Source organism: Streptomyces blattellae, assembly GCF_009709555.1.
In the GTDB taxonomy this organism is placed as follows: Bacteria; Actinomycetota; Actinomycetes; order Streptomycetales; family Streptomycetaceae; genus Streptomyces; species Streptomyces blattellae.
This window is the reverse complement of the sequence record NZ_WJBG01000123.1, coordinates 1-56,245: the sequence shown is the minus strand read 5'-3', so window position 1 is coordinate 56,245 and position 56,245 is coordinate 1. Positions and strand designations below refer to the sequence as shown.

Below are 56,245 nucleotides of genomic sequence, written 5' to 3'. Positions count from 1 at the left end.
ACTCTCCTCCAGCGGCTCACGCAGGGTGGCCAGCCACCGTGAGCTGAACTGGCTGAGCCCGGCCCGGCGGGCGAGGAGGTCAAGAGAGACATGCACCAGCGGATCGTTGGCCGCCCAGCCCTTGGCGATTCGGTCGGCAACGTGGCGGTCCGGGAGCAGGGGGAGGGGATCGTTCGTCCTCTCGTGTTCGGCGAGCAACGCGGTGATCTTCGCCTCTGGGTGCTGGGTTGGGGGCTTGCGCCCATGACGGCTGCTGGCTTTGCGGGCATAGCGGACACCGATGCGATCAGCTTCCCGGATGTCTTCGGCGAGCGTGACCGCGTGCGGGCCGAGAGCGGACAGCAGGTAAAGGGCGGCGGCCAGGACCGGCTGCAGCACGCTGTCCTCGACGGGCTGAGTCTTGTTCTCGTCCCGGCCGTTGGGCATCTCGGCGACGGCGGAGGCGGTGGCGCCTTTCCAGGGGACAAGATCGTCGCTGGGCCGGTCGGCGGTGAACAGTTCGCGGTAGTTGACCAGGTCGATGGGGACCAGGGCGGCGGCTCGCCGGACAGCCGGGCTCTGGCTGCCGACCACGGTGCCGTGCTCGTCGAGCACGTAGCGCCGGTGGGCCAGGTATGCCTCGCAGCACCTGGCATCCACCTGGGTGAGAGAAGAGGTGAGGCCCTGGTCGGCGAGCCAGTGGAAGAAGCGGCTGAGCTCGGCGAGCCGGCCTGCGCAGGTCCGCAGGTGCAATGCGGTGCGGTAGGCGCGGGGCAGGGGTGCGACTGCCGGATGCCGGGGTGCCAGCAGCGCGAGTACGAGTTCCTTGGCGACCAGCCTCCACCTCGGGTCCGTGATCGCGGTGAAGCCGAAGCGCCGTTGGTGCAGCGGCATCTGTACCGGCAGTCCGATCACGTCGGTGAAGTCCCATAGGTCGTCGTCGAAGATCGGTCGGCGGGTCCCGGCGGGCAGGTCGAAGCCCGCCTCTCGGCAGATGTCCGCGCCGCCGAAGGGAGACTCATCGCCCACGCTGTGAAAGGCCGCGGTGCCAGCGGTGGTCATGCGGTCAGCTCCTCGGGGCGCAGAGGCAGTTCGTCGTCCTTGTCGCGGACGTGGGCGGCGGCTTCGGCCAGCAGGACGGGGTCGAAGCGGTCCAGGACCTGCTGAATGCGGGTGGCGTAGGGGCCGAAGACGGCCATGAAGTGGGCGGCGGGCATCTGTGCCACTGCCTGGAGAAGAACGCCTTCAGCCGCAGCAGGTTCGCGGCATGCCGCGGGGCGAACACCGCCAGCGGGCAGAGCAGGCAGACCCAGGGGCGGGCCGGACACGGCTTGCCCTTCGGACCGTGCAGCCCGGACAGCTGGTCGCCGCAGGCGGCGGTGAATACATCCCGCTGCCCGCCGGTCAACTCGGCGAGTGCGGCGTTGTCCAGCTCCATGGCGGCCACGACTTCGGGGTAGTCCTGGGCCAGGGCGGCGGCGTCCTCGTCGGTGAGGACGGTGGGCGGGTGAGCGCGTCTGAGCAGGTCGTGCTGGGCGTCCTCGACGATGGCCTCGACGGCCGTGCGTTGGGCCGGTGTGGTGGCGCTCAGGTAGTGGTCGCCCTCGACGGCAGGAGTGTGGTTCGGATCGATGATGGCCCGTGCGCTGCCTGTCCAGGTGCGCTTGTCGCGCATCGCGTGATGGGTGGTGCGGATCCGGGACCGGTGGATCTTCAGCGGTTTGCCTTCGGCGTCGACGATGCCGTGACGTCGGGCCCATGCCTGCCGGGAGACGCTGGTGACCTTCCGTGCGGCCAGGGCCGCATTTCCCGGCCGTGCCAGGCAGAGCCAGAGCCGTTCCCGGTCTCCGGGCGGCATGAAGCTCCGCAGCAGCGCGGAGTGGGCGAGCCACTGTTCCAGCAGACGCACGGCCCGACGCGGGAGGTTCAGGCTCTCGGCGGCGGTGCGGCCCTTGACGTAGGACAGCAGGATCGAGGCGTCGCCGGCCCAGTCGATGTCGCCGACACCGAGATCGTCGATGCCGTCGGGCACGATGCCGGAGTAGATGCCGAACAGCAGCCGGTAGGCGAGCGTCACGTCCAGGTGAGGGAAGAGGCCCTGGACAGCGTCGTGGAAGGGGCCGACGCCGATGCGTTTGTGGAGGGCGTCAAAGGTCACGCCGATAGCTCGGGCGAAGTCTGGGGTGCCGATCGGGCCGGTCCGTGACAGCAGCCAGCAGAAGTTCTCCGCTGTCCACCCTGCTTCGGCGGGGTGCCGTCCGCGGGAGGCGGCGGCCAGTGCCCGGCGGTGGTCGGCGTACGACTCCTTGGTCAGCGTGCGGCAGACGCTGGTGAGCCGGTCCCACTCGGCCTCGTCGTAGGGCGGCAGGGGCTTGCGGTAGGGCTGCGGGTGGTAGTTCCGGCCGTTCGCGAGATCCTCCACCCCCGGCACGAGCGTCCCTCCGACCGCGGCGAAACCCAGGACCATGTGCCGGGTCAGGGCCTCACGTCCCCTGGAAGCGCCCATCCAGTACTCGGCGAGCATGCCGCGGCTCAGCTGTCCAAGACCACCGGAGAACCCCCGGTCCGCGAGGGTCCGCACCATGTGCCGGGCGGCGCTGGTGTAGTGCTGCATGCTGCCGGCGGCGTCCACGGTTCCGTGCGGGTGGACCAGCTCGGCCAGGCCGACGGCCAGGTCCCAGGCCAGCTGCGGGTTGGGCAGGCCATCCAGGGAGAGCTTCGCGCGCCTGCCGTCGCTGAAGACGCAGTCCAGGCCAAGCGGTTCGTCGACAAGCGTGGCCGGCATCTCAGGCACCTCCGGCCACGACGACGTCGGCGAACTCTGCCGCGGCCTCGTGTTCGGCCTCCGTGTCCTCGGTCAAGCCGGCCGCCGCCCCTGCGGCCTCGTATGCCTCCCGGTAAATGCGGGTGGTGTCCAGGCGACGGAGGTACTTTTCCGTGACGAGTACGGTGCTGTGTCCAAGCAAGTCACGCAGGACCAGCAGCGGGTCGGCCTTGGAGAGGTAGAACACAAGAGCAGCGTCTGCGTCCGTCTCCGTCACGATGCTCGCGGCCTGCCGATAGTGCCCGGTGACCAGGTACTCCAGTGTCCTCATCGAAAACGTATGACGGAGCCGATGGGGCCAGACGTGCGGGAAACGCGGCTCGAACCGGGCCCGGATCCGGTCCGATGTGCGCTCGAAGACCGTCGCCCAGGCGGTGAACGGGCCGCCGCCGTTCTTCACCGCCAACAGGCACGAGCCCCCGTCCGGCGCGACCAGCCGCCGCCTCTCGGCCGGCGTCAGCGACGCCCACGGCCTCCGAACACCGTTGATCAGCCCGCCCCGGGCGTCCGGCTCGGACACCATCAGCGGCTCGCCCCACCGTCGCGGCGGCCGCCACCGCGTCCCCTCCGCCGTGGCCGCCCGGTCCAGCTCCAGATAGTCGTGCACCGCAGCGAGGACCTCGAAGGAGATCCAGGTGGTGCGCAACTTCCTTCCCTTGGTGATTGCGGCCGGCACCGGGAAGGGGATCGGCACCGCGGTCGGCGCGGGCGGCGGGGCGGGGATCTCCCACGGCAGCAGATAGGTGAACTCCTGCAGCCGCAGCCCCGTGGCCAGTGCCAGGTCCCCGATGGCAGCGTTCCGGGTCATCTCCCGGCCGTGGAACCCGGTGTCCTGCGAGCCGTCCGGGGCCAGCCCACGCAGCCCCTTGCGGAACAACTCGGTGAAGTCCGGCTCCAGGTACTTGATTGTCACGTGCGGCTTCGGCGTGCGGCGCACCGCCAGATTCACCTTGACCTCCCGGCCGGTCCCGGCGAACAGGGCCCGTGCGGAGCGGTAGGTGAACGGCTCCGCCGTCGCGTACCCGTCGTTGATCGCCCACCGGTAGAACAACGACAGGATGCTCATGTGCTGGCCCCACGTCGTCGCCGCGAACCGGGCCTTCAGCGGGCCCGCGGCCCGGTGCTCGGCGTACCGGCTCAGCCCCGCCTTCAACCGCTCCCGCAAGTCGAACAGGCCCACTCCGTGTACCGCCAGGAACTCCATCCACTCTTTGAGGACTCGCGCGTAGTTCTCCCACGAGCTCGGCGCGGGCGCCCCGCTGGCCGGGAGCTCACGCAGCCACCGGTTCACCACCGCCGTCGGGCGCAGCGCGGCCGGACCGTCCTCGAAGCGCAGATCGCCGTCGACGAGCACGGGCATCCCCTCGGGAATCAACGGCCGATGCTCGACTTCCCAGGACTCCCAGCCCCGGGACGAGAAGAAGCTCAGGATCATGGGCGCTGACAGTAGAAACACCACACGGCTCAGCGCAAAGCCCAAACACCCAGGCCACCGGCCCAGTTGGAGCCAATCGCCACACGGAAACTAAGCAGAGACAATGTGGCGGAGCTCCCGCGGCGTCCACTCAGGCTTCAGTCCAGCCTTCTTCACGATGGCCTTGAAGTCCCGCCGGACGTTCGCCGCGTCGAGCGGCTCGCCGCTCCGGGTCGTGAAGACCCGGCCGTTCGGGCTCCACTCCTCCCTCTCGATGCCCGCTCCTGCTTCTGCCATCGCATGTGCTCTTCGAGGACTTCGACGACCTGTTTCGGCAGAGCGATGGTCCGGCGGCTCTTCCTGGCCTTGGTCTCGCCGTGCTTGCGCACCGACCGCCACACCGCGACGTGAGGCGGGATACCGTCCGTGGTCTCCAGGAAGACGGAATCCCAGGTGAGAGGCCTCGCCTCTTCCGTGCGCACACCGCTGAGAAGCGAGAGCACGAGGTAGGCGTACAGCCGCGACGGACGCGCGGCGGTGAGCACGGCTTTCGCCTGCTCCAGGTTCAGTGCCTTGCTCGGACGGCCAGGGCGCCCCTCCGGTGCGGTGACGAGTAGGGCGACGTTCCGCGCGGCCTTGTCCCTGCGCTGAGCATGCGCGATGGAGCGGCGCAGGATGGCGAGCAGGTCACGCAGGCTCCGCGTCGCGAGGAATTCGGCCCTGTCGTCCAACCAGTCGTCGACATCGTCCGCGCTGAGTTCCTTCAGCTTGGCCTTGCCGATGAACGGGATCAGGTGCTTGTTCGCCATCGAGCGGTTCTTGCCGATGGTGCCCGTCTGCTCGGCTCGGCAAGCGCCGCATCGGCCCGCTCGCGCGCGACGCGGGCCGCACCGCCGGCCCGCCACGTGTAGAAGCTGGAGCGGGCCACCTCCAGCACCTGACACAACCGCTTCACGCCCCAGGCGCGGAGGTGGTCCTCAATGGACTGGCAGCGGTTCACCAGGTCATCTCTTGTGCGAAAAACTTCGTCGCCTTGCGCAGGATGTCCCGTTCGGTGGCCGGTTTCTGGTTCTCCTCGCGCACGGTCTTCAGCTCCGCGCGCAGGGCCGCCATCTCGGCCTCCAGATCCTGCCTCGTGGCCTCGCTCACCGGGACGTCCTTCGGTGCTCGTGGCGCCGCTTGGACCGCGGCGCGTCCGCTCGGCCCGCACCCAGTTGCGCAGCGTTTCCCACCCAACTCAGGAGCAGTCGGTGGACGTCAGCTTCTTCGGCGCCCACGGGCACGTTCCGCTGCGCGTGGCCCTGCTGCTGGCCGCGGTGGCGGGCATCCTGCTCTCCGCGCTTGCGGGCAGCGCGCGGATCATGCAGTTGCGCGCTGCCGCCCGCAAGCACCACCGGGCCGGTCACAGGGCTGTGAAGGCCGAGGCCAAGGACTCGTCGAAGGCCCGGCTGTAGCGCGGACTACCGGGAGCCCGCCACAGGCCGCTGCTTGTAGAAGGACTCCTCCAGGTAGGCGGCCTCGTGCGGCTGATAGGGCTCCTCCAAGTAGTCGGCCTCGTCGTCGTCGAGTTCGACGTCCACCGCGGCGACCGCGTCGGCCAGCTGGGCCGGCTTGGTGACCCCGACGATGGGCGAGGTCACCGCCGGGTTGCGCATGACCCAGGCCAGGGCAACCTGGGCTGGCGACAGACCCCGCTTGTTCGCGATCTCGTGGACACGCTCGGCCACTGCCTGGTCCCCGTCGCGGTAGAGGATCTTGCCGCCCTCGTCGGTCTCGGCACGCACCGTGGCAGTGTCCCGGGCCCGCGTCAGCTTGCCCCGCGCCAGGGGGCTCCACGGGATCACGCCGATGCCCTGGTCGGCGCAGAGCGGGAGCATCTCCCGCTCTGCTTCCCGATGGATGAGGTTGTAGTGGTCCTGCATCGACACGAACCGGGTCCAGCCGTTCAGGTCAGCCAGGTACAGGGCCTTGGCGAACTGCCAGGCGTACATGGAAGAGGCTCCGATGTAGCGGACCTTCCCGGACTTGACCGCGTCGTGCAGCGCCTCAAGGGTTTCCTCGATCGGGGTGTCGTAGTCCCAGCGGTGGATCTGGTACAGGTCGATGTAGTCGGTCCCCAGTCGCTTCAGGGAAGCGTCGAGCTCGGCGAAGATCGCCTTGCGGGACAGCCCGGCGCCGTTCGGACCGGGGCGCATCCGCATCCAGACCTTGGTGGAGAGAACGACCTCCTCGCGCCGGGTGAAGTCCTTGACCGCCTGACCGACGATCTCCTCGCTGCTTCCGGCGCTGTACCCATTGGCCGTGTCGAGGAAGTTGACACCGCTCTCAAGGGCCTGCTTGATGATGTCCCGGCTGGCGTCCGCGCCCAGCGACCAGGGCTCGCCGCCCCGGTCCGGCTCGCCGAAGCTCATGCAGCCGAGGGTGATGGCGGAGACTTCCAGTCCGGTCGTCCCGAGTTTGATGTATCGCATGCTTCGGAACCTAGGAGTTGGAGTGCGCTCTGACGCAAATACGTCTCGGCCCGGGATTCGGAAGCGTGGGGCATGTGCGCCCCGTCAGGTTTCGATCGTTTCGGCGGAAGTACCAGAGCACCCAGTGGTAGCGAGTAACGGCACTACTCAGCCTCCCGACGGCAAACCGCCCTTGCGGGTCCGTCGCCACGACCGATCATCGCTCGATCACCAAGAGATTCCCCTGGTCCGGGCGGCGGTATCGCGGCGCTCGCGACGGCGCCCCTACCCGCGGCATTTCTTGGTTCAGAGAAGAACTCATCGCCCCCGAGCCGCCCGGCAACCCCGGACCGGCCCCGTGCCCGTGGGTGTCGTTGATGTGCTTGAACTTGTCGACGTCGGCCAGCACCACGACGGCGCGCGGGTCCTTCAGCAGGGCCGTGGCGCGGCGGGTGAAGCCGTCGCGGGTCCGTAACCCGGTGAGCGGGTCACGCCGGGCGGTGTCCAGGCAGCCTCGCAGCCACCGCACATGGACCGCCCACCCGGCGGCGAGCGGCAGCGCGGACAGCAAAGCCGTGGTCGGCGTGTTCACGCTGCCACCCCCTCGGCGCCGTCGCCGGACGCGTCCGGCTCGGGGTTGTCGACGGGGTGCAGGACGCGCCCGCTGGCCCGCTCGGCGAGCAGGGCGTCACGCACCTGCCGGGCGGGACGCGAGCCGCAGTGCAGTTCCTTGCGCAGTGCCTCGGCGTTGATCTGGGCGTCCGTCCAGTCGGCCGTGACCGTGCGCGCCTCGGCGAGCAGTTCGGCGGTCGTGCGCTGCGCCGTCTTGGTCTTGCCCGTCGTCGGCCGCATGCGCGGCGGCTTCGGTGCCTCGCTCTTCGGCTTCTCGGGTGCCTGCTCCGGCTTCGGGCTGACTGGCACGTCGTCGCCGGCGGGGGTGAGTTCTCCGGTGCGCAGCATCACGCGCTCGCGCCGCGGGGTCTTCCAACGCCACTTCCAGCCGTACCGCTCGTGCAGGTCTGCACGTGCCAACAGCCGTTCCCGCTCGCAGGCGAGCGCCCGGCTGTAGGAGGTGACCTCCCACAGCGTCATGCGCCGCCACAGCGCGAACGTGGACAGCGGGGCCAGGAACCAGCGAGAGAACCGGATCTTTTCCATACGGCAGCCGGTCGCGGCGCCGATCCGGACGGCGTAGATGTGCGCGCCGATCTCGCAGAACACCACCCACAGCAGCGGCATCGTGCCGTGCGCGACCTTGGCCCACACGTCGTGTCCGGCGGCGATATTGAGCCCGCAGGTGACCAGGGTGAGCACCCGCATCGTCTTCGACATGCCGTCGAGGGGGGCCGTGCAGAGGAACGCCCGACGCTCGTCGTCGGCGTGCAGGCGTGCAGGCGTGCAGGCGTGCAGGCGTGCAGGCGTGCAGGCGTGCAGGCGTGCAGGCAGGCGTCGCAGGTCTCCCGCGGGTCAGTCGGGGGCGCTCGGGCGGGCGAGCCCCAAGTCGTAGGCGAGGATGACGGCCTGGATGCGGTCGCGGGCGTCCAGCTTCGCCAGGACACGGCCCACATACGTCTTCACGGTGGACTCGGACAGCACGAGACGCTCGGCTATCTCACCGTTGGTCCAGCCCTGACCGATGGCGACGAAGATCTCACGCTCGCGTTCGGTCAGCGAACGAACCCTGGGGTCGTCATCCGGGGCGCGGTTCGGCGACGCGTGGGGCAGGTGCTGGGCGTAGGCGTCCAGCAGCCGGCGGGTGAGTGCCGGGGCGATGACGGCGTCGCCCCCCGCGACCGCGCGGATCCCGGCCAGGAGTTCGTCCGGCTGGGCGTCCTTGAGGAGGAAGCCGCTGGCTCCCGCGCGCAGCGCCGCGTGCGCGTACTCGTCCAGGTCGAACGTGGTCAGGACGAGGACGCGGGAGCGGCCCCCGGAGGCGACGACGCGGCGGGTGGCCTCGATGCCGTCCATGCCGGGCATCCGGATGTCCATGAGGATCACGTCCGGGCGGAGCTCGGCGGCCATGCGGACGGCTTCGCCGCCGTGTTCCGCCTCACCGACGACCTCGGTGTCGGGGGAGCTTTCGAGGAGCAGCCGGAAGCCGAAGCGCTGCAGTGCCTGGTCGTCCACGATGAGCACGGTGGTCAAGCCACACCGCCCGCGCGGGAAGTGGAAGTGTGGGAAAGACCGGTGAGCGGAGTGAGGTCGAGGACGGCCCGCACCCCCCATCCTCCGCCGGGGACGGGTCCCGCGGTGACGGTCCCGTTGTAGAGGGCTGCGCGTTCTCTCATGCCGGTGAGACCTTGTCCGTGGCCGTGGGGCGATCCGGGCGGGGTGGATCCCGCACCCGGGCCGGTGTCCTGGACTTCGATGCGCAGTTCCATGTCCTCAGCTGTCACCGTAACGTCGATCCGCGTGTCGTTGCCTGCGTGCTTGAGGGCGTTGGTGAGCGCTTCCTGGACAATACGATATACGGTCAACTGGACACCGCGGTCCGGGTTGTCCAACTGGCCACTGGTGCGGTAGACGACGTTGGGACCGGCGGCGCGGATACGGGCGCACAGCGCGCTGATGTCCACGATGCGGGGCTGTGGGCTGAGCTGGGTGGCGTCGGGGTCGTGATGGCTGTCGCGGAGTATGCCGAGCGTGCGGCGCAGTTCGCCCAGTGCCTGGCGCCCGGTGTCACCGATCATGAGCAGGGCCTGCTTGCCGCGTTCGGGGGTCATGTCGGCCGCCCGTGCGCCGCCGTCGGCGAGAGTGATCATGACGGAGAGGTTGTGGCCGACGATGTCGTGCATCTCGCGGGCGACCCGGGTGCGCTCGGCGGCGGCGGCCAGCTGACTGCGCTGGTCGCGTTCGATCTCCAGGCGGGCCGCGCGGTCGTGCAGGGCTGCGACATGGGCTCGGCGGACGCGGACGAAGAGACCCAGCGCGGCCGCGGCGATGATGGTGGTGCACAGGAAGAACAGCCCGTCCACGATCGACACCTCGTCCGGCAACCGCAGGACGATCAGCACCATGGGCACCACCAGCACGGCGGAGGCCACGGGCAGTTGGCGTGGCCGGCCGCGCAGCGCGAGGTTGGCGAGGGCGATCAGCACGGCCACGCCGACCCGCAGCCAGACACCCAGGACGCACTGGACGATGAACACCGCGGCGATCACGGCGAAGGCCAGACCCGGCCTTCTGCGCCGCCACAGCAAGGGCAGCAGCTGTCCCGCCTGCAGGACGACCAGCCACGGCCAGGGCAGGTGGGTGAAGGAGAACTCGCCGCTGTCCCGCAGGTTTTCCTGGTACACCAGGTCGGGCACGCACAGCCAGGGAATCAGGACGACGAGCAGACCTGCGTCCAGCAGTCGCGGATGCTTCCGGTCGATCTCCCTGAGGCGCTGTCTGATCTGGGAGACCCGTCTGACCACCGGGTGGTCCCAGGTGGCCGCTGTTCCTGCCGGTGACGGGTAGGAGACCGTCTCCGGCAGGGCGGTGTCGTCCGTGCTCATGGCTGTCACCTGTCCATCGTGGCTCAACATTGCTCAACCTGACCCAAAGCGGCCGGGCGGCACGGTCGCCGACCAGGTCGGTACCGCGCCGCCCGTGCGGAGGGGTCGCGTCACACGTCCGTACGCTTCAGACGGTACGCGGCACCCGCCAGTGCGAGCGCCGTCCAGCCGAGCAGGACCAGGAGGCCGGCGGTGGGCGAAAGGGTAGCCGCGTCGTGGGTCAGCGCGTACATCGACTCACCCGCGCTGCTGGGCAGGTACTTGCTGACCTCGTCCTCCCACGAGTTGGGCAGCAGCGAGGTCAGGCCGGGCACCAGCAGCAGCACGCCGACCAGGACGGCGATACCGCCCGCGACGGAGCGGAACAGCGCACCCAGCGCGGTACCGATGACGGCGATCAGGCCGAGGTACAGGCCGGCGCCCAGCAGGCCGCGCAGGACGCCGTCGTCGGACAGCGAGAGTTCCGCCGCCGTGCCGGACACCAGCTCGCTCACGATCGGGAAGGTGACGAAGGCGCCGATGGTACCGACGGCGAGGGCGACCGCGCCGAACACCGCCGACTTCGACCACAGCACCGGCAGTCGGCGCGGGACCGCGGCGAGTGTGGAGCGGATCATGCCGGTGGAGTACTCACCGGCGGTGACCAGCACGCCCAGGATGCCGATCGCCAGCTGCGCGAAGGCCAGGCCGAACAGGGAGAGGCCCAGGGCGGTGCTGTCGCTCAGGTCGTCGTTGGGGCCACCGCCGGATTCGTACTGTGAGGCGGCGATGACGCCGAAGGCGATCACGAACGCCAGACCCAGGCCCAGGGTGATCCAGGTGGAGCGGAGCGTCCATAGCTTGGACCACTCCGAGCGCAGGACCCTGAGGCCGGTGACCTTGTACCGCGGACGTGCGTGCTGTGGGGCCGCGGGCGAGGTCTCGGTCGTGGTGTGGGTCGTGTTCTGCGGCGTGCTGTGGGTCGCGGTCATCGTGGTCATGCTGCACTCCCAAGGGTGTCGGTGATGGTGGCGCCGTGGTACTCGACGGCGTCGTGGGTGAGTTCCATGAACGCCTGCTCCAGGGAGACGGTCCTGGAGCCGAGCTCGAACAGGGGGATGCCGTACTCGGCGGCCTTGAGGCCGATGGCACGCGCGGACAGGCCGCTCACGTGCAGGTGCTCGGAGCCGATCTCACCGCTGATCTCGACGCCGGGGCCGGAGAGGATCTCGCGCAGGCGGGCGGGCTGGCCGCTGGCCACGGTCACGGCGTCGCCGCCGTGCTTGCGCACCAGGTCCTGCACGGTGGTGTCGGCCAGCAGACGTCCGCGTCCGACGATGATCAGGTGGTCCGCGACCAGCGCCATCTCACTCATGAGGTGGGAGGAGACGAAGACGGTACGGCCCTCTTGGGCAAGTCCGGTGAGCAGGTTGCGGATCCACAGCACACCGTCGGGGTCCAGACCGTTGACCGGTTCGTCGAGCATGACGGTGGCGGGATCACCCAGCAGCGCCCCGGCGATACCCAGCCGCTGGCCCATGCCGAGCGAGAAGGCGCCGGCGCGCTTCTTGGCCACCGCCTGCAGCCCGGTCAGCTCGATGACCTCCTCCACCCGGCGGCGCGGAATGCCGTGGGTGTGGGCCTGCGCCATCAGGTGGTCGAACGCGGACCGGCCCGGATGGATCGACTTGGCCTCCAGGAGCGCGCCGATCTCCTGCAACGGCGCCGAGTGCCGGTCGTAGCGCTTGCCGTTGACCTTCACACTGCCGCTGGACGGCGCGTCCAGTCCGACGATCATCCGCATGGTGGTCGACTTGCCGGCGCCGTTCGGTCCGAGGAATCCGGTGACGGTGCCGGGCTTGACGACGAAGTCCAGGCGGTCGACCGCCGTCTTCTCGCCGTACCGCTTCGTCAGCTGCTGTGCCTCGATCATGGTCGCTACCTCGCGTTCGTTAAGGGCCCCTACCGGGCTTCGTCTTCCGCACCACAAACGCTATGAGTTCCGCGACCTCGAATCCTGGTACCCAGGAGAGCAATGGTGCGGGGGCGGTGGTACCGCGGTACCACCTGAAATGAAGCGCCGGTACCGGCCCCGGCCCTCGCTCGCCGCGGCCGGCCGCGCCCGGGAAACGGCGCAGCGCGCCCGGCCCTCGTGAACGGCGGTGCAGGGTGCCCCCCACCATGCGGCGAGCAGGGCGGTGCAGGGTGCCTCCCACCATGTGGTGACCGGAGAAGGACCTGTCACGGATGCTCGTTACTCCCCGCTGACCTGCGACTTGTGCGGCCGTGATGACAGGTCCGGCTCCTGCGCGGGAACGGCCGGGCGCCCGTTTCCCGGCCCCCGGCCCGCGGCTGCCGCACGCATCATCGTCTTCCGCGCCGTCGCGACGTGTGAGGACCCCGTTCGACGCGAGCGCTATTGGTTACTCCAGCGGTGCCGGACCACCCGTGCGCGGAGTGTGACGGTTCTCAGAATCAGAAAACTGTCACACTCCGCGCACCACATACCGACGGCCCGCGGCCTCAGCCACCCGTCGACACCACCCGCGGCCTCAGGTGGTCCCCGGCGTCCAGGACCCTTTGTCCACACCGACACCGACACCGACACCGACACCGGCACCGGCACCGGCACCGGCCACCCGAACGCGAGTCGGCGGGGTCCCCGGCACGGCCCCGCGGTCCGGTCCGGTCAGCCCGGCACCGGGCACGTCACGCCGGCGGAGGCGACCGGTGCGCTCGTAGCCAGGCTCATCGTCCTCGAAGTCGAGTACCGGCCCGGCACACGCAGCAGGCGGGCTGAGGTACCGCACCAGCGGGCTGACCTGGTGGACAGCGCGACGCCGGCTTCGGCGGGCGTCTTGTCGATGCCGGAACCGGTCAGCGTCAGCGCGCCGAGGCCGTTCGTCACGCGGAGCGGGCTCTGCGCCCGCGCCTCGGTGGTCTTCCGGCGGTCGGCGAAGACGACCAGGCGCAGCAGCAGGAAGCGTCCGATTCCGGCGAGACCGGAGGCGCCGAGGTAGACGGCCTGCTGCCAGAGCGCCCCGGCGGACGGCTGCAGCGCGTCGAGTACGAGCATCGCGGTGGTGGTCACCGCATACGCGGCGGTGGCCGTTCCCGCGGACTCCAGGTGCTGGCGCCATCCGGCACGCTGCCCGGTCCGGAAGGTGATGCGTGCGTGGAGTTCCGTGCACAGAAGGGTCGTGACGACTGTGATCAGCGCGTTCGCCACGGCCATGGGCATCAGCTCGGCCGCCCACGGCAGCACGGCACTGGCGGCGACGGTGACTCCGCCACCGCACAGGACGAACCGGGCGAAGGAGGCGAGGGGGCCGAGAGCGCCCGGCGCCGGACGCGCGTCGCCGTCGGTCCGGCTCGGCTCAGTGCGCTGTGACCCGATCATCGTCTCCCCCTGCGTCAGGGGAGCGATCTCCCCTCCTGGGCTTCATCTCCTGTCACGCTAGGAGTCGGCGGACCGGAAACCGTGGTACCCGAGGGGGCAATGAGGGGGTACCCGTGGTACCGCGGTACGACGGCTCCCGGCCCGCGGGGGCAGGTCGTGCGCGGAGCCGGACGGTCAGGGCCGCGTCGAACCGCCCGGTTCTCCCGGCAGGTCCAGCCATGAGCCGTTGACGCCTACCCGAGGTGTGAAGTGGGCGGTGGCGTCCCGCAGCCCCGTGCGGACCTCCCGCCGCAGGGTCGCACCAGTTGTTCGGTGGCCGGCTCGGCCCACGCCTCGTCGAGCCCCCGGTCGGACCCGCACGCCGGGCAGGTTTACGCGTACGTCGTCGAGTACGGCGACAGCCTCGCGCAGTCGGTCCACGAGGCCATGCCGACCGCGCCGAGGTCGGTACGGTCAGCGCCGCGGTCGCGCGCGGTTCCCTCAGACGGGCATCTCCGCCCACACCGTTTTGCCCAGCGGGTGACGCGGCGCCGAACCCCAGCGCACGGCCAGGGCGTCCACCAGGAGCAGCCCTCGGCCCGACTCGCCCTCAGGAGCCGACGAAGGCGGGGCCGCGGGTGGCCGTTTCGCCGTGGCCGCGTCCGCGACCTCGACGCGAACCAGGCCTGCCGCCCTGTCGAGAGCGAGTCGGAGGCCGAAGTCCCGTCCGGGCACACGGCCGTGCCGCACGGCGTTCGCGGCGAGTTCGGCGACGACGAGGGCGACCGCGCACGACGCGTCCGACTGCGACGGATACCCCCACTCCTCCATGCGCCGTACGGCGAGCCGCCGGGCCAGTCGCGCACCTCGTGGAGAAGACGCGAACTGTGCGACAAGCGGCGGCAGTTCGCTCTGTGCGTCGGTGAGGGCACCACGCCCCGGTTCATCCGCCGGGACGGTCGTTTCTGTCAGCACGGCGTGTTCCGTCCTTCTCCGTCGAGCAGGGAGATGTCGCACGATGTGCGCGAGCCATCACGTTCCGCACTCCAGAGTCGTCCGACCGCCCTACGCTCAACAGGTGACGCAGCCTTACTTTTCGACCCGTAAGGAACGGAAGTGACGCTTTGGCCAACGGAATTGATCCCAGTACGTCGATGGCGGCGCTGTTCGGCGCACGGGTGCGACGGCTCCGTTTGGCGGCCGGACTGACCCAGACCGAACTCGGCGCCAGGACGCACGTGGTGGGCACCCGGATCACCCAGATCGAGCGGGCGTCCGGGGCGAAACCGACCCTGGAGCTGGCGCGGGCGCTGGACATGGCGCTCGGTGCGGATGATCTGCTGGTGGAGCTGTGGCCGTACGTGTACCGGGAGGCGTTTCCGGACTGGTCGCGGAAGTTCATGGAGTACTCGGAGCGGGCGGTGGCCATCCGGCAGTACGCGGCGCATGTGGTGCCGGGTCTGTTGCAGACGGAGGATTACGCGCGGGCCGTTCTCAGTCTGGACGCGCTGCTTGACGGCGAAGAACAGTTGGAGGAGCGAGTCGCTGCCCGAATGGGACGGCAGGAGCACTTGAGTTCGGCCGACCGACCGGAGCTGTGCGTGATCCTGGACGAGGCGGTACTGAGGCGCCCTATCGGCAGTCATGCTGTGATGCGGCAGCAGTTGGCTCGACTGCTCGATGTGGCAACGGAACGCCACATCACCGTGCAGGTTCTGCCGTTCGACCAAGGCGGACACGAGGCGATGGGTGGCTCGCTGACAATCCTGACTCTGCCGGACGGATCAGAAGTGGCCTACACGGAAGGCTCGGACTACGGCCAACTCATCGAAGAACCGGCCGACGTCAGTCGCTACAAGGTGATTTACGATCGGCTGCGGGCGGCAGCACTGCCCCCGCTCATGTCGCTCGACATGATCCGGTCCACCATGGAGGACAACTACCGTGGCGCGAATCTCCCGTCCCGATCTGAACGGCGCCGCCTGGCGCAAGAGCAGCTACAGCAATCAGGCGGGGGGCGACTGCGTGGAGGTGGCCGACGGATTCCAGGAGGCCGTCGTCCCGGTCCGTGACAGCAAGGTCCCGCACGGCCCGGCACTGTGCTTCGAAGCCGCCTCCTGGGCCGCCTTCATAGGCGAGTTGAAGGCCGGGAGCCACCGTCACTGAGCCCGCCGGGCTCCGGTCACTGTCCACGCCCCGGGCTCACCGGACCCCTGTCCGCGAGGGCCCGGCAGGCCGCTGACCTCCTGAAAGGACCGGGGGAAAGAACTACCCGCCCACCCGCCCTCCCCGGCCGCAAAGCCCGCGTCACCCGTCCGAGTGACCGGCTTGCAGGCGCGGGACACGGGCGGTTACGTTCGCCGCGACAACCGCACACAGACATCGGCCCCCGGCCGGGACGGCAATCCCGAACGAGGGCCTGACCGATCAGGAAGACCCACTTCCCAATGGCTGAGTCGCAGTCTAACGCGCCCCTGCGCGCCGACGCCGGAGCACCGACCTCCGGCGTGATCCACGTACGCACCCGCCTCACGGCCGACTTCACCGTGATCTCCAACGCCCTCGCCCAGCGGCGCGGCAGCGCGGTCACGGTCGGCGTCGCGGCGTACATCTCCTCCCTGCCCGACGGCTCCGCCGTGACCATCACCGCCCTGTGCGAGCACTTCAGCGAGGGCGAGATCCTGATCTCGCGTGCGCTCAGAGAACTCGAAGAGGCCGGATACCTGGAGCGTCGCCGCGAGCGGACGCCCACCGGGCAGGTCCGTACCCGGACGTACTTCTACGACATCCCCGGCGGCGACCCCGAGTCCGATCCGGACGGCCCGCCCCAGCCTCCCCAACCGCGCCGTCCCCGGAAGCGGCCCGCCGCTACGGCGGCCACGCCCGCAACGGCGGCCGTGCGGGAAACACCGCAGACGCCCGCCCCGGCCGAGACGGAGACGCCGGTCCCGCTCACCGACACCGACCCCCGAGCCATCGCCGTACTCGCCGCCCTGCGCCGGGTCGACCCCCGCCTTGTCCTCACCGAGCAGGAGGCCGCCCGCCTCGCCCCGGCCGTCACCCGGTGGCTCGCGGCAGGCCTTCTGCCCACACAGATCACGGACCACCTCACCGCAGGGCTCCCCGACCACCTGCTGACCCGCCCGGCCGGCATCCTCGCCTACCGGCTCAAGGAGACACCTCTGCCGACCCCGGCGAGAAGCGCAGAACGCCCAGCAGGTCCGGCCGTCGTGCCCCTGCGCAACTGCGACGGCTGCGACCGGGGATTCCGCTCGGCGGAGCACAGCCGCTGCCGGGACTGCCGACAGCGCGAGCAGCGCCTCTCCGACGCCGCCTGAGCCAGCCTTGACCAGCTAGGAAACAAGAATGACACTGGTTGTACGACATTTGTCATACACGATGAGGGGGGAGGCAGGAATGGCCCCGAAGACCGAACGACAGAAGAACCGCGCCTCAGGTGCCACACCCAGAAGGCGCACTTCGACCGCGGCCCGGACCTCACAACCGCGCCAGAAGCAGGGCGGCAGCGGTGCTACAAGCGTGGCCCAGGTGCGGTTGCGTCCGGATGAGCTGGCGGATCTGCAACAGGTGATGCAGACCCTGAAGCTGCATTCGCTCTCCGATGCCTTGCGTGAAGGGCTTCGGCTGCTCTCTCGCGAGGCGACCGAGGTGGCGGCATCTCAGGAGATCCGCGACTTCTACCAGGGCGCTCAGGCCCCGACTCCCGCAGGCGTCCTGCCCGCGACCGTGGATGAGCTGGCGGCAGCGGACGAGACAGGGTGGTGAAGGCCGGTTCCGCCCTGCGGGGCGAAGTGTGGGGGTGCGCCCTCCCCAGCCCTCTCGGCCCGCATCCAGTGGTCGTTCTCACGGTGAACCGCATCGCCGAACCGCTGTCGGCGCTCACTGTTGCCGTGATCACCGGAACATCCGGCCCTACCTCGACCCACGTACCGATCGGGCCTGACTGCGGGGTGACCAAGTACGACGAGTCGTACGTGAACTGCACCGACCTGCACACCGTGGACAAGCCAAGGCTTCGGAGGCGTCTCGGCCTGCTGGATCCGAGCGAGATGAGGCGTGTGGAAGAGTGCGTTCGCGTGATCCTGGGCCTGGCGTAGCCGTCGAACATCGCCAGTACGCGGCGGACGCGGTCCATGTGCCGCACCCGCTCGGGGCGTGGCCTGTTTCGCGGCGTCGTCCGGAACCGGTCCCTCCCCTCGTGGGGACCGGTTCCGGACGACGCGCGAAGCCCCGGTCCGCGCTGTTGCGGCGCGGACCCGTCCGGTGATTTACGTCTCAAGCCGGCCGAGAACGAACGCGTCATGGGCTGCTGCCCCTCCGAGCACTGGGCTGGGTGGCCTGCCCGGCATGACGGCGTGTGGTCGTTCGCTGCTGTGTCGTGATCCTGCCATCCGATGGCTGGAACGCGGAGGGTCCGGTGTCCGGTTCGGCCCTTCACCGCAGGTCAGCCGTATAAGGTGAGTTTTCCGGTCCGGATGTCCGGCTGCGGGGGAAGTAAGGGAGAGGTAAGGGGTGGAGGCCTTGAGTTCCGACTCAGGGGCGCGCACAGCCTTCGCGGAGCGCCTCGCGCTGCTGTACCGGGAGGCCGGCAACCCTCCCCTCAAGCGCGTGGCCGAGGCGGTCGTACAGCTGCAGCGGGTCGATGAGCGAGGGCGGCCCGTACGGGTGTCCGCGCAGCGGATCAGTGACTGGCGGCGGGCGAAGAACGTGCCTGCCCAGTTCGCCGCTCTGGCTGCCGTGCTGCACATCCTCATCCCGCAGGCGCGGCGCGCGCGGCCCACACCGGTGTCGCCCGGCCTGTACGACCTGGCTCAGTGGCAGCGCATCTGGGAGCAGGCGGTGGCCGATCCCATCGGCGAGCGGGCCGCCGTCGCCGCGGAAGGGGACGGGGATGGGGAAGGGAAAGAGGAGAGGCGGTCCGCGGGCGATGCCCCGGCCGTACCCGGTGGGGTGTGTCCGTACCGGGGGCTCGCTTCCTATCGGCAGCAGGACGCCCCATGGTTCTTCGGCCGGGAGCGCAGCACCGACGCCCTCATGGCGCAGCTCCGTGCGGCGGAGAAGACCGGCGGTCTGGTCATGCTCGTGGGCGCCTCGGGTGCGGGCAAGTCCTCCCTGCTGAACGCCGGTCTGGTGCCTGCGCTGGAGCAGCAGGGGCGTGAGGTGGTGCAGTTCGTACCGGGCGCCCGCCCGCTCGCCGGGCTGACCGGACGGATCCCCGGACTCGCGTCCCTCCTCTCCATCCCGGCAGCGGACACTCCGGGAGCGGACAACCTGGGAGCGGATGACTCCGGAGCGGACAACCCCGGGGCAGACAACCCGGGAGTAGACAAGTCGGGCGCGGACAACCCGGGACCGGACCACCCGGAACCGGACCACCCGGGAGTGGACACCCAGGAAGCGGGCACCCAGGAAGCGGGCACCCAGGAAGCGGGCACTCCAGCAGCGGACACTCCAGCAGCGGACACTCCAGCAGCGGACACTCCAGAAGCGGAAGCCCCGACCGCGGACACCCCGGCCGACGCTCAGGCCGTACGAGAAGCCGTCGCCTCATGGGCGGCGCGGCCCTCCTCCCCCGCCCGCCCCGTCGTCATCGTCGACCAATTTGAGGAAACGTTCACCCTCTGCTCCGACGAGGCGGACCGGCGTGCGTTCATCCAGCTTCTGCACGCCGCCTGCACCCCCGCCCCCGACGGCCTCGCCTCCGACCACCCCGCCCCCGACCACCCCGCCTCCGACGACCCCGCCCCCGTCCTCGTGGTCCTCGGCATACGCGCCGACTTCTACGAGCAGTGCCTCGCCCATCCCGAGCTGGCCGACGCGCTGCAGCACCGGCACATGGTGCTCGGGCCGCTGACCACGGCCGAGTTGCGCGAGGCGGTGACCGGTCCCGCCAAGGCCGTGGGCCTGGAACTGGAACCGGGCCTTGCCGAGCTGATCGTCCGGGAGGTGAGCGCCGACGGCCCCCGCGGTGGGGGTGCCTCCCACGCCTTCCGGGCTGTGGGGGAGCACGACGCCGGTGTGCTGCCGCTGCTCTCCCACGCCCTGCTCGCCACCTGGCAGCGGCGCAAGGCCGGCCGGCTGACGCTGGCCGGCTACCGGGCGGCGGGCGGTATCCAGGGAGCGGTGGCGGCGACCGCCGAGCGGGCCTGGTCAGGGCTGGACCCGGCGGCACGTACGGCCGCGCGGCTGCTGCTGCTCAGGCTGGTCCGGCTGGGCGAGGACACCCAGGCCACCCGCCGCCGGGGCTCGCGGCGGCAGCTCGCCCAGGAGTCCTGCGACCCCGGCAAGACGGAGGAGTCGCTGGAAGCCCTGGTCCGGGCCCGGCTGGTGACGCTCGACGCGGAGAGCGTGGAGATCACCCATGAGGCGCTGCTGCATGCCTGGCCGCGGCTGCGCGCCTGGATCGACGAGGGCCGCAGCGACCATCTGCTGCGCCAGCGGCTGGAGGAGGACAGCAGATCCTGGGAGGGCTCGAACCGCGATACGGCGCTGCTCTACCGGGGTTCCCGGCTTGAGCAGGCCCACAACTGGGCCAAGTCCGCCGGGGACACCTTCCTGACCCGCAGCGCGGTGGAGTTCCTGGCCGCGTCGGTCCGGCTGCGCAGGCGCGTGGTGTGGATCAGCCGCGGTGCGGTCGCGGCGCTGGTCGTCCTGGCGGTCGTGGCCGCCGGTGCGGCGGTGGTCGCGATGCAGCAGCGGGACGACGCGGTGTTCGCGCAGGTGCTGGCCGAGTCCGATCGCGTCCGGTCCACGGATCCGTCGCTGTCCGCGCAGCTGGGCCTGGTGGCGCACCGGCTGCGGCCGGACGACGCGGACGCCGGCAACCGGCTGATCTCGATCGTCAACGCACCGCTGGCCACACCGCTGGCCGGCCACACCGGTGCCGTCTACCTCACGACGTTCAGCCCGGACGGCCGGCTCCTGGCCTCCGCCAGCTACGACCGGACCGTACGCCTGTGGGACGTGTCGGACCCGACCCGGCCCAAGGCGCTGGGCAGACCCCTGACCGGGCACACGAGCTGGGTGAGCAGCGCGGTCTTCAGCCCCGACGGCAAGACCCTGGCCAGCGCGGGGGACGACGGCACGGTCCGGCTGTGGGACGTGCGCGATCCGGGTCGTCCGCGCGCGCTCGGCACACCGTTGACCGGCCACGACGGCACGATCTACCTGGTCGCCTTCAGCCCGGACGGGCGCACGCTGGCCACCGCCGACGAGGAGCGGAACGTACGACTGTGGGATGTGCGTGACGTGCGGCGGCCGACGAAGCTCGCCACCCTGACCGGCCACACCGCGCCCGTGCGCTCGGTGGCGTTCAGCCCCGACGGGCGGACGCTGGCGGCGGGCGGCGACGACAACACGGTCACGCTGTGGGACATGGCCGATCCAGGCCGTCCGCATCGGATCGGTGCGCCGCTGACCGGCCACACCGACACCGTGCACTCCGTGGCCTTCAGCCCCGACGGGCACACGCTCGCCAGCGGCAGCTCGGACAACACCGTCCGGCTGTGGGACATCACCGACCCCAGCCGCGCGACCGCGCTCGGCCCGCCGCTGACCGGGCACACCGGTCCCATCTGGTCCGTGGCCTTCAGCCCCGACGGCGGCATGCTCGCCGCCGGCAGCGCGGACAGCACGGCCAGTCTGTGGAACGTCCGCAATCCGGCGTACCCGTCGCAGGTCGGCATGCCGCTCGCGGGCAGCAGCGGGGAGATGTACGCCATCGGCTTCAGCCCCGACGGCCGCACCCTCGCCACCGGCACCGGCGACAGCAGGATCCGGCTGTGGTCGATCCCGAGGTCGGACATGATCGGCCGTATCGGGGCGTTCCGCCGGGACGGGAAGGTCCTGGCCACCGGCAGCGGCGACAGCAAGATCCGGCTGTGGAGCGTGGCGGCTCCCGGGCGGCCCGTGGCGCTGGGCAAGCCGTTCACGACCGGGGAGCGGGACATCCGGCTGCTGGCGTTCTCGCCCGACGGCCGCACCCTCGCCGTCCTGACGGGCGTCCGCAACACGGTGCAGCTGTGGAACGTCACCGACCCGGCCCACCCCGTCGCGTACGGCAAGCCGGTCCTGCTGAACACGCGGTACTCGGGCGCCGACTCGCTCGCCTTCAGCCACGACGGCCGCACCCTCGCCGGCGCCTACGACGACCGCACCATCCAACTGTGGGACGCCACCGACCCGGCCCGCCTCGTCCCCCTCGGCAAGCCGCTGACCGGTCACAAGGGGTACGTCAACGCCCTCGCCTTCAGCCCCGACGGCCGCACTCTCGCCAGCGGCAGCGCCGACCTCACGATCCGGCTGTGGAACGTCACCGACCCGGGCCACGCGACCCCGCTGGGCACACCGCTCACCGGGCACCTCGGCCCCGTCAACACCCTCGTCTACAGCCCGGACGGCCGCACCCTGGCCAGCGGCAGCGACGACAGCACGGTCCGGCTGTGGAACGTCACCGAACCCGACAGCGCGACCCCGCTGGGCCGTCCGCTCGCGGGCCACACCGAGGCGCTGGTGTCGCTCACCTTCAGCCACGACGGCCGCACCCTGGCCAGCGGCGGCAACGACAACACGGTCCGGCTGTGGAACGTCACCGAACCCGCCGACGCCAGGCCCATCGGCCAGTCGATGAGCCCCAACGCCAAGACGGGCAACTTCCTGTCATTCAGCCCGGTCGGCCACATGCTCGGGGTGTCGAGCGGCTCCGACACCGTACGGCTGTGGAACCTGGACGTCGACGACGCGATCAGCCGTATCTGCTCGGCCACCCGGGGCGTTCTGACCCGGCAGAAATGGCAGGAGTACCTGCCCCGTCTGTCGTACGAGCCGCCGTGCCGCCAGTGATCCCGATCACAACGCCGCAGTGTGGCTGAGGAGTCTCCTCCCACAGCACTCGCAGCCTTGTTAGCCTTGGCCATAGCCCGATCGCTGGTGCATCCCCCGTCGCCAGCGGTCGGGTCTTTTCACGCGGACGCTTCCCGTGCGGACGTTTCCGGGAGTCTTACGCTGAGGCTGTGCCGAAAGCGTACGAAGAGATCCACGAAGAGATCCACGAAGAGAACTACGGAGAGATCACGGACGGCGGGTCCCTCCGCCACCCGCGCCCCCGCGCCGTCCGCGACAACGCGCGGCACCAGTGGGAGAAGGACCGCGCCCGCCGTCCGCTGCCCACGCGGGCCGGGACCGGCGCCACGGAACACGACACCGGCCTGAACTCCCGCGACCTCGTCTTCTACGCCAGGTACCGCAGGATCAAGGCACCGAAGGACCTCGCGGACGCGTTCGGCGTCCCGGCGGGAGCCCTGCTCCTGGAGCGGACGTACCGCACCCGCTGCACGACCGGGACGGCCCCGTTCAGCCTGGTGACCTCCTACCTGGTCCACGACCTGATCGCGGCCAACCCCGACATCCTGGACGACGGCAACGAACCCTGGCCCGGCGGCACCCAGCACCAGCTCTCCACGGTCGGCATCGAGGTGGACCGCATCGAGGAACGCTTCACCGCCCGTCCGCCGACCCCGGACGAGGCGAGAGAGCTGGAGCTGCCGCCCGGTACGGCGGTGATCCTGCTGCGCAAGACGTCGTACGACATCCAGGACCGCGTCGTGGACATCACCGACGTCACCCTGCCCGGCGACCGCACGGAACTCGTCTTCACCACGCCCCTGGAAAGGTGGTGAGCGCTGCCGTGAGCCGGCGCGTCGTCATCGTCACGGCCGTGCACGCGCCCTCGGCCGTCTTCCTGGCGGACGCCCACGCGTCGCTGTGCGCACAGGAGTTGCCAGCCGGCTGGGAGTGGCACTGGGTGATCCAGGAGGACGGCACGACCGACGCCGTCGCCCCGTACGTCCCCGACGACGACCGCGTGACCTTCCGCCAGGGACGCCCCGGCGGCCCCGGCGTCGCCCGCACCCTCGCCCTCGCGCACGCCGACGGCGACTACGTGAAGATCCTCGACGCCGACGACCAGCTCACTCCCGGCGCACTCGCCCGCGACGTGGCGGCGCTGGAGGCCGACCCCACGATCGGCTGGGCGACGTCGCGGGCGCTGGACCTGCTGCCGGACGGCTCGACGCTCGGTTTCCCCGGCGATCCCGGCCACGGCCCCGTCGAGCGCGGGACCGTACTGGACTTCTGGAAGGCGAACGACTTCCGCGCCCAGGTCCATCCGGCGACGCTGTGCGTACGCCGGGATCTGCTGCTGGCGCTCGGCGGCTGGATGGCCCTGCCCGCGTCCGAGGACACCGGGCTGCTGCTCGCCCTCGGCGCCGTGAGCCGTGGCTGGTTCTCCGCGGAGGTGGGGCTGCTGTACCGCAAGTGGGAGGGCCAGGTCACCGGCCAGGCGCCGCATGCCGATCCGGCCGAGCGGGCGGCACGGACGGCGGTGGTGGAGGCGAGGGCACGGGCGCTGGCGGAGTTGCGGTGGAGCCATCCGGTCGCCGCCGGCTGAGACGGCCGTTCTACGTGCTGCGGTTCCCCCTTCAGCCGTTCCCCCTTCAGCCGTTCCCCCTTCAGCCGTTCCCCCTTCAGCCGTTCCACCTTCGCGGCGGCGGTCTCGGCCCGGCGCCCGGCCTCACGCATGCGGCGTTCGGCACGTCGTGGATACAGTTGATCACCCAATGAGAGCCGTACCCGCACCGGAGGCGCGCGATGAGTACCGGCATCACCGAGGCCCTGATCACCCTGGGCCGCCGGTATGTGCGCGACGCCCCGGTGCCGCTGGGCAAAGCCCCGCTGGCCGCGCGGTACCTCAACTCCCACCTGCGTGATCAACCGAGGCGCCGGGTCACGGAAACCCTCTTCGGCGCCCGGTTCGCGGTCGACACACAGGACCTCATCCAGCGCTACGTCTATCTGTTCGGCGTGTGGGAGCCGCACATGACGGCCTGGCTCCGCACCCGGCTGCGCCCGGGCGACACCTTCGTCGACGTCGGCGCCAACGTGGGCTACTTCGCGGTCCTCGGCTCCCGGCTCGTCGGCGAGCGGGGCCGGGTCGTGGCCGTGGAGGCGTCCCCCGCCTTCCACGACAGGATGCGGCAGCAGCTCGCGCTCAACGGCTGCACCAACGTCCGTACCGTGAACGCCGCGGTCTCCGACGGCCACCAGACGCTTACGTTCGTCCTGGCCAGCTCCCGCAACATGGGCGCGAACTCGATCGTCCCGTACGACGGCCCGGCCGAGTCCACCTTCGAGGCCGAGGCCCGGCCGCTGGCCGAACTCCTCACCCCGGACGACCTCGACCGGGCCCGCGTGATCAAGATCGATGTCGAGGGGGCGGAGGGCAGCGTCGTACGAGGCCTGGCTCCCGTCCTCGACCGGCTCCGGGACGACGTGGAGATCGCGGTGGAGGTCACTCCGGCACGGATGGCCCAACTCGGCGACTCTGTAGAGGAGTTGCTGGAGACGATGCGCGGCCACGGCTTCCACACGTACCGGCTCCCCAACAGCTACAAGCCGGAGAGCTACCCGCACGCCCTGCGCAACCCCTCCCCGCCGGTGCGCTGGCGGGGGCCGGTCGTCGGCGAGACCGAGCTGGTCTTCTCACGCGTCGACGCCGAGGAGCTCTCCCGTTAATCGGTGATGGTGATGGCCTGCGACGGACACCCCTCGGCCGCTTCCCGGACCCGCGGATCGTCGCCGGTGTCCTCGCGGCCCGGTATGACGGCGCCGAAGCCGCCCTCCGTGGTGAAGACGGAGGGCACCCGGTAGACGCAGTCGCCGGAGCCGTAACAGCGGTCGGGGTCGACGGAGACCTTCATGCCCCTTTCCGTTCCCGCCGGACGACCCCGTGAACCGACCCCATGAACCGGGCCCGTGAACCGGGCCCGTCGCTACCGGTCGAAGGGCAGGTCCAGCATCCGGATGGCGTTGCCCCGCAGCAGCTTGTAGGTCACCGCCTCGGAGAGGCCGGCGACGTGCTCGGCGGCCACCTTCTTCGTCTCCGGCCAGGTCGAGTCGACGTGCGGGTAGTCCGTCTCAAAGGTCGCGTTGTCCACGCCGACGGTCTCGATGGCCTCGATACCGTGCCGGTCGCGGAAGAAGCAGCAGAAGATCTGCCGGTAGTAGTACGTCGACGGCGGCTCCGGAATCAGGTCCTTGACGCCGCCCCACGCCCGGTGCTCCTCCCACACGTCGTCCGCGCGCTCCAGGGCGTACGGGATCCAGCCCATCTGCCCTTCGCTGTACGCGAGTTTGAGCCGCGGGAACTTCACCAGCACACCGCTGAACAGGAAGTCCATCATCGACGCCATGGCGTTGTTGAAGCTGAGGGAGGCCTGGACGGCGGGGGGAGCGTCGGGAGACGCGGCCGGCATCTGCGAGGACGACCCGATGTGCATGTTGACCACGGTGCCGGTCTCCTCGCAGACCGCGAAGAAGGGGTCCCAGTAGCCGGAGTGGATGGAGGGCAGCCCGAGATAGGTCGGGATCTCGCTGAAGGTGACCGCGCGGACGCCGCGGGCGGCATTGCGCCGGATCTCGGCGACGGCGAGGCCGACGTCCCACAGGGGGATGAGGCACAGCGGGATCAGCCGTCCCCCGCTGTCCCCGCACCACTCCTCGACCATCCAGTCGTTGTAGGCGCGGACGCACGCGAGGCCGACTTCCTTGTCCTTGGCCTCGGCGAAGGTCTGCCCGCAGAAGCGGGGGAAGGTCGGGAAGCAGAGCGAGGCCTCGACATGGTTGAGGTCCATGTCCTCCAGCCGGGCCCTGGGATCCCAGCAGCCGCGCCGCATCTGCTCCCGCGTGATCCCGTCGAGCGTCATCTCGTCCCGGGAGAAGCCGACGGCCGCGATGATGCGCTTGTACGGGAACAGCTCGCCCTCGTACTCCCACCAGTCGGTGATCTGGCCGTCCGGGTCCGTCGTGAACCGGTACTTTCCGCCGACGTACGCGAGTTCGCCGATACCGGCGGTGAAGGGCTTCGGCCCCTTGTCCCGGTGCTTGGCCGGGAGCCACGTCTCGAAGAGGTGCGCGGGCTCGATCACGTGATCGTCCACGCTGATGACCTTGGGCAGATCCCTGGTATCGCTCACGCTGTACCCCTAATCTGACGAACCATCAGATTCAGAGGTTAGGGCAGCCTTCGCGCGGCAGCAAGGGAACGTAGGGAACGGCCGCACGGGAACCGGCGCCCTCCCCGGGGAGGTCCATATGCAGAGCATCTGGCTGAGCGGTGCCGAGTGGCTCGCCGTCCTCCGTATCGGCCTCGGCCTGTGGTGGCTGGAGAGCTGGCGGCACAAGGACAAGCGGGACTGGTTCGCCGGCGGCGGCATCCGATGGGCGGCCGGCATCGCGGAGAAACACCGGTGGAGCTTCGTCCGGCTGGGCTTCGACCGCGTCGTCGGCCCCCGCCCACGCCTCATGGCCTACGTCGTCGCCTACGCGGAACTGGCCCTCGGCCTCGGCCTCATCGCCGGCTTCCTGACCCCGATCGCCCTCGTCGCGGGCCTCGTCCTCAACCTGATCTACCTCACCCTGATGATCCACGACTGGGCCGAGCAGGGCCAGAACCTCATGATGGCGCTGATCTCCCTGGTCACGCTGTTCGCGATGGGGTGGCAGTCGTGGTCGGTGGACGGGGCGCTGGGGATCTTCGGGTAGGCGGTGCGGGTGATGGAGCCGTCTCAGGCAGCGCGTGCGCGCGCTACAGCAGGCGGATGCCGGTGAGCGGGACGTTCCATTCGTTTCGCTCGACGTGGCCATGGCCGTCCTGAGCCACGGCCGGAACCACGAGCAGCATCAGCCCGGCGAGGGCAACGGCCAAGACAGCGCGGACACGACGCTCCACGATTCCTCCTCGACGACGACGGTGCCGCCCACCCTGCTCCGAGCAGCCGCCCCCGCCCACCCGGACACGCCGCCGAGTTCGTGGGTTCAGCCGCTCGGTGGCGGCATCCCTCTCGCCGCACTTGCTCCGGGGCCCGGGGTTGCTCAGGCTGCGCGGTCGATGGCAGCGCGTACGTCGTCTTCCCAACCCAGGTCAGCCGCCCACCGGAGCGCCTCCTTGGCAATCACGATCTTGCCCTCTGTGCGCTGGACCTTATGGCCACCGACACCGGCCTGAACGAGGAACTTCCTCAGCTTGGCGTCGTGTCCCTGGGCGTAGGTACTTTGGGTCGTACTCGTGCACTCGGTGGTGATGCGCTCGGAGGTCATATCGCCCTCGTCGTTGCCGTGAAGGGGAACCAGGAACGAGTAACTCGCGCAGGCACACGGCCTGTTGGTGGTTGTCGGCGTCGTCATGGGCGACAGGGTAAGGCAGGCCGGGCAAGCCTGGCCTCGGGCGCACGGCGCTCGGAAGCGCACGTGCGCCTCAACGCGAGTTCAGCGCGCGGCGGGCAGCGTTGACGACGCTGTGGGCGTCGGCCCCGTGCACCGCCGACTCGCGCGGGGTGGCCCAGACCTTCGAGTACAAGGCGATGTTGCCGGCGTCGTCCAGCCACAGTTCGGCGTGCCAGTCCTCGGCGACCACCAGGCGGTCATCAAAAACCCAGAACCCCCGTCCGTCAGGAGTTCCAGGTCTCGTCGTACGGGTCCCGCGGCTCAGCCACCGGCCGGGCCTCGGTGACCTCGATGAACGGGATCGGGCCGTCGTTGACCGGGTCGTGGGTGCGGCGGGCGGTGTAGGTGCCGGTGACCTCCAGCCAGGTGTCCGGTTGCAGCACCGGCGGGATGTGTCCGGTCAGGCCGACCTTGACCGGCTGGGCGTCCGCCGCGCAGCAGTTGAGGGTCATGCGGACGAGGTAGGGCGTGCCGTCGCGGTCCAGCGCGACGAAGCCGGTGATCTTCAGCTGCCGGTCGCGGAGGGAGCGGCCGTCGTCGTAGACCGCGCGGCCCGCGTAGTCGGCGAGGGCCAGGCGCAGGGGACCGCTCTCCGGCAACTTCGTGAATCCGTACGGCTCTTGCAGGGCCGTCCCCGTGCGGACGGCGCTGTACGAGCCGAGGGCCGGCGGCGCGACCAGGATCAGGGCGAGGACGGGGACGGCCAGCAACCAGGAGACGCGCGGTTCCCGATGCCCGGCGTGTCCGCCGGGGCCGCGCCGCTCGTACCACACCGTCGCCAGCGCCGCCGCGATCAGCACCGCGCCGGACAGCAGCAGCAGCGGACGCAGGCCCGCCTTGACGTACCGCAGGTACAGGTCGGTCAGGCCCGCGTGCAGCAGGGTCGCGCCGAGCAGGAAGAGCACGGCCGCCTGGGCCTGCCGGTTCACAGCAGCACCGCCCCGGTCAGCACCGACACCGGCACCGCCAGCGCGAAGGTGGCGGGCGCGAAGCGCAGGGCGAAGTCGCGGCCGAACGTGCCCGCCTGCATCGCGAACAGCTTCAGGTCCACCATGGGCCCGACCACCAGGAACGCCAGCCGGGCCGTGAGCGAGAACTGCGTCAGCGAGGCCGCCACGAACGCGTCGGCCTCCGAGCAGATCGACAGCAGGACGGCGAGCGCGGCGAGGGCCAGCACGGCGACCACGGGGTTGTCGGCCGCCGTGCGCAGCCAGGTCTCCGGCACCACGGCCTTCAGCGTCGCGGCGGCAATCGCGCCGAGCACCAGAAAGCCACCGGCGTGCATCACGTCATGCCGGACCGACCCCCAGAACGCCGCGCCCCTGCCCTGGCCGTCGTACGACGAACGGGCCGGTGGGCGCAGCCAGTCGGTGCGGCCGAGGCGCAGCCACAACCAGCCCATCGCGCACGCCACGAGCAGACTCGCGACGAGACGGGCGGGGACCATCTCGGGGTTGTCGGGGAAGGCCACGGCCGTCGCGGTCAGGACGATCGGGTTGACCGCCGGTGCGGAGAGCAGGAACGCCAGCGCCGCGGCCGGAGTCACCCCGCGGCGGATGAGCGCGCCCGCCACCGGCACCGACGCGCACTCGCACCCCGGCAGCACCGCGCCCGCCGCTCCGGCCACCGGCACCGCGAGCGCGGGGCGCCCCGGCAGGGCGCGGGCGAAGAACGACGGCGGCACGAACACCGCGATCGCCGCCGACAGCAGCACCCCGAGCACCAGGAAGGGCAGCGCCTGTACGACGACGGCGACGAACACCGTCGTCCAGGTCTGCATCACCGGGGCGCCCAGCATCCGCCGGATCGGGCCCTGCGCCAGCACGGCCAGCACCAGCACCGTGATCAGCACGAGCGGGGAGTCGAGGCGCCTGCCCTGCGGTTCCTCCGGTCCCGCGCTCGACGCGGCACCCTGTGTCGGGGGCGACTTGGTGACGGCCACGGGCGGGGTACCTCCGGTGCTCCGGTGCGAGGGGGCGCGATCTTCGGGGCGCTGGTCTTCGAAGCGCTGATCTCCTCCCCTCCAGTACGGCCGAACAGCCCCGGGTGTTCAACCAGTTGCTGGAACCACGGGTCTCGTTGAGGCAGTCTTTTCCCTCGTGGGGAGCAGCGTTCCGAATCAGGGGCAGCCGGGCGGCACGTCCGCGCACATGGTGGTGTGCGGCGACGACGGCCTCGCGCACCGGCTCGCCGCCGAACTGCGCGGGGTGTACGGCGAGCAGGTCACCCTCGTCGTACCGCCCTCGGTGACCACCGCGCGGCCACCGGTGGTCGGGCGGGCGCGAGCGGCTTCGGCGGCGCTGCTGGACCGGATGGTCAGCGCGGCGGTGAGCCGGGCCAATGGGAACCCCGGTGGCAACGAGCGGCTCGTGGAGGCGCCCGAGATCACCGAGGCCGTGCTCGCCGACGCGGGTGTGGACCGGGCCGCCGCGCTGGCGCTCGTCTACGACGACGACGAAACCAACATCCGCGCCGCCCTCACCGCCCGCCGGATCAACCCCCGGCTGCGGCTCGTGCTGCGGCTCTACAACCGGCGTCTGGGGCAGCACATCGAGGAACTGCTCGACCAGGCGGCCGCGTTGGCGACCGGGATCGACGACATCGGCGCCGACGCGTCCACGACCGTGCTGTCCGACGCCGACACGGCCGCACCGGCGCTGGCCGCCACCGCGCTCGCCGGGACCAGCAAGGTGGTCCAGACGGACGGGCTGCTGCTGCGGGCGGTCGAGCGGCAGCCGTGGCGGGGGCGGATCGCCGATCCGGGGCTGGCCACGCTGGCACTGCTGTCGCCCACGGACAGCGATTCGGAAAGCAGCGACGAGCAGGGGCCACAACTGCTGCCCGACGACGCGGCGGTCCAGGCCGCCGCCGGGCGCGGGGCCGTGGTCCTGGAGCAGGTGTCGTACTCGGGTCCGTCGCTGCCGGCCGGGCGCGCGGGCGGTGTCCTGCCGGCCTTCGCGTCGCTGTTCTCGCGGCGGTTGCGGTGGTCGCTGGCGGGCCTGGTGGGGTGTGTGCTGGCGCTCGCGGTCGCGCTGACGGTGGTCACCGACGAGCATCCGCTGTACGCGACCTACGAGACCCTGCTCGATCTCTTCGCCATCAACGAACCCGCCCTGCACCAGTCCCTCGGCCGGCAGATCCTGCAACTGCTGTCCGGGTTGCTGGGGTTGCTGCTGCTGCCGGTGCTGCTGGCCGCCGTGCTGGAGGCGCTGGGCACCTTCCGCAGCGCCTCGGCCCTGCGCAAGCCGCCGCGCGGGCTCGGCGGGCATGTCGTACTGCTCGGCCTCGGCAAGATCGGCACCCGGGTGCTGACCCGGCTGCACGAACTCAGCATCCCGGTGGTGTGCGTCGAGGCCGACCCGGAGGCGCGGGGCGTTGCGACCGCGCGACGGCTTCGGGTGCCGGTGATCCTCGGGGACGTCACCCAGGAGGGCGTCCTGGAGTCCGCCAAGATCCACCGCGCGAGCGCGCTCCTCGCGGTGACCAGCTCGGACACGACCAACCTGGAGGCCGTGCTGTACGGTCGTTCCGTACGGCCCGACCTGCGCGTCGTACTGCGCCTGTACGACGACGACTTCGCGACCGCCGTCTACCGCACCCTGCGCGCCGCCCACCCGAACGCCTCCACCCGCAGCCGCAGCGTGACGCACCTGGCCGCGCCCTCCTTCGCCGGCGCGATGATGGGGCGGCAGATCCTGGGGGCGATCCCGGTCGAGCGGCACGTGCTGCTGTTCGCGGCGGTGGACGTGGGCGGGCATCCGCAGCTGGAGGGCAAGACGGTCGCCGAGGCGTTCCGGCCGGGGGCGTGGCGGGTGCTGGCGCTGGACACGACGACGCCCGACGAACGCCAGCCCGATCTGGCCCTCCCGCCGTCGCCGGGGAACGACGACGGGGACGTACGGCCGTCAGGGCTCGTGTGGGACCTGCACGAGGGCTATGTGCTCCGGGCCGAGGACAGGGTGGTGCTGGCGGCGACGCGCAGGGGGCTGGCGGAGCTGCTGGGGCGGCGGAACCGGGAGCGGGCGGGAGCGTAAGCGCTCTGCGGCTCAGCCGGCGACGGCGACCAGCCGCGGCTGCTTCGCGACCGTCCCGCCGCTGTTGCTGGCCGCGCGCCGGGACACCCTCGTCGTGCGTGGCCGCCGCGCCGTCCACCGCGGGCTCCACGACGGCGGCGTCGGCGGCTGCGCACGCGCGGCATCATGGTCCCGGGGACCGTCACACCACGGGAACGCTCGACGGACCCCGACGGACCCCGACGGACCCCGACGGACTCCGACGGACTCCGACGGACTCCGACGGACGACGTTGGCGTTCGTGGTCGCGTGCAGCGACCCCGCGGTGTCGGCATCGCGAGCTCCCACCGACCCCACGGTGTCGGCATCGCCAGTTCCCACCGACCCCCGCCATGCCGGCATCGCCAGTTCCCACCGACCCCACGGTGTCGGCATCGCCAGTTCCCACCGACCCCCGCCATGCCGGCATCGCCAGTTCCCACCGACCCCCGCCATGCCGGCATCGCCAGTTCCCACCGCGGCCCCGGGGTGTCGGGCCCGGCCCGCCCCTGGGTCGGCGGATCCCCGTCCTGTTCGTGCCGGGCAAGCCCGACGCGCGCCGCGCGGGCACCGGTGCGCGGAGGGATCTGGACGGAACGGCGGGGTCGTGGTCGTGCGGCGGCAACCGCTCTCGACCCCGCCGTCCCCCTGGGTCAGCCCTTGAGGTGCCGCTGGGCGAAGTCCAGTTCCAGCCGCACCTGTTTGATCCGCTCGTCGACCACCAGTGAGCCGTGACCCGCGTCGTAGCGGTACACCTCGTGGACGGCACCGCGGGTTTCGAGGCGCTTGACGTAGTTGTCGATCTGGCGGATGGGGCAGCGTGGGTCGTTGACGCCCGCGGAGATGTAGACGGGGGCCTTGACCTGGTCGACGTAGGTGATCGGTGAGGATGCCTCGAAGCGCTCGGGGACCTCTTCGGGGGTGCCGCCGAGGAGGGTGCGGTCCATGGCCTTCAGGGCTTCCATCTCGTCGTGGTAGGCCGTGACGTAGTCGGCGACCGGGACCGCGGCGAGGCCCAGCGTCCAGGCGTCGGGCTGGGTGCCGAGGCCGAGGAGGGTGAGGTAGCCGCCCCAGGAGCCGCCGGTGAGGATCAGCCGGTCGGGGTCGGCAAGGCCCGAGGCGACCGCCCATTCACGGACCGCCGCGATGTCCTCCAGCTCGATCAGGCCGACCCGGTGTTTGAGCGCGTCGGTCCATGCGCGCCCGTACCCGGTGGAGCCGCGGTAGTTGATCCGCACGACCGCGTACCCGTGGTCGACCCAGGCGGCCGGGCCGGCGGCGAAGGAGTCGCTGTCGTGCCAGGTCGGGCCGCCGTGGATGTCGAAGACGGTGGGGAGCGGGCCGGCCGCGCCCGCCGGTTTCTGGATCAGGGCGTGGATACGGCCTCCCGGCCCTTCCACCCACACGTCCTCCACCGGCACCGACCCCGGCGACCGCATGCCGGGCGGGTCCAGGACGACACCGCCCGACGTGGAGCGCACGGTGGACGGCTCGGCGGCCGAGGACCACAGGAACTCCACGGTGCCGTCCGGACGGGCGGTCGCCCCGGAGACGGAGCCCGCCGGGGTGGGGACCCGCTCCAGCGCGCGGGACGCCAGGTCGTACCGGAACAACTCACTGCGGGCCTCGAAGCTGTGCGCGATGAGCAGCGCGGAGCCGTCCGGATACCACTCGGCGCTCATGTCACCGGGCAGATCAAGCGCCAGATCGGTCTCCACGCCGCTCGCCACGTCCCACACCAGCGGCTCCCAGCGACCGCGCCGCTGATGCCCGATGAGCAGCCGCGTGTCCCCGTCGACCGGCGCGAAGCCCAGCGCCTCAAGGCCCAGCTCGACGGTGCCGCCCTTGGTGTCGTCGAGCTCGGCGACCGCCGAGCCGTCCGGGCGCACCACCCGCAGCGCCGAGTGCATCGCGTCGCCGTGCTCGGTGTGCTCGACGGCGATCAGCGAGCCGTCGTGCGAGAGGTCGCCGACGCCCGCCGACTCACGGTGCCGGTAGATCTCCACCGGGTCCTCGCCGACGCGCGCGAGATGGATCGTCGTACCGTCCTCGTCGGTGGAGCGGCCCACGACCGCCGTACTCCCGTCCCGGCCGAGGGCCAGGCCCGCCGGATAGGACGGCTCCAGGCCGGGGACGGCGGTCTCGTCCGCTCCCCCGCCGAACGGCTGGCTCCGCCAGACGCCGAACTCGTCGCCGTCCTTGTCGTCGAACCACCAGATCCACGCGCCGTCCGGGGAGAGCACGCCGTCCGTCGTGCCGTTCGGCCGGTCGGTGACCTGGCGCTGTTCGCCCGTCGAACGGTCCCAGGCGTACAACTCGTACGTCCCCGTCGCGTTCGACACGAACAGGGAACGGTCCGGTGCGTCCTCCGCCCAGTCGGGCAGCGACACCCGGGGCGCCCGGAAGCGCTTCTCCCAGTCCGGCATGTCTTCTTTCCGCTCCGGAGAGTCGGACCCGTTGCTCTCAGTCATGGACCCATACTGCCCGCTTCCGGTGACAATCCGCTGGCCAGCTCCCCAGCCTGTGGATAACTCCACGATGGCTCCACCTCAGGTGCCGACCCCGCGGGCCTGTCCGGCGCAGCCGCCCCGTACCGTTGACGGCGTGTACCGGTTCCTGCTGACCCCCCGCTGGTGGGGAATCAACGTCTTCGTGCTGCTCGCCATCCCCTTCTGCGTCTTCATGGGGTCATGGCAGCTGAGCCGGTTCGAGGAGCGGGTGGACAGCCAGCAGGCCGCGGAGGAGAAGGCCGCCTCGGACCGGCACCAGGCGGCCCGTCCGCTGGCCGAGTTGCTGCCCGTGGACAAGGAGACCTCCGGCGAGCAGGTCACCGCGACCGGGCGCTACGGCAAGCAACTGCTGGTGCCGGACCGGGAGCTGGACGACCGGCGCGGCTTCTACGTACTGACGCTGCTGCGCACCGACGAGGGCCGGGCGCTGCCCGTCGTACGGGGCTGGCTGCCGGGTGACGCCGACGCCGCCGAGGCGCCCGCCGCGCCCTCCGGCGAGGTCACCGTCACCGGCGCGCTCCAGGCGTCGGAGACGCCCGGGGACAACGGGGTCAGCGCGCGGGGCGGGCTGCCGGCCGGGCAGACCGCGGCGATCAGCGCGGCCTCGCTGGTGAACCTGGTGCCGTACGACGTGTACGACGCCTGGATCACCCTCAACACCGCGGACGCCGGGATGAAGGCGGTGCCGGCGGCCGCCGCGCAGGACACCGGGCTGGACCTGAAGGCCTTCCAGAACCTCGGCTACACCGGGGAGTGGTTCGTCTTCGCCGGGTTCGTGGTCTTCATGTGGTTCCGGCTGCTGCGCCGCGAGGTGGAGTTCGTACGGGACGCGCGGCTGGGACTGGTGGAGGCGGAGGCGGAGCAGCGCGTGAGCGCTCCGCTGTGAGCGCCGCGATGGGCCGTCGGTCGTCTGCGGCGCCGTCGTGGCCGGTCGCACAGTTCTGCGCGCTACGACGCTGACAGCATCCCCGTCCAGTACACCGTCCCCGCGCACGCTCCCGACACGGTCGCCGAGGCCGTGGGGGCGGCGGGCTCCGCCGTGTACGACACGACCACGCTGCCGTCCGCCGTGCCGTCCTCCGTCAGCAGCTGGGTCGAGGTGCCGGAGTCGGTGCCGGTGGTCGTCCCCGAGGTCGTGCCGCTGCTGTCGGTCGTGTTCGTCGGGTCGGGCGTCGGTTCGCCCGTGCTGCCACCGCTGCTGTCGCCCGAGGACGGGCAGGTTTCCGAGGGCACCCAGGCGAACTTGACCTCGTACGCCGCGCCGGGCTTCAGGAGCAGCTCGGTGGTCTCCAGGGACGGATCGGGCAGAGCAGCCGCTTCGTCCCCGGCGACATGCCGCTGGGTGGAGATCTTGGTGGGGTCGGCGGCGCCCTGCGGGGTCGTGACGACCGTGCCGGGACCGGTGACCGTGCAGTCGGTGGTGGAGATGTTGGTGACGCGGAAGGTGCCGTAGACCGCGCCGACGGTGTCGGCGGCCTCGGTGACCGGGGTGGCGGTGCCGAGCTGCGCGGCGGTGCACAGGGGCGTGCCCACCGAGGTCGTGGCGGAGGGGTCGGCGCCCGTGGTGGCGCCGGTCGAACCGGCCCCGGTGCCGTCGCCCTTCTCGTCCTCCTTCTTGCCGCCGCTCTCACCCTTGTCCGCGGAGGTGCCGCCGGTGGAGCCGGAGGCGCTCTCCGCGCCGTCCGGGCCCTTGCCCTGCCCCGCGCCGCCCTGAGCCTGGGACGCGAGGCCGGCGTTGGAGGTGTTGGCCGCGGAGCCGGTGGACTTGGAGACATGGACCACGGCCGGGACCGCGGTGCCCAGGAACAGGGCGGCCGCGGCCATGCCGACGAGGGCCTGGCGCTTGCGGGCCCGCCGTGCGGGCACCGCCCGCCGCAGATGGTCGAGCGCGCCGTCGCGCGGCTCCATCTCCTGGACCGCGTCGTGCAGCATCCTGCGCAGTACCAGCTCGTCCGAGTCGAGCCCGGGGAGGCTCTGGTCGTCGGGGCCGTGGTTCACAGTTCCGTTCCCAGCGTGCGATTGCTTCGGCTCGTGTGTGTCGGCCGACTCTGTCGGCTCGTGCCACTCATAGGGCTCGTGCGACTTTCCGTCCGTCATGCCGGTGCCTCCATGGCGACCCGCAGCGCCGCGATGCCGCGCGAGCCGTAGGCCTTGACGGAGCCCAGCGATATGCCGAGCGTCTCGGCGACCTGTGCCTCGGTCATGTCGGCGAAGTAGCGCAGGACGAGGACCTCGCGCTGCCGGCGCTGGAGCCCCTTCATCGCCTTGATCAGCGAGTCCCGCTCCAGCTGGTCGTACGCGCCCTCCTCGGCGCTCGCCATGTCCGGCATCGGCTTCGACAGCAGCTTCAGGCCGAGGATGCGGCGGCGCAGGGCGGAACGGGAGAGGTTCACGACCGTCTGCCGCAGATACGCGAGGGTCTTCTCCGGGTCGCGGACGCGTTTGCGCGCCGAGTGGACCCGGATGAACGCCTCCTGGACCACGTCCTCGCAGGAGGCGGTGTCGTCGAGGAGGAGCGCCGCGAGCCCCAGCAGCGAGCGGTAGTGGGCGCGGTAGGTCTCGGTGAGGTGGTCGACGGTGGTGCCGGCGGCTGCTTCGGTGTCGTCCGCGCCGTCACGCGGGCTGGGTATGCGGGCGGGCCGCGCTGCGGGCATGGGCGCGATCACCGGCATGCCGCCGGGCGCACCGGGCATGCGGGGTCCGCGGGGACGCAGGGCTGTGCCGTGCGTCGCCGCGGTGAAGTCGAGTACCTCTGCCACGCCAGTTGGACACGCGTCCCCCCATGAGGGTTGTACGTGCCGGGCGTCTCGTTCACGCCAGGCGCCGTTGCCTCCCCAGGCAGCACAGCTGAAGGTGCCTCACAAGCCCTCATTCGCCCCGCTCTTCCCGTATGTCCCATATAAACCGAGCGTCCCCGCGCTCGGTTCACGGCGTCCCCACGCCGACCACATCGCGTCTCCACGCCCCACGAAAGCGCTACCGCAAAGACGCTCCCCGCCCTCCGCGCGGTTGCGGAGGGCGGGGAGGAAATCCTGGAACGCCGAAGGGACCCGGTACAAGTGGCCCGGACCATCATCCGGCTCACATGTCGCACACGAATTCTACAAACGCTTTCCGCCAGGTCATGGCCATTTTCCTGTGAGCGGACGAACTCACCTGCGGGCGGACGGACTCAACGGAACTCCGCCGCCACCAGCTCGGCGATCTGCGCGGTGTTGAGCGCGGCGCCCTTGCGCAGGTTGTCCCCGCACACGAAGAGTTCGAGCGCCGTGGGGTCGTCCAGCGCCCGGCGCACCCGCCCCACCCAGGTCGGGTCGGTGCCGACCACATCGGCGGGCGTGGGGAACTCCCCCGCGGCCGGGTTGTCGAAGAGCACGACACCGGGCGCCGTGGCCAGGATCTCGCGGGCGCCCTCGACGCTGACCCCGCCCTCGAAACGGGCGTGCACGGTCAGGGCGTGCGTGGTGACCACCGGCACCCGCACGCACGTCACGGCGACGGGCAGCCGCGGCAGTCCGAGGATCTTGCGGGACTCGTCCCGCACCTTCATCTCCTCCGACGACCAGCCGTCCTCGCGCAGGGACCCGGCCCACGGTACGACGTTCAGCGCGACCGGCTCCGGGAACGGCCCGGTGTCGTCGCCGACGGCCCGCCGCACATCACCGGGGCTGGTCCCCAGCTCCGTACCCGCCACCAGGGACAGCTGCCGGCGCAGTGTCGCGACGCCGGCCCGCCCGGCCCCGCTGACGGCCTGGTACGACGACACCACCAGCTCGCGCAGCCCGAACTCGGCGTGCAGCGCGCCCAGGGCGACGATCATCGACAGGGTCGTGCAGTTGGGGTTGGCGATGATCCCGCGGGGCCGGACGCGTGCCGCGTGCGGATTGACCTCGGGCACGACGAGCGGCACATCGGGGTCCATCCGGAAGGCGCCCGAATTGTCCACCACCACGGCGCCCTTGGCGACGGCGACGGGCGCCCACTGCGCCGCGACCTCGTCCGGTACGTCGAACATCGCGACGTCGACGCCGTCGAAGGCCTCCTCGGCGAGCGCCACCACCTCGACCTCCTCGCCGCGCACGGACAGCTTGCGGCCGGCCGAGCGGGGCGAGGCGATCAGACGGATCTCGCCCCAGATGTCCGCGTGCTGGGACAGGATCTGGAGCATGACCGTGCCGACGGCTCCGGTCGCTCCCACGACCGCGAGCGTGGGCCCAGCCGCTGCCGTCACCTTTCCGCCTGCCGCTCGACGCCCGGCACGCACTCCCCCGGAGGCAGGACCCCCGGCCGCGTCGCCGGAGTGCCCTCCGGGCGGACGGCGGGAAGCCGGCGGCAGGGGCTCGTCATCGCCCGGTGCCTCCGTAGACGACGGCCTCGTCGCTGTCGGAGTCGAGTCCGAAGGCGCTGTGCACGGCGGTGACGGCCTCCTTGACGTCGTCGGCGCGGGTGACCACCGAGATGCGGATCTCGGAGGTCGAGATCAGTTCGATGTTCACGCCGGCGTCGGACAGGGCGGTGAAGAAGTCGGCCGTGACACCGGGGTTCGTCTTCATACCCGCGCCGACCAGCGAGATCTTCCCGATCTGGTCGTCGTAGCGCAGCGACTCGTAGCCGATGCCGTGCTTGTTCTTCTCCAGGGCGTCGATGGCCTTGCGGCCCTCGGCCTTGGGGAGGGTGAACGAGATGTCCGTCAGGCCGGTGGAGGCCGCGGACACGTTCTGCACGATCATGTCGATGTTGATCTCGGCGTCGGAGATCGTACGGAAGATCGCGGCGGCCTCGCCCGGCTTGTCCGGCACGCCGACGACCGTGATCTTGGCCTCGGAGGTGTCGTGCGCGACACCGGAGATGATGGCCTGCTCCACCTTCTTGTCCCCTTGCGTAATCGGCTCACTGCTGACCCAGGTGCCCGTCAGTCCGCTGAAGCTGGACCGGACGTGGATCGGGATGTTGTAGCGGCGGGCGTACTCCACACAGCGGTGGAGCAGCACCTTGGACCCGGAGGACGCCAGTTCGAGCATGTCCTCGAAGGAGATCCAGTCGATCTTCCGGGCCTTCTTCACCACGCGCGGGTCGGCGGTGAACACGCCGTCGACATCGGTGTAGATCTCGCAGACCTCGGCGTCGAGGGCGGCGGCGAGGGCGACGGCCGTCGTGTCGGACCCACCGCGCCCCAGCGTGGTGATGTCCTTCTTGTCCTGGGAGACACCCTGGAACCCGGCGACGATGGCGATGTTGCCCTCGTCCAGCGCGGTCCTGATCCGGCCGGGCGTGACGTCGATGATCCGGGCTTTGTTGTGGACCGAGTCGGTGATGACGCCTGCCTGGCTGCCGGTGAACGACTGGGCTTCGTGCCCCAGGTTTTTGATCGCCATGGCCAGCAGTGCCATGGAGATCCGCTCTCCGGCGGTCAGCAGCATGTCGAACTCACGCCCGGCAGGCATCGGGGATACCTCTTGGGCGAGATCGATCAGCTCGTCCGTCGTGTCGCCCATCGCGGAAACGACGACGACCACCTGATGGCCGTTCTTCTTCGCTTCCACGATCCGCTTGGCGACGCGCTTGATGCCCTCGGCATCGGCTACGGAGGAGCCTCCGTACTTCTGCACGACAAGGCCCACGTGCGCTCCTCGCTCAGTCCGTGTATGTCGGCTCAGTTTACCGAGCGTCCGATATTCCCCTCCCGAATACCGCATGGTGAGATACCCGGCGCTCGTTCTCGGACTGCACATGCCCGGCATACGGCTGAGGCACGCGGAAAAGTGCCACGGGTCACAAGAGCCCCCGGTGAAACGTCCCGCCCCTCCCGAACCCTTGGTGCGGCGCACTGCCCCGAGGCAGGATCCCGTCCATGGCAGCTGCTCTCCTGCTGGGCGCGGTCGTGTCGCTCGCCTCCTGTGTCCAGTGGCTCACCGGTATGGGGTTCGCGCTGGTCGCCGTGCCCGCGATGGTGCTGCTGCTCGGGCCGGGTGAGGGAGTCGCCCTGGTCAACTGTGCGGCCGGGGTCATCAGTGTCGTGGGACTGGCCGCCGGATGGCGGCAGGTGCGGCCGGGGGCGATGCTGCCGTTGTGTGTCGCGGCCGTGTGCGCCGTGCCCGCGGGGACCTGGCTCACCCGTCGGCTTCCCGAGGCCGCACTGATGGCGGTCATGGGCGGGCTGGTGACCGCCGCCGTCCTGCTGGTCATGCGGGGCGCCCGGGTGGCCGCGCTGCGGGGCACCGGAGGGGCGGTCACGGCCGGTGCGGTGGGCGGGTTCATGAACTCTGCGGCCGGGGTGGGCGGGCCGCCGTTCTCCCTGTACGCGGTCAACGCGGGGTGGGCCGTACGGGACTTCGTCCCCAATGCCTTGTTCTACGGTGTCGTCGTCAACGCGTTCTCCGTGGCCGCGAACGGGGTGCCTCGGCTGGACCGGGCGCAGTGGACCGTCCTGGCGGTCGCGATGGCCGCCGGTGCGCTCGCCGGGCGGGGACTCGCCGGGCGGGTACCGGAGCAGCGGGTCCGGTCCCTCGTACTGCTACTGGCCCTGGCGGGCGGGCTCGGGGCGGTGGGGAGGGGCCTGTGGGCTTATTGGGGTGGTCTTCGGTAGCGCGCCCGGTGACGGTCGGCCGAATGGAGATCAGACCCCGCCCAGCAGTGAGGCGATGCCCTCGTCGACGGCCGTTCCCAGGTCCTCGCCGGCCGGCTCGACCACGGCGTACGAGCGGAGCAGGAAACGGCGCAGGACACCCGGGTCGAACCAGACCATCGCCACGCCCTCCAGCGCGTGCAACTCGACGACCGTACGGAACGGTCCGCACGGCCATATGTGCACACTGCCGATCCCGGCGGCCGTGCCCAGCCCCTCCTCCAGCAGGGAGCGGGCGAAGGTCCAGGTCACCGCTTCGCCGCTGAGCGAGACATGGTCCGGGAAGTCGAGGTGCACGGCGAAGGGGTCGGCCGAGGTGTAGCGGAGGGTCACCGGGACCGGGAGCTCTCGGCCGGTGGTGATCAGGCGGGCGTGGACGGGGAGTTCCAGGGTGACATCCATGGTCGGACTCCGATTCGGGTGAGGCGGGGGCGGCCCATGTTCTTGTTCCATGTTTTTGTTGAAAGTTCTCGTACCTAGGCTGACACACCTGTCCCCGCCGGGAGCGCAGCACACGCAGCCCCCTCCGTTCCCGGAGAGGGCTGCGAGGACTGAACCCGTGGTGGGCGGGGCTACTTCGTCCTGGCCGGCCGGAGGCCCAGCGGGCCCGCGATCTCCTCCGCCATGACCCGGCCGGCCTCGAACTCAAGGGTCTCGTCGCCCATGGCCTGGTCCGTGTCGAGGCCGTCGAGTTCTTCGAGGGGCTGGTTCAACCGGACATGCGCCAGGACGGACTGCAGCGCGCGCAGCGTCGCCGAAGCCGTGGCACCCCAGTTGGAGAAGTAGGAGAACTGCCACCACCACAGCGCCTCGGTGGTGCGGCCCGCGCGGTAGTGGACCATGCCGTGCCGGAGGTCGGTGATGACGTCGGTGAGGTCGTCGGAGATACGGGCGGGGACCGGCGCCTTGCGGGGCTCGTACGGGTCGAAGACCTCCGAGTAGACGTCGACCGGTTCGAGGAGCCGGGCGAGGTTCTCGCGCAGTTCGTCCATGTCCGGCTCGGGACCCGGGTCGGGCTCGTATCGCTCCTCGGGCACCAGGTCCTCGTGCGCGCCGAGGCGGCCACCGGCGAGCAGCAGCTGCGAGACCTCCAGCAGGAGGAAGGGGATCGCCGATTCCGGCTCGTCCCCCTTCGCCACCTCGGTGACGGCGACGAGGAAGCTCTCTACCTGGTCCGCGATCTGGACCGCGAAGTCGTTCGGGTCCTGCGTGGTCGCGTGCAGCGTGGCGTCAGACATCTAGAAGTCGTCTCCCCTCGAAGGCGCGGCCGAGGGTCACCTCGTCCGCGTATTCCAGGTCGCCACCCACCGGGAGGCCGCTGGCCAGGCGGGTGACCTTGAGGCCCATGGGCTTGATCATGCGGGCGAGGTACGTGGCCGTGGCCTCGCCCTCCAGATTCGGGTCCGTGGCGAGGATCAGTTCCGTGACCGTCCCGTCGGCCAACCGCGCGAGAAGTTCTCGTATACGCAGGTCGTCCGGGCCGACACCCTCGATCGGGCTGATCGCGCCGCCGAGGACGTGGTAACGGCCGCGGAACTCGCGGGTGCGCTCGATCGCGACGACGTCCTTCGGCTCCTCCACCACGCAGATGACGGCGGGGTCGCGGCGGGTGTCGCGGCAGATGTTGCAGTTCTCCTCCTGGGCGACGTTCCCGCAGATCGCGCAGAAGCGGACCTTGGCCTTGACCTCCATGAGGGCCTGCGCAAGGCGCCGTACGTCCGTCGGTTCGGCCTGGAGAATGTGGAAGGCGATCCGCTGCGCGCTCTTGGGACCGACGCCGGGCAGCCGCCCCAGTTCGTCGATGAGGTCCTGGACCACGCCTTCGTACACGGACTGCCCGCCCTTCCTGGTGTTCTCTCGTACGTACGGTAGTTGCCGGACGCCCGCCGCAGAAAGGCAGGTCCGGTCACAGAACAGGTGTCAGAACGGCAGGCCCGGGATACCGCTGCCGCCGCCCAGTCCGCCGCCCAGACCCTGCGCCAGCGGACCCAGCTTCTGCTGCTGGAGCGTCTGCGCGTTCTCGTTGGCCGCGTGTACGGCCGCGACGATCAGGTCGGCGAGCGTCTCGGTGTCGTCGGGGTCCACCGCCTTCGGGTCGATCTTCAGCGCGCGCAGTTCACCGGCGCCGGTGACGGTGGCCGTCACCAGTCCGCCGCCGGCCTGGCCGTCGACCTCCGTCTGCGCCAGTTCCTCCTGCGCCCGCGCCAGGTCCTGCTGCATCTTCTGGGCCTGCTGCAGCAGCTGCTGCATATTGGGCTGGCCACCACCGGGGATCACGATCAGCTCCTCTTCGGGTACGGGATTTTCCCGCTCGGCACGAGCCTACGTGGTCCGCGCAGCCGTCGCCCCGGCACTCTTTCGAGTGAGACGGCCGCGCGTCCTATACCTGATCAAGACCCACTTCCGGGCGGAAAAGAGGGGAAAACCGGGTCTTCGCCACCCATTGGGCGGTAGGAAGGGTGCGGCGCGTCAGCATCAGGTGTCACGTGAGCGCCAGGCAGGCGTCACACACCGTGATCAGTAGGGAGTGCCGGGTGGGTCAGCCGGAAATGCAGCCCGAGGGTCGGCCTCAGGACAACCGCGGCAAGGACGCCGCCGGACTGCGGCCGGGCGATCTGACCGGGCGGGCGTTTCCGCTCGGGGACTGGGCGGAGCCGGCGGAGCGGCTGGACGAGCTGTACCGGTGGGTGGAGCGCGGGGCGCTCTCCACCGCGGCCTGGTATCTCGCCGATCGGGTGTGGAAGCGGCGGGGCGCGCGGGGGCTGCGGGCGGGCGCCGCGGTAGGGGCGGTGGCGGGGGGCGCGTTGCCATTGCTCGATCTGACGGGGGTGCTGGCCGGGGCCGCCGCGTGGGGGTATCTGGCGCTGCTGCTCGGGGCGGCGTGTGTGGCGATCGACCGGTGCTTCGGGGTGACGTCCGGGTGGATAAGGGACGTCGCGACTGCGCAGGCTGTGCAGCGGCGGCTTCAGGTGCTGCAGTTCGACTGGGCCTCGGAGAGTGTGCGGGAGGTGCTGGGGCCGGCGGAGGGGACGGCGAGTGAGGCTGCCGAGCGGTGTCTGGGGGTGCTGCGGAGGTTCTCCGAGGACGTGACGGAGCTGGTGCGGGCGGAGACGGCGGACTGGATGGTGGAGTTCCGGACCGGGTCCGCGCCGATGGGGCTTCAGTCGGCGGTGTCAGGCGGGTCGCGGGGCGAGGGGGCTGTGGTGCAGGGCCGGTTTCCCATGTCGCCCGGCGGCTCCGCCCGGCCGAACATGCCTCGGCAGCGACCACCGGAACCGAGGTGACCGGGGCTGCTGCGCCCCCGGACCGAGTTGAGGGCGCGTCAGCCGACATCGCGGCAGAGATGATCCCCCGCATCCGTCGAGCACGGCACATGGCCGTGGCTGCGGATGACGTTCTGGCCGTTGTCGCGGATGCCGTCGAGGAAGCTCTCCCGGCAAGGAAGCTCTCCCGGCGAGGAAGCCGACGGGCGGGGCACCGTAGGTGTGGGCGTACTCGGCGCCCTTCTCGTCGTTCGCCTGCTTGAAGTTCGCTGAAGCCGTTGGCGCCCCGGGTCGAGGCGACCGTCTTCAGCACCGCCGATGCCGGAGCCCTCGCAGCCCAGCGGGGCGGGTCGTCGCCGCGGGCGATGATGATGGTGGGGGAGTCTGCGGGCCGTTCAGTCGTCGGACCGCTGCTCGTGCCGGTGGGTGCCCCGGGCCAGCTCCTGCAGAATCTGGTGCTCGGTCTTCCCCGTCATCCGGGCCAACGTCCGCAGCAGCGCGGCGCACAGGGCCGCTGTGCCGTCCATCAGGTTCTCGGCCGCGGCCGGGTCTTCCCGACGCCGCTCGGCCAGGTAGTCGCTGAGCAGGTCGTTCCCGGAGACGTAGGCGGTCATGAACTCGATACCGGTGCGGACGCGGTCGTAGTCGCTGGTCATGATTGAACAGTGGCACAGACCGTGAGCCATGCACCGGCCCCGGTACCGCCCCGGCATCGACAACCTGTCGCGGAAAGCCGCATCCCGCAGACAGGACGCCGATACCGCTTCCGCATCGCGGACATTTACGCTCGCCCGCATGACCCCTCAGCCAAACCCCGAGGCCGGCGCCGCCGTGAAGGCCGCGGACCGTGCGCATGTCTTCCACTCCTGGTCAGCGCAGGAACTCATCGACCCGCTCGCCGTCGCCGGCGCGGAGGGGTCGTACTTCTGGGACTACGACGGCAAGCGCTACCTCGACTTCAGCAGCGGGCTCGTCTACACGAACATCGGCTACCAGCACCCGAAGGTTGTCGCCGCGATCCAGGAGCAGGCGGCGAGGATGACAACGTTCGCGCCCGCGTTCGCGATCGAGGCGCGGTCGGAGGCGGCGCGGCTGATCGCCGAGCGGACGCCGGGTGACCTGGACAAGATCTTCTTCACCAACGGCGGCGCGGACGCGGTCGAGCACGCGGTGCGGATGGCCCGGCTGCACACGGGCCGGCCGAAGGTGCTGGCGGCGTACCGCTCCTACCACGGCGGTACCCAGCAGGCGGTGAACATCACGGGTGACCCGCGCCGCTGGGCGTCGGACAGCGGTTCGGCCGGCGTGGTGCGCTTCTGGGCCCCCTTCCTCTACCGCTCCCGCTTCTACGCGGAGACGGAGGAGCAGGAGTGCGCACGGGCCCTCGAACACCTGGAGACGACGATCGCCTTCGAGGGGCCGTCGACGATCGCCGCGATCATCCTGGAGACGGTTCCGGGAACGGCGGGGATCATGGTGCCGCCGCCGGGCTATCTGGCGGGCGTCCGTGAGATCTGCGACAAGTACGGGATCGTCTTCGTCCTGGACGAGGTCATGGCCGGGTTCGGGCGCACCGGCGAGTGGTTCGCCGCCGACCTGTTCGGTGTCGTACCGGATCTGCTGACCTTCGCGAAGGGCGTGAACTCCGGGTATGTGCCGCTGGGCGGGGTCGCGATCTCCGGGGCGGTCGCGGAGACGTTCGCCAGGCGGCCGTATCCCGGTGGGCTGACCTACTCCGGGCATCCCCTGGCCTGCGCGGCCGCCGTCGCGACGATCGGCGTGATGGCCGAGGAGGGAGTCGTCGAGAACGCGGCGAACCTCGGCGCGGCGGTCGTGGGACCGGCGCTGCGGAAGCTGGCCGAGCGGCACGCGTGTGTCGGCGAGGTGCGGGGCGTCGGCATGTTCTGGGCCCTGGAGCTGGTGCGGAACAAGGAGACCCGCGAGCCGCTGGTGCCGTACAACGCCTCCGGCGAGGCGAACGCCCCGATGGCCGCGTTCGGCTCCGCCGCGAAGGCGCAGGGCCTGTGGCCCTTCATCAACATGAACCGCACCCACGTCGTACCCCCGTGCAACGCGACCGAGGCGGAGCTGAAGGAGGGGCTGTCGGCACTGGACGCCGCGCTGACCGTGGCTGACGAGTACACGGAGTAGGGGCTGAGGCGGGGGTGGGTCGCGCGGCCCGGCGCTGCCGGGGCGCCGCCTGCGCCACCCTCCCCCACTCTCGGCTTCGCTTGAGCGGGGGGACCCCCATCGCCCCAGCGGCACGACTGCCCGCAGTCGGGGGGCGCCCCACTTCTCGGCGCCGGGCCGCGCGATTCGGCCCGTCCGGCGCTCGGAGACGACAACGACCGTCCTCCGCCCCCACCCACCCCAGCTGGGGACACTCGCCTCTCGGCGCCGGGCCGCACGATTCGGCCCGTCCGGCGCTCGGAGACGACAACGACCGTCCTCCGCCCCCACCCACCCCAGCTGGGGACACTCTCGGCGCCGGGCCGCGCGATTCGGCCCGTCCGGCGTTTGAGGACGAGGCCGTTCGGGCCGATGCGGGGGCTGGGGGCGCAGCCCCCAGGGGTGGGACGGGTGAGGGCGGCGGGGGCGGAACGCGCGGCCGTGACGGACTGCCCCGCCGGGACGGCGACCCGTGCATCCCGAACGCGTAAGGTGGCGTGCTCGTAGACATATGCGAGCACGCCGACCCATCACGACGTAAGGGAGACGCCCCGACCATGCCCGGCACCAGCGGCAACGGCGCCGTGACCCGCAGCACCCTGCGGCAGCAGCTCGCCGACGCGCTTCGCGACGAGGTACTGGCGGGACGACTGCAGCCGGGTCAGGAGTTCACGGTGAAGGAGATCGCCGAGCAGTACGGCGTCTCCGCCACCCCCGTACGCGAGGCCCTGGTCGATCTCTCCGCACAGGGCCTCCTCGACGCCGACCAGCACCGCGGCTTCCACGTCCACGAGTACTCCGTGGCGGACTACCGCGGCATCCTGGAGGCCCGCAGCCTGGTCATCGCGGGCATGTTCCAGGCACTGGACACCACTCACCAGGGCTACCAGAACCCCGCGGACGCCCGTTTCGCCGCCGGCCTCGCCGGTGCGCGCCGCCGCGGCGAGGAGGCTCAGCGCGCGGCAGCCGCCGGTGACCTCACCGTCCTGATCGGCTACGACCTGCGCTTCTGGAAGGAACTCGGCACCCTCTTCGGCAACCCCTACCTCACCGACTTCCTGCACCGGCTGCGCGTCCAGTCCTGGGTCTGCGCGGTGCAGCACCTGCGCCGGGTGACCGACCTGCGAGGCCGCCTCTGGTCGGGCCACACCCAGCTGGTCGACGCGCTGGTCCGGCGCGACACCGCCGAGGCGCGCACGATAGTCGCCTCGTACAACACGGAGTCCCTCGCCCTCATCGAACGACTGGCCGCCGAATGAGGGGCCCCGAGACGGCCGTGGACCTCTCCGTCGTCATCCCCGCCTACAACGAAGAACAGCGCCTCGGCCCCACCCTCGACGCCATCGCCGCCTATCTCGGCGAGGACGAGGGCCGCTGGGGCGACTGGGAGATAGTCGTCGCCGACGACGGCTCCACCGACGCCACCCGCGACCTCGTCACCGAGCGGACCGAGCGGACCGGCTCCCGCGTCCGGCTCGTCGGCGGCGACCGCAACCGCGGCAAGGGCGCCGCCCTCCGCCTCGGCGTCGCCGCCTCCCGTGGCCGCCGGGTCCTGGTCACCGACGCCGACCTGGCGGCGCCGATCGAGGAGTTGGAGCGGCTCGACAAGGCGCTCAGCGAGGGCTGTGCGGCGGCGATCGGTTCCCGCTCCGTGCCCGGCGCGACGATCGGTGAGCGCCAGCACCCGCTGCGTGAGCTGCTGGGCCGCGCGGGCAACGTCCTCATACGCCGGACCGCCGTCCCCGGCATCCGCGACACCCAGTGCGGGTTCAAGCTCTTCGACGGCGACCGGGCCCGCGAGGCCTTCGCCGACTCCCGCCTCGACGGCTGGGGCATCGACGTCGAGATCCTCCAGCACTTCCACCGCGCCGACTGGCCGCTCGCCGAGGTCCCGGTCCGCTGGTCGCACCAGACGGGCTCGAAGGTCGGCCCCCTCGACTACGGCCGTGTCCTCGCCGAACTCGCCCGCCTCAAGGCCCGCGCGCTCCGCCCTGCCGACGTCCTGGCCGTGGCCCTCTTCCTGCTGATGTCGGTCGCCCTCTACTCGGGCCGCCTGATCGACCCGAACCACCGCTATCTGCCGGACTCGCTCCGGGACCAGAACCAGTGGGAGTGGTTCTTCGCGGTGACGGCCGACAACGTCGCCCACCTCCGCAATCCCCTCTTCACCGACCTCCAGGGCTTCCCGGACGGCGTGAACCTCATGGCCAACACGGTCATGCTCGGCCTGTCCGTCCCCTTCACACCGCTGACGCTGCTCGCGGGCCCGGCGGTCTCCCTCAGCGTCGTCATGACGCTGGGCCTCGCCGCCACCGCCGCCGCCTGGTACTGGCTGATCGTGAAACGGGTCGTACGGCAGCGCGCCGCGGCCTTCGTCGGCGCGTCCCTGGCGGCCTTCGCCCCGCCGATGGTCAGCCACGCCAACGCGCACCCGAACTTCATCATCCTGTTCATGATCCCGCTGATCATCGACCGGGCGCTCAGGCTCTGCTCCGGCACCCGGGTCGCCCGGGACGGGACCGTGCTGGGCCTGATGACGGCGTACCAGATCTACCTGGGCGAGGAGCCCCTCCTGCTGGCGGCGATGGGCATGCTGCTGTTCGCCGCCGCCTACGCGGTCGTACGACGGGATGTGGCGAAGGCGTCCTGGCGCCCTCTCGGCAAGGGCCTGCTGATCGGCGCCGCGGTCTGCCTGCCCTTTGTCATCTACGCCCTGGCCTGGCAGTTCTACGGCCCGCAGAGCTACCACAGCGTCCTGCACGGCGACAACGCGGGCAACAGTCCGCTCGCGCTCCTCTCCTTCGCCGAACGCTCGTTGATCGCGGGGAACGCGGACACGGCGAACGCCCTCTCCCTCAACCCCACCGAGCAGAACGCCTTCTACGGCTGGCCGCTGGTCGCCCTCGCCTTCGCGATCCTCGTACGGCTGTGGGAGCACGCCCTGGTCAAGGCGCTGGCGTTCACGGCCGTCGCCGCGGCCTTCCTCTCCCTGGGCCCGGAGTTCCGTATCCCGCTGACGGACGTGGTGCTGCCCGGCCCCTGGGCGCCGCTCGCCGGGCAGCCGCTGTTCGAGTCGGTCATCGAGGGCCGGGTGGCGATGGTGTGCGCACCGGCGCTGGGCATGCTGGTGGCGCTGGCGGTGGACAGGCTGGCCGCCACGCGTGCCGTGAGCACGCAGTTCGCCGGCTTCCTCGGCGTCTGCCTCGCCCTGCTCCCCCTCGTCCCCGCCCCGCTGAAGGCCGTGGACCGTGCGGAGGTGCCGGCGTTCATCGCGGACGGGAGCTGGAGGTCGTATCTCGGAAAGGGCGAGTCGCTCGTCCCGGTCCCGCTGCCGGATCCCGGCAACGCGGAGGCCCTGCACTGGCAGACGGAAGCCGGCATGGGCTTCAAACTCCCCGGCGGCTACTTCAACGGCCCCTACGGCGAGGAGCGCACCGGCATCTACGGCGCCGCCCCCCGCAACACCTCCAACCTCCTGCGGGAGGTGCGCTACACGGGCGAGGTCCCGGAGATCGGCGAGAACTGGCGGACGCTGGCCCGGCAGGACTTCGGCTTCTGGAAGGCGGGCGTGCTGGTGCTGGCGCCGCAGCAGAACGACGACAAACTGCGCGAGACGGTGGAGAAGCTGGTGGGCCGCCCCGGTAAATGGACCGGCGGGGTGTGGGTATGGGACCTGCACGCGGGGAGCTGATGGGCACCACACCGACTACTGTTCCAGTCGTTTCCAGTCGTATCCGCCGTATCCGCTCCGCCGTGTCTGCCGTGTCTGCCGTATCTAGTCGTGACGAGGAGACCTCTTTTGGCCTGTGATCTGTGGCTGGTACCGCTCGTCGACGTGTTGTGCCACACGCCCGACAACCCCTTCGCCGAGGAACTCGCGCAATACAACAAGGTGCTGGCCGAGGCCGGACTGCCCCCGGTGCCGGTGTACCAGTACATGCCGGGCCTGTCGGGCGAGGTCGCCCCGGTGGCCGGCTTCGACTACGACGCACTGCACTTCCTGCGCCGCGCCTACCTCCTCCAGGTCTGCGGCCTCCCGGTGACGCCGGTCGACGAACTCGGCGGCGACTACGAGCAACTCCTGGAGATGTTCGAGACGACGGCCCAGCAGTCACACCTGGTCTGGCACTACGACCACGCGGGCGCCTACGTCCCCCTCGACTTCCCCCACCCGCTGGCCAATGACGAACTCCTCGCGGGCGGCGGCCCGTTGGGCTCCGCGCAGACACTCCTGCGCGAGCTGGAATTCGTGGCACCGGTCATCGGCATCGACCCGGCCAACCCCCCGGCGCCGCCTCAGCCCCCACTGGTCCCGACCGAGTTGGAGGAACCTGCGGTCCCCGCCCCCTACGACCCCAGCCCCTTCGCCCGCGAGCGGCACGTCTGGCTGGGCCTGCACGCGGCGGCGACGCGAAGCCTGGCGCAGGGCTCAATGATCATCTTCAGCTGACCGGCGGCGACGGCGTCGGCGTCAGCGGCCCAGCTGGGCAAGCCCCTTCTGCAGGTCCTCGGGGTTCATGACCGGCGTGTACGACACATCGGCACCCAGATCGAGGAAGAACGGCTCGGCGATCGCCGGCATCTCTGAGCTGTCCTTCATGTCGAACACCATGTAGCAGGTGCGGTGGCCGTTGTCGGTGGTGAAATAGGCCGCCTCCGGCTTGACCTGCTCCATGGACGACTGGACCAGCTTCGCCATGGTGCCGTTCCGGATGGCCTCGTTCGACCGCTCCGTGTCGAGTTGTGCCCTGAACAGAACGCGCATCACACTCACCCTCTCGCGACGGCCCCGTCTTCAGAATATGCCCATATGCCGCTTTTCGGGTGAACGGGGGCGGGTCGGCCGGGGCGGCGGTTGGTCGCGCCGGCCCCGGCCTGAGGTCATCACCGCTGACGCGGCAGCCTGATGGTGCGGACGAGAGGCATGTCCGCGTACCGGTCCGGCTCGACGGTCACGACATGGCGGCCGTCCGGCCAGTCGGGCGTCGGCCTGGACAAATGGACGGCGTGACCGAGCCGCCATTCCACTCCGTCACGCAGCAGTGAACCCACACTGCACGCACCCGGGAAGTCCAACTCGACGATCTCGACGGCGGGCAGGGCGCCGACGTGCTCGGCAAGCCCCTTGCGCATGCCGTCCGCGGCCGCCAGACACAGCGCGGGAACGTACACATGGCGGGTGGGTCCGTGCTCGGTGTTCGCGACGAACTGCGAGGCGAGCGAGTTGCCCGAGCCCAGCGCCAGCAGGGCCGACTCGTCGAATACGACGCCGGTCGACCCCGCCGCCGTGGCGCTCACAGGCTCTCCACGGGCCGGCCGGCCTCAAGGTCCTGCCAGACCTTCTCCACCCGGTCGTGATCCTCGTCCGTGAACGTGACGCCGAAGTGCGTCTCGCAGTACGCCTTCGTCTCCTCGTACCGCTTGCGCAGCTCCTCCTTGGTGGGGGTGGCCCCCGCCAGCTCGGCGATCAGATCGCGCATGGTCATCCCACGTTCGCGGGCGAGCACCATGAGACGGTCACGGACAGCGGGATCAACCTTGACGGTGGTGTCAGCCATGACGGCAGTATACCGACGGTATACCGTATCGGCCCGCTCAAGCAATGCGGTCATTTCGTTCCTTTCGGTTGGTTCACCCGCCCGTACAGACGTACGGCCGGGAGTCTGCATGCGCCTACGCGGGCACAGCTCGCCCCTTCAGCAGCCCCCGGACCAGCTCCCCGCCCCGCCGCACGACCCGTCGCCAGGCAAAGGCCCCCGATCCCGGCACCTCGACCTCAACAGCTGTGACAGGAGCGGCAGTTGGCGCCACGGGACGGCACCCGTCCCGCAAGCGCTCCTCGACGAGGGCGCACGCCGAACGCACCGGCTGCGGCGGCCACCCGTACACCACAGCCGCCCGCAACTCGGCACTGCTCGCCCCACGCCTCCACCACTCCTCCACCAGCGGTGCAAGCCGCAGCGCCTCGGTGGCGTCGAGTGTGAGCCGGGAATCGATCCGCCCGAACGAGATGAGCAGCTGCGCGGCGAGCGAGGTGTGCCTCTCCGACACCTTCCGATCCCGGACTTTTTCGGTTTCACCCGTTGGTGACTGGACTTCGTACGGGGTGTCGAACACCTCGTAAACGAAGGGGAGTTGATCCACCTCCGCGCCCCCGCGCACGACCCGTCGCAGATACCGCAGTTCCTCCAGCTCACGCAGGGCGGCGGCGATCCGGGCCCGCCCTTCCGGGCGCCGCGCGGCAATCGTGCGGAGCGTGACGCGAGCGCCGCCCGGGAGGGCCAATAGGTACGTCAGTACGCTCACCGCGCACCAGGAGATGCGGCGGTCGCGGAGAAGAGCGGCAGAGAAGCCTGAAAAGACGCGCGCGGGCGTCATACGATGAGAAAGCATCCGGAGGGTCTGCTCCTGGTGTCGAGCCCCCGGGTGTTGGCGCACCGCGGGGGCATTTCTTTGTTGGGCGTGACTCTACGGGTACGCAGAGCGACGATTGCAAGCCGAAACCGTCTTTTCCCAGGCGGAAGTTCACGTTCTTCACTCCTGCGAGTGAAGCGCGGTGCGCAACAGGAGCGCGTGTACGAGCTGGTCGGCAGCGGTCGGGCGGTAGCGCCAACTCAAGGGCCAGGTCAGGCCGTTGAGGGCCGGGATCGGGATGTACGAGACGTGGTCCGGGCCGGCGGCGAGACGGGTGACGCCAGCGGGCCACGGGCGGTGGGACGTACTGCCGACGGGCACGAGGAAGTAGACCCCGCGGCGACCGGTTGCCGTCTCGACGATCGGTCCCGGATCGCCGCCGGTCATCCGGGCGAGACGGTCGGCAAGGGTTCGACCGTCCTCGCCGTCAATTCTGAGGGCGTCGAACTGGACCCCCGCCTTGCGGAGTTGGACGCCGGTCGCAGGGATCCAGCTCAGCTCACTTTGCGTGTTCACGGGGTCAGTTTCCGTAGGCGCGGCTAGCGTGATCAATGACTCTGGGTTGCTGGTTGAACACGGTTGGATACCCGGGTTCGTGAGTTGTGACCGGTTGAGTTCGGTTGAGTTCGATTGAGTTCGGAGGTGACCGCAATGGCGCGGACGGAGAACAAGACGGAGGCGGGCGGTACGGCCCATCTGGTCGCCGCCCTGGCGAAAGCGCTTCGGGAGCAACAGGGGCTGTCCCAAGAGCAGTTGGGCGCGAAGTTCGGCTACACGGCGGCGGCGATCAGCGCCATGGAGACGTGCGCTCAGCCCGCGAGCGATCAGATGCTGGTGGGGTTGGAGGAGGAGATCGGGGGTGGGCTGGGCGTCTTCGAGGAGGCGCGCAAGTGGATGCTGCTGGAGAAGTACCCGGCTCGCTTCCGCGGGTTCTCGGAGTTGGAGGCAGGGGCGGTCACGATCTGCTCTTACGAGACGCTGGTGGTCGACGGCCTGTTCCAGACCGAGGACTACGCGCGGGCGTTGATCGGCGGCGGCTATCCCCCAGTGTCCGAGCAGAAGCGCGAGGAACTGGTCGAGGCCCGGCTGGCCCGCAGGGCGCTCTTCGACCGGAGCCCGGCCCCGTACATCGAGCTGATCCTCGAAGAGAGCGTGCTACGACGGCCGTTCGGCAGCTGGGAGATCATGCGCGGGCAACTGCGCTCGCTCGCCGAGGACGCCCGGAGGGACAATGTCTGTGTGCAGGTGCTGCCCCTGGATCGTGGGCTGCGAGGAACGTACGCAGGCGCCTGCGGCCCAATGAAGCTCGTGGAGACCGAGGACCACCAGCACGTCATCTACTTGGAGGTCGAGGACCAGGGGATTCTCGTCAGCGATCCGACGGAGGTGTCCCCACTGGCGCACCGCTATGCGAGGATCCGTTCACAGGCCCTGAGTCCCGACGAATCACTGGCCTTCATCGAACAGTTGGCAGGAGAGGAACGATGACCGGCACCGGAAGCCTTCGCTGGTTCAAGTCGAGCTACAGCGACAGCAGCGGCGGCAACTGCCTCGAAGCCGCCGTACCCCTCCACGCGGTCACCATCCACATCCGCGACTCCAAGACGCCCGACGGCCCGAACCTCACCGTGTCCGGCAAGGCATGGACCGCCTTCCTCGCCGGAAGCGCCGTCTAGGAGCGTGTCTCAGTAACGGGCAACTGGCCGGGAGGTCGTGATCGGCGGGATCGGTCGCGGTGGTCCGGTCAGCGCCTGTGGGGCCGACGGGCGGGTCGGTCGGGCCGGGATTTCGGCCCGCGGTGGCCGGGGCGGCCCGGTTGGTCAGTCGGCCGCGGCGGCGAGGCCGGTCGGTCCGGCGTGGCGGAAGATCTTGCGGAGGTTGTGGCAGGCGGCAAGCAGTCGCCACTCGCCGCGGGCGCCGTCTTCGCCGCGCAGGAGGAGCCGGCGGCCGTTGTGGCAGGTCATGATCTGTCCGAAGACGGGTTCGACGATGGCCTTGCGGCGGGCGTAGGCGGCCCGGCCGGGCTTGGTCCGCAGCTTGCGGGCCATGCGCTCCTTCAGCGTGGCGTCCTTGGGGATGCGTCCGCGTGGAGCGGGCGGAACCTGCTCGTCGTGGGCCAGTCGGCCGGTGGCCATGAACGTGTCGGTGCCGCAGGCCAGTTGGCGGTCCTTGGCGGCTTCGAGGTTGGCTTCCGAGCAGTATCCGGCGTCGACCAGCGCCTGCTTGGGGTGGGCGCCGGTGTTCGCCGCGGACTGGTCAAGCATCAGGGTGTAGTTCAGCGCGTCCGAGGGGTTGCACGTCACGTCGGCGGCGGTGATGACCTGGTGTTCCTCGTCGACTACGGCCTGCGCGTTGTAGGCCTGGATGTAGGCGCCGTCGCTGTTCTTCATGATCCGCGAGTCGGGATCGGTGAAGTTGGCCTGCGCCTTGGGCTTGGGCCGGGCCCTGGCGGCGGTCGCCTCGCCGGCGTCGGTGACGGCCTGCTCATCACTGGTGCCGGCGCGCTGCTGACGGCGGCGTTCCTTGTCCTCGGCATGCTTGCGGGCCTTGTCGGCGGCCTCGGCCTCGATCTGCGCGCGGGCGGCCTGCAGCTTCGCCAGGCGCTTTTCACGCCGGTCCAGTTCGGCGGGCAGGTCCACCTCCTTGCCGTCCACGCCGAAGACCTGGTCCTCGGCTTCGTCGGCGGCCTCCGCGTCGGCCAGCAGTGCCTGGGCCTTCGCTTCCAGCTGGGCGATCTCGGCCTCGATCCGCTCTTCCTTGTCGACCAGGCGGCCGTAGCTCATCGCCTTGTGCTTGGAGGCACTGGCCTCCAGCTTGGTGCCGTCCAGCGCGACGCGGCCCATCTTGACCAGGCCGAGTCGCATGGCCAGGTGCAGCGACTGGGTGAACAGACCGGCCAGTGCGTCCAGGTGGCGGCGGCGGAACCGGGCGATCGAGCGGAAGTCGGGGGCCTGGCCGGCGGCCAGGAACCGGAACGCGACGTCGTCGGCCATGCGGCGCTCGATCGCCCGGGAGGAGCGCACCCCGGTGGTGTAGCCGTAGATCAGCAGCCGCACCATCAGCCGGGGGTCGTAGGGCGGGTAGCCGCGCTTTTCGGTGTAGTCCGCCAGGACCGGTCCGAGGTCGAGCACCTCGTCGACCAGGTCGGCGACGAACCGGGCCGGGTGGTCCTCGGGCAGCCAGTCATCCAGCGACGGCGGCAGCAGCAGGACCTGATGCGGGTCGAACGCCCGGAACGTCTTGTCCACCGCCACCGCAGGACCCATCGGCCGCTTCTTCTCGACCGGCTCGACCTCGAACAGCCCATCCCCACCATGCATACCGTGATCATCCCGCACCAATGATCACGAACCATAGGCGGGTTGCCCGTTACTGAGACACGCTCCTAG

56 protein-coding genes and 2 pseudogenes (1 of these 58 cut by a window edge) are annotated in these 56,245 nt (G+C 70.6%); 21 read left to right on the top strand and 37 right to left on the bottom strand.

All coding sequences use genetic code 11. From position 1 onward, the window contains the following. The 5 genes from GFH49_RS11185 to GFH49_RS11165 form a co-directional block, all read right to left on the bottom strand. On the bottom strand, nt 1-1,041 hold the 5' portion of the coding sequence (locus GFH49_RS11185) for a site-specific integrase (RefSeq protein WP_155055684.1). Its footprint begins 1,173 nt before the window's first position; 1,041 of the gene's 2,214 nt are visible here — the first part of the coding sequence; the start codon lies at nt 1,039-1,041; its stop codon lies beyond the left edge, outside the window. A gap of 4 nt (nt 1,042-1,045) precedes the next feature. Further along, complete coding sequence (locus tag GFH49_RS11180; protein WP_230396239.1) at nt 1,046-2,764, bottom strand: hypothetical protein; 1,719 nt, start codon at nt 2,762-2,764, stop codon at nt 1,046-1,048. Nucleotide 2,765: 1 nt separating this feature from the next. After that, nucleotides 2,766-4,238, bottom strand: a complete 1,473-nt coding sequence (locus tag GFH49_RS11175; protein WP_155055683.1) for a site-specific integrase — start codon at nt 4,236-4,238, stop codon at nt 2,766-2,768. A gap of 152 nt (nt 4,239-4,390) precedes the next feature. After that, nucleotides 4,391-5,026, bottom strand: a complete 636-nt coding sequence (locus GFH49_RS11170; protein ID WP_230396238.1) for a site-specific integrase — start codon at nt 5,024-5,026, stop codon at nt 4,391-4,393. A 187-nt stretch (nt 5,027-5,213) separates the two neighbouring features. Then, complete coding sequence (locus GFH49_RS11165; RefSeq protein WP_155055682.1) at nt 5,214-5,366, bottom strand: hypothetical protein; 153 nt, start codon at nt 5,364-5,366, stop codon at nt 5,214-5,216. A gap of 101 nt (nt 5,367-5,467) precedes the next feature. Between GFH49_RS11165 and GFH49_RS11160 the strand changes: the two genes are divergently transcribed. Then, on the top strand, nt 5,468-5,671 hold the full coding sequence (locus GFH49_RS11160; RefSeq protein ID WP_155055681.1) for a lipopolysaccharide assembly protein LapA domain-containing protein: 204 nt from the start codon (nt 5,468-5,470) through the stop codon (nt 5,669-5,671). A gap of 6 nt (nt 5,672-5,677) precedes the next feature. On the opposite strand, the gene GFH49_RS11155 is transcribed toward GFH49_RS11160, so the two are convergent. From GFH49_RS11155 to GFH49_RS11115, 9 genes and pseudogenes are all read right to left on the bottom strand, one after another. After that, nucleotides 5,678-6,688, bottom strand: coding sequence for an aldo/keto reductase (locus GFH49_RS11155; protein ID WP_155055680.1), 1,011 nt, complete (start codon nt 6,686-6,688; stop codon nt 5,678-5,680). A 293-nt stretch (nt 6,689-6,981) separates the two neighbouring features. Continuing rightward, nucleotides 6,982-7,259, bottom strand: a pseudogene (locus tag GFH49_RS11150) (diguanylate cyclase domain-containing protein); the annotation flags it as partial. Continuing rightward, nucleotides 7,256-7,999 carry a DUF2637 domain-containing protein gene (locus tag GFH49_RS11145; RefSeq protein ID WP_155055679.1) on the bottom strand — a complete coding sequence of 248 codons (744 nt, stop codon included), beginning with the start codon at nt 7,997-7,999 and terminating at the stop codon, nt 7,256-7,258. The pseudogene GFH49_RS11150 and the gene GFH49_RS11145, both read right to left, overlap by 4 nt. 135 nt (nt 8,000-8,134) lie before the next feature. Then, a complete protein-coding gene (locus GFH49_RS11140; protein ID WP_155055678.1) occupies nt 8,135-8,812 on the bottom strand; it encodes a response regulator in 678 nt (225 codons plus the stop codon). After that, a complete protein-coding gene (locus GFH49_RS11135; protein ID WP_155055677.1) occupies nt 8,809-10,164 on the bottom strand; it encodes a sensor histidine kinase in 1,356 nt (451 codons plus the stop codon). Before GFH49_RS11135 ends, GFH49_RS11140 begins: the two co-directional genes overlap by 4 nt. A gap of 110 nt (nt 10,165-10,274) precedes the next feature. Beyond that, nucleotides 10,275-11,144, bottom strand: a complete 870-nt coding sequence (locus GFH49_RS11130; protein WP_408055897.1) for an ABC transporter permease — start codon at nt 11,142-11,144, stop codon at nt 10,275-10,277. After that, the gene (locus tag GFH49_RS11125) at nt 11,141-12,076 is read right to left on the bottom strand and encodes an ABC transporter ATP-binding protein (RefSeq protein WP_155055676.1); all 936 of its coding nucleotides are present in this window, start codon (nt 12,074-12,076) and stop codon (nt 11,141-11,143) included. The genes GFH49_RS11130 and GFH49_RS11125 overlap by 4 nt, the downstream gene beginning before the upstream one ends. 756 nt (nt 12,077-12,832) lie before the next feature. After that, a complete protein-coding gene (locus GFH49_RS41195) occupies nt 12,833-13,543 on the bottom strand; it encodes a GtrA domain-containing protein (protein WP_155055675.1) in 711 nt (236 codons plus the stop codon). A gap of 480 nt (nt 13,544-14,023) precedes the next feature. Next, complete coding sequence (locus GFH49_RS11115; protein ID WP_155055674.1) at nt 14,024-14,497, bottom strand: ATP-binding protein; 474 nt, start codon at nt 14,495-14,497, stop codon at nt 14,024-14,026. Nucleotides 14,498-14,676: 179 nt separating this feature from the next. Between GFH49_RS11115 and GFH49_RS11110 the strand changes: the two genes are divergently transcribed. The 9 genes from GFH49_RS11110 (at nt 14,677) to GFH49_RS11075 (ending at nt 25,114) form a co-directional block, all read left to right on the top strand. After that, a complete protein-coding gene (locus GFH49_RS11110) occupies nt 14,677-15,594 on the top strand; it encodes a helix-turn-helix domain-containing protein (protein ID WP_155055673.1) in 918 nt (305 codons plus the stop codon). Then, entirely contained in the window at nt 15,548-15,688 is a 141-nt protein-coding gene (locus GFH49_RS40015) for a DUF397 domain-containing protein (RefSeq protein WP_328288272.1), read from the top strand. The genes GFH49_RS11110 and GFH49_RS40015 overlap by 47 nt, the downstream gene beginning before the upstream one ends. Before the next feature lie 281 nt (nt 15,689-15,969). Next, nucleotides 15,970-16,860, top strand: a complete 891-nt coding sequence (locus GFH49_RS11105) for a hypothetical protein (RefSeq protein ID WP_196217932.1) — start codon at nt 15,970-15,972, stop codon at nt 16,858-16,860. A gap of 79 nt (nt 16,861-16,939) precedes the next feature. Beyond that, a complete protein-coding gene (locus GFH49_RS11100; RefSeq protein ID WP_155055672.1) occupies nt 16,940-17,308 on the top strand; it encodes a hypothetical protein in 369 nt (122 codons plus the stop codon). Further along, nucleotides 17,302-17,640 carry a type II toxin-antitoxin system PemK/MazF family toxin gene (locus GFH49_RS11095; RefSeq protein ID WP_155055671.1) on the top strand — a complete coding sequence of 113 codons (339 nt, stop codon included), beginning with the start codon at nt 17,302-17,304 and terminating at the stop codon, nt 17,638-17,640. The genes GFH49_RS11100 and GFH49_RS11095 overlap by 7 nt, the downstream gene beginning before the upstream one ends. 415 nt (nt 17,641-18,055) lie before the next feature. Continuing rightward, complete coding sequence (locus tag GFH49_RS11090; protein WP_456243054.1) at nt 18,056-22,384, top strand: nSTAND1 domain-containing NTPase; 4,329 nt, start codon at nt 18,056-18,058, stop codon at nt 22,382-22,384. Nucleotides 22,385-22,587: 203 nt separating this feature from the next. Further along, nucleotides 22,588-23,220, top strand: coding sequence for a UTRA domain-containing protein (locus GFH49_RS11085; protein ID WP_408055898.1), 633 nt, complete (start codon nt 22,588-22,590; stop codon nt 23,218-23,220). Between the two features lie 8 nt (nt 23,221-23,228). Then, entirely contained in the window at nt 23,229-23,990 is a 762-nt protein-coding gene (locus GFH49_RS11080; protein ID WP_155055668.1) for a glycosyltransferase family 2 protein, read from the top strand. Nucleotides 23,991-24,190: 200 nt separating this feature from the next. After that, nucleotides 24,191-25,114, top strand: coding sequence for an FkbM family methyltransferase (locus GFH49_RS11075; protein WP_155055667.1), 924 nt, complete (start codon nt 24,191-24,193; stop codon nt 25,112-25,114). Here the strand turns inward: GFH49_RS11075 and GFH49_RS11070 are convergent. Continuing rightward, complete coding sequence (locus GFH49_RS11070; RefSeq protein ID WP_155055666.1) at nt 25,111-25,299, bottom strand: ferredoxin; 189 nt, start codon at nt 25,297-25,299, stop codon at nt 25,111-25,113. The two genes, GFH49_RS11075 and GFH49_RS11070, sit on opposite strands and share 4 nt — an antisense overlap. A gap of 72 nt (nt 25,300-25,371) precedes the next feature. Beyond that, the gene (locus GFH49_RS11065; protein WP_155055665.1) at nt 25,372-26,574 is read right to left on the bottom strand and encodes an amidohydrolase family protein; all 1,203 of its coding nucleotides are present in this window, start codon (nt 26,572-26,574) and stop codon (nt 25,372-25,374) included. Between the two features lie 118 nt (nt 26,575-26,692). On the opposite strand from GFH49_RS11065, the gene GFH49_RS11060 reads away from it, so the two are divergent. Next, nucleotides 26,693-27,142: a DoxX family protein gene (locus GFH49_RS11060; protein WP_155055664.1), complete on the top strand. Its 450-nt coding sequence runs from the start codon at nt 26,693-26,695 to the stop codon at nt 27,140-27,142. Between the two features lie 43 nt (nt 27,143-27,185). On the opposite strand, the gene GFH49_RS11055 is transcribed toward GFH49_RS11060, so the two are convergent. From GFH49_RS11055 to GFH49_RS11035, 5 genes and pseudogenes are all read right to left on the bottom strand, one after another. After that, nucleotides 27,186-27,329: a hypothetical protein gene (locus GFH49_RS11055; protein WP_155055663.1), complete on the bottom strand. Its 144-nt coding sequence runs from the start codon at nt 27,327-27,329 to the stop codon at nt 27,186-27,188. A gap of 143 nt (nt 27,330-27,472) precedes the next feature. Beyond that, nucleotides 27,473-27,784, bottom strand: coding sequence for a hypothetical protein (locus GFH49_RS11050; RefSeq protein ID WP_155055662.1), 312 nt, complete (start codon nt 27,782-27,784; stop codon nt 27,473-27,475). A gap of 70 nt (nt 27,785-27,854) precedes the next feature. Then, nucleotides 27,855-28,040 (bottom strand): annotated as a pseudogene (locus tag GFH49_RS11045) (transcriptional regulator); the annotation flags it as partial. 7 nt (nt 28,041-28,047) lie between these two features. After that, complete coding sequence (locus tag GFH49_RS11040; protein ID WP_155055661.1) at nt 28,048-28,752, bottom strand: TIGR03943 family putative permease subunit; 705 nt, start codon at nt 28,750-28,752, stop codon at nt 28,048-28,050. Next, nucleotides 28,749-29,765, bottom strand: coding sequence for a permease (locus GFH49_RS11035; protein WP_155055660.1), 1,017 nt, complete (start codon nt 29,763-29,765; stop codon nt 28,749-28,751). Before GFH49_RS11035 ends, GFH49_RS11040 begins: the two co-directional genes overlap by 4 nt. Nucleotides 29,766-29,973: 208 nt before the next feature. On the opposite strand from GFH49_RS11035, the gene GFH49_RS11030 reads away from it, so the two are divergent. Further along, nucleotides 29,974-31,857: an NAD-binding protein gene (locus GFH49_RS11030; RefSeq protein ID WP_155055708.1), complete on the top strand. Its 1,884-nt coding sequence runs from the start codon at nt 29,974-29,976 to the stop codon at nt 31,855-31,857. Between the two features lie 671 nt (nt 31,858-32,528). Here the strand turns inward: GFH49_RS11030 and GFH49_RS11025 are convergent. Then, nucleotides 32,529-34,346: a S9 family peptidase gene (locus tag GFH49_RS11025; RefSeq protein ID WP_155055659.1), complete on the bottom strand. Its 1,818-nt coding sequence runs from the start codon at nt 34,344-34,346 to the stop codon at nt 32,529-32,531. Nucleotides 34,347-34,479: 133 nt separating this feature from the next. Here GFH49_RS11025 and GFH49_RS11020 point away from each other — a divergent pair, with 133 nt between their 5' ends. Further along, entirely contained in the window at nt 34,480-35,271 is a 792-nt protein-coding gene (locus GFH49_RS11020) for an SURF1 family protein (protein WP_196217931.1), read from the top strand. A gap of 62 nt (nt 35,272-35,333) precedes the next feature. Here the strand turns inward: GFH49_RS11020 and GFH49_RS11015 are convergent, their stop codons facing one another. The 4 genes from GFH49_RS11015 to GFH49_RS11000 all read right to left on the bottom strand — a co-directional run bounded on the left by GFH49_RS11015 (nt 35,334) and on the right by GFH49_RS11000 (nt 40,006). Continuing rightward, nucleotides 35,334-36,383, bottom strand: a complete 1,050-nt coding sequence (locus tag GFH49_RS11015; RefSeq protein WP_155055657.1) for a hypothetical protein — start codon at nt 36,381-36,383, stop codon at nt 35,334-35,336. A 95-nt stretch (nt 36,384-36,478) separates the two neighbouring features. Beyond that, entirely contained in the window at nt 36,479-37,144 is a 666-nt protein-coding gene (locus GFH49_RS11010) for a SigE family RNA polymerase sigma factor (RefSeq protein WP_408055896.1), read from the bottom strand. A gap of 413 nt (nt 37,145-37,557) precedes the next feature. After that, the gene (locus GFH49_RS11005; protein WP_155055656.1) at nt 37,558-38,616 is read right to left on the bottom strand and encodes an aspartate-semialdehyde dehydrogenase; all 1,059 of its coding nucleotides are present in this window, start codon (nt 38,614-38,616) and stop codon (nt 37,558-37,560) included. Nucleotides 38,617-38,728: 112 nt separating this feature from the next. Then, the gene (locus tag GFH49_RS11000; RefSeq protein ID WP_155055655.1) at nt 38,729-40,006 is read right to left on the bottom strand and encodes an aspartate kinase; all 1,278 of its coding nucleotides are present in this window, start codon (nt 40,004-40,006) and stop codon (nt 38,729-38,731) included. Nucleotides 40,007-40,236: 230 nt separating this feature from the next. On the opposite strand from GFH49_RS11000, the gene GFH49_RS10995 reads away from it, so the two are divergent. Then, entirely contained in the window at nt 40,237-40,971 is a 735-nt protein-coding gene (locus GFH49_RS10995; RefSeq protein ID WP_155055654.1) for a sulfite exporter TauE/SafE family protein, read from the top strand. Nucleotides 40,972-41,001: 30 nt separating this feature from the next. Here GFH49_RS10995 and GFH49_RS10990 read toward each other — a convergent pair whose 3' ends face one another. The 4 genes from GFH49_RS10990 to GFH49_RS10975 all read right to left on the bottom strand — a co-directional run bounded on the left by GFH49_RS10990 (nt 41,002) and on the right by GFH49_RS10975 (nt 43,287). Beyond that, entirely contained in the window at nt 41,002-41,412 is a 411-nt protein-coding gene (locus GFH49_RS10990; RefSeq protein WP_155055653.1) for an SsgA family sporulation/cell division regulator, read from the bottom strand. Between the two features lie 170 nt (nt 41,413-41,582). Then, nucleotides 41,583-42,248 carry a DUF5063 domain-containing protein gene (locus tag GFH49_RS10985; RefSeq protein ID WP_155055652.1) on the bottom strand — a complete coding sequence of 222 codons (666 nt, stop codon included), beginning with the start codon at nt 42,246-42,248 and terminating at the stop codon, nt 41,583-41,585. Further along, a complete protein-coding gene (gene recR / locus GFH49_RS10980; protein WP_155055651.1) occupies nt 42,241-42,840 on the bottom strand; it encodes a recombination mediator RecR in 600 nt (199 codons plus the stop codon). Before recR ends, GFH49_RS10985 begins: the two co-directional genes overlap by 8 nt. Before the next feature lie 90 nt (nt 42,841-42,930). Next, complete coding sequence (locus tag GFH49_RS10975; RefSeq protein WP_155055650.1) at nt 42,931-43,287, bottom strand: YbaB/EbfC family nucleoid-associated protein; 357 nt, start codon at nt 43,285-43,287, stop codon at nt 42,931-42,933. Nucleotides 43,288-43,544: 257 nt separating this feature from the next. Here GFH49_RS10975 and GFH49_RS10970 point away from each other — a divergent pair, with 257 nt between their 5' ends. Next, the gene (locus tag GFH49_RS10970) at nt 43,545-44,294 is read left to right on the top strand and encodes an SLATT domain-containing protein (RefSeq protein WP_155055649.1); all 750 of its coding nucleotides are present in this window, start codon (nt 43,545-43,547) and stop codon (nt 44,292-44,294) included. Nucleotides 44,295-44,668: 374 nt separating this feature from the next. On the opposite strand, the gene GFH49_RS10965 is transcribed toward GFH49_RS10970, so the two are convergent. Continuing rightward, nucleotides 44,669-44,929: a hypothetical protein gene (locus tag GFH49_RS10965; protein WP_155055648.1), complete on the bottom strand. Its 261-nt coding sequence runs from the start codon at nt 44,927-44,929 to the stop codon at nt 44,669-44,671. Between the two features lie 139 nt (nt 44,930-45,068). Between GFH49_RS10965 and GFH49_RS10960 the strand changes: the two genes are divergently transcribed. The 4 genes from GFH49_RS10960 (at nt 45,069) to GFH49_RS10945 (ending at nt 50,892) form a co-directional block, all read left to right on the top strand. Further along, nucleotides 45,069-46,424, top strand: coding sequence for an aspartate aminotransferase family protein (locus GFH49_RS10960; RefSeq protein WP_155055647.1), 1,356 nt, complete (start codon nt 45,069-45,071; stop codon nt 46,422-46,424). Nucleotides 46,425-46,999: 575 nt separating this feature from the next. Continuing rightward, nucleotides 47,000-47,701: a GntR family transcriptional regulator gene (locus GFH49_RS10955; RefSeq protein WP_155055646.1), complete on the top strand. Its 702-nt coding sequence runs from the start codon at nt 47,000-47,002 to the stop codon at nt 47,699-47,701. After that, nucleotides 47,698-50,133 (top strand): dolichyl-phosphate beta-glucosyltransferase, encoded by a 2,436-nt coding sequence (locus tag GFH49_RS10950; protein WP_155055645.1) that lies wholly within the window; start codon nt 47,698-47,700, stop codon nt 50,131-50,133. Before GFH49_RS10955 ends, GFH49_RS10950 begins: the two co-directional genes overlap by 4 nt. A gap of 108 nt (nt 50,134-50,241) precedes the next feature. Beyond that, a complete protein-coding gene (locus GFH49_RS10945) occupies nt 50,242-50,892 on the top strand; it encodes a putative DNA-mimic protein (protein WP_155055644.1) in 651 nt (216 codons plus the stop codon). A gap of 21 nt (nt 50,893-50,913) precedes the next feature. Here the strand turns inward: GFH49_RS10945 and GFH49_RS10940 are convergent, their stop codons facing one another. The 5 genes from GFH49_RS10940 to GFH49_RS10920 all read right to left on the bottom strand — a co-directional run bounded on the left by GFH49_RS10940 (nt 50,914) and on the right by GFH49_RS10920 (nt 53,372). Next, nucleotides 50,914-51,207, bottom strand: a complete 294-nt coding sequence (locus GFH49_RS10940) for a DUF3303 family protein (RefSeq protein WP_155055643.1) — start codon at nt 51,205-51,207, stop codon at nt 50,914-50,916. 119 nt (nt 51,208-51,326) lie between these two features. Continuing rightward, nucleotides 51,327-51,740, bottom strand: a complete 414-nt coding sequence (locus tag GFH49_RS10935) for a PIN domain-containing protein (protein ID WP_155055642.1) — start codon at nt 51,738-51,740, stop codon at nt 51,327-51,329. After that, the gene (locus GFH49_RS10930) at nt 51,737-52,000 is read right to left on the bottom strand and encodes a hypothetical protein (RefSeq protein WP_230396234.1); all 264 of its coding nucleotides are present in this window, start codon (nt 51,998-52,000) and stop codon (nt 51,737-51,739) included. The genes GFH49_RS10935 and GFH49_RS10930 overlap by 4 nt, the downstream gene beginning before the upstream one ends. A 115-nt stretch (nt 52,001-52,115) precedes the next feature. Next, the gene (locus GFH49_RS10925; protein WP_155055640.1) at nt 52,116-52,748 is read right to left on the bottom strand and encodes a hypothetical protein; all 633 of its coding nucleotides are present in this window, start codon (nt 52,746-52,748) and stop codon (nt 52,116-52,118) included. 228 nt (nt 52,749-52,976) lie between these two features. After that, nucleotides 52,977-53,372: a bifunctional DNA primase/polymerase gene (locus tag GFH49_RS10920; protein WP_155055639.1), complete on the bottom strand. Its 396-nt coding sequence runs from the start codon at nt 53,370-53,372 to the stop codon at nt 52,977-52,979. A 126-nt stretch (nt 53,373-53,498) separates the two neighbouring features. On the opposite strand from GFH49_RS10920, the gene GFH49_RS10915 reads away from it, so the two are divergent. Together GFH49_RS10915 and GFH49_RS10910 are read left to right on the top strand one after the other, a co-directional pair. Then, nucleotides 53,499-54,344, top strand: a complete 846-nt coding sequence (locus tag GFH49_RS10915) for a helix-turn-helix domain-containing protein (protein WP_408055895.1) — start codon at nt 53,499-53,501, stop codon at nt 54,342-54,344. After that, on the top strand, nt 54,341-54,532 hold the full coding sequence (locus GFH49_RS10910) for a DUF397 domain-containing protein (RefSeq protein ID WP_155055637.1): 192 nt from the start codon (nt 54,341-54,343) through the stop codon (nt 54,530-54,532). The genes GFH49_RS10915 and GFH49_RS10910 overlap by 4 nt, the downstream gene beginning before the upstream one ends. Before the next feature lie 144 nt (nt 54,533-54,676). Here the strand turns inward: GFH49_RS10910 and GFH49_RS10905 are convergent, their stop codons facing one another. After that, nucleotides 54,677-56,104: an IS1182 family transposase gene (locus tag GFH49_RS10905; protein WP_456243052.1), complete on the bottom strand. Its 1,428-nt coding sequence runs from the start codon at nt 56,102-56,104 to the stop codon at nt 54,677-54,679. Nucleotides 56,105-56,245 lie beyond the last annotated feature (141 nt).

What these genes read in the sequence shown, in the direction of transcription:
- GFH49_RS11180 (WP_230396239.1), bottom strand. Translation starts at nt 2,764, where the DNA reads ATGCCGGCCACGCTTGTCGACGAACCGCTTGGCCTGGACTGCGTCTTC.
- GFH49_RS11175 (WP_155055683.1), bottom strand. Translation starts at nt 4,238, where the DNA reads ATGATCCTGAGCTTCTTCTCGTCCCGGGGCTGGGAGTCCTGGGAAGTC.
- GFH49_RS11170 (WP_230396238.1), bottom strand. Translation starts at nt 5,026, where the DNA reads ATGGCGAACAAGCACCTGATCCCGTTCATCGGCAAGGCCAAGCTGAAG.
- GFH49_RS11155 (WP_155055680.1), bottom strand. Translation starts at nt 6,688, where the DNA reads ATGCGATACATCAAACTCGGGACGACCGGACTGGAAGTCTCCGCCATC.
- GFH49_RS11145 (WP_155055679.1), bottom strand. Translation starts at nt 7,999, where the DNA reads ATGTCGAAGACGATGCGGGTGCTCACCCTGGTCACCTGCGGGCTCAAT.
- GFH49_RS11135 (WP_155055677.1), bottom strand. Translation starts at nt 10,164, where the DNA reads ATGAGCACGGACGACACCGCCCTGCCGGAGACGGTCTCCTACCCGTCA.
- GFH49_RS11130 (WP_408055897.1), bottom strand. Translation starts at nt 11,144, where the DNA reads ATGACCACGATGACCGCGACCCACAGCACGCCGCAGAACACGACCCAC.
- GFH49_RS11125 (WP_155055676.1), bottom strand. Translation starts at nt 12,076, where the DNA reads ATGATCGAGGCACAGCAGCTGACGAAGCGGTACGGCGAGAAGACGGCG.
- GFH49_RS41195 (WP_155055675.1), bottom strand. Translation starts at nt 13,543, where the DNA reads ATGATCGGGTCACAGCGCACTGAGCCGAGCCGGACCGACGGCGACGCG.
- GFH49_RS11110 (WP_155055673.1), top strand. Translation starts at nt 14,677, where the DNA reads ATGGCGGCGCTGTTCGGCGCACGGGTGCGACGGCTCCGTTTGGCGGCC.
- GFH49_RS11105 (WP_196217932.1), top strand. Translation starts at nt 15,970, where the DNA reads ATGGCTGAGTCGCAGTCTAACGCGCCCCTGCGCGCCGACGCCGGAGCA.
- GFH49_RS11100 (WP_155055672.1), top strand. Translation starts at nt 16,940, where the DNA reads ATGGCCCCGAAGACCGAACGACAGAAGAACCGCGCCTCAGGTGCCACA.
- GFH49_RS11075 (WP_155055667.1), top strand. Translation starts at nt 24,191, where the DNA reads ATGAGTACCGGCATCACCGAGGCCCTGATCACCCTGGGCCGCCGGTAT.
- GFH49_RS11070 (WP_155055666.1), bottom strand. Translation starts at nt 25,299, where the DNA reads ATGAAGGTCTCCGTCGACCCCGACCGCTGTTACGGCTCCGGCGACTGC.
- GFH49_RS11060 (WP_155055664.1), top strand. Translation starts at nt 26,693, where the DNA reads ATGCAGAGCATCTGGCTGAGCGGTGCCGAGTGGCTCGCCGTCCTCCGT.
- GFH49_RS11050 (WP_155055662.1), bottom strand. Translation starts at nt 27,784, where the DNA reads ATGACGACGCCGACAACCACCAACAGGCCGTGTGCCTGCGCGAGTTAC.
- GFH49_RS11030 (WP_155055708.1), top strand. Translation starts at nt 29,974, where the DNA reads ATGGTGGTGTGCGGCGACGACGGCCTCGCGCACCGGCTCGCCGCCGAA.
- GFH49_RS11025 (WP_155055659.1), bottom strand. Translation starts at nt 34,346, where the DNA reads ATGACTGAGAGCAACGGGTCCGACTCTCCGGAGCGGAAAGAAGACATG.
- GFH49_RS10995 (WP_155055654.1), top strand. Translation starts at nt 40,237, where the DNA reads ATGGCAGCTGCTCTCCTGCTGGGCGCGGTCGTGTCGCTCGCCTCCTGT.
- GFH49_RS10990 (WP_155055653.1), bottom strand. Translation starts at nt 41,412, where the DNA reads ATGGATGTCACCCTGGAACTCCCCGTCCACGCCCGCCTGATCACCACC.
- GFH49_RS10985 (WP_155055652.1), bottom strand. Translation starts at nt 42,248, where the DNA reads ATGTCTGACGCCACGCTGCACGCGACCACGCAGGACCCGAACGACTTC.
- GFH49_RS10965 (WP_155055648.1), bottom strand. Translation starts at nt 44,929, where the DNA reads ATGACCAGCGACTACGACCGCGTCCGCACCGGTATCGAGTTCATGACC.
- GFH49_RS10960 (WP_155055647.1), top strand. Translation starts at nt 45,069, where the DNA reads ATGACCCCTCAGCCAAACCCCGAGGCCGGCGCCGCCGTGAAGGCCGCG.
- GFH49_RS10955 (WP_155055646.1), top strand. Translation starts at nt 47,000, where the DNA reads ATGCCCGGCACCAGCGGCAACGGCGCCGTGACCCGCAGCACCCTGCGG.
- GFH49_RS10950 (WP_155055645.1), top strand. Translation starts at nt 47,698, where the DNA reads ATGAGGGGCCCCGAGACGGCCGTGGACCTCTCCGTCGTCATCCCCGCC.
- GFH49_RS10940 (WP_155055643.1), bottom strand. Translation starts at nt 51,207, where the DNA reads ATGCGCGTTCTGTTCAGGGCACAACTCGACACGGAGCGGTCGAACGAG.
- GFH49_RS10930 (WP_230396234.1), bottom strand. Translation starts at nt 52,000, where the DNA reads ATGGCTGACACCACCGTCAAGGTTGATCCCGCTGTCCGTGACCGTCTC.
- GFH49_RS10910 (WP_155055637.1), top strand. Translation starts at nt 54,341, where the DNA reads ATGACCGGCACCGGAAGCCTTCGCTGGTTCAAGTCGAGCTACAGCGAC.